Origin of the sequence: Streptomyces sp. NPDC005898, from assembly GCF_040629635.1 — a bacterium.
Taxonomy (GTDB): domain Bacteria; phylum Actinomycetota; class Actinomycetes; order Streptomycetales; family Streptomycetaceae; genus Streptomyces.
This window is the reverse complement of the sequence record NZ_JBEXWC010000009.1, coordinates 228,972-269,853: the sequence shown is the minus strand read 5'-3', so window position 1 is coordinate 269,853 and position 40,882 is coordinate 228,972. Positions and strand designations below refer to the sequence as shown.

Below are 40,882 nucleotides of genomic sequence, written 5' to 3'. Positions count from 1 at the left end.
ATGATCGTCGGCGGCCCCATCCTCGCCGCGATCGTCATCGTCGCCGGCGCGATCGTCCTGGCCGACACCCTCAACAAATACCGAAAAGGCCAAGCAGGCCTGATGGACGTGGCCTTCGCCGCCATGGACTGCGTCCCCGGCATGAAGGGCATCACCACCGCCGCCAAACTCGCCAAGGGGATGAAGGGCCTCAAGGGCGGCCTGAAGGGCTTCAAGTCCGCCCGCACCGCGCTGAAGGACGGTGCCAAGGGTGCGTACAGCCGGGTCAAGAGCAAGATCAAGGGCTGCGGTGACCCGGTCGACGTGGCCACCGGGCAGATGTTCCTGGACGCCATCGACGTCACGCTGCCCGGCACCCTCCCGCTCTCCTTCACCCGCCGGGTCGCCTCCGGTTACCGCAGCGGCGGCTGGTTCGGCCCGACGTGGACCTCCACGCTCGACGAGCGCCTCGAGATCGACGCGGACGGCATCGTCCTCGTCACCGAGGACGGCATGCTCCTGGCCTACCCCCACCCGGCCGGCCCCGACGCACCCGTGCTGCCGGACTCCGGTCCCCGCCGCCCGCTGGAACGCCTGGCCGACGACGGCTACCGCCTCACCGACCCCCTCACCGGCCTCACCCGCCACTTCACCCCGCCCGGCCCCGACGACGGCGTGGCCCTGCTCACCCGCGTCTCCGACCGCAACCACAACACCATCGACTTCGACCACGACGCGCAGGGCGCCCCGCAGGCCATCCGCCACTCCGGCGGCTACCACCTGAAGCTGACCGTCGAGGCCGACCGCGTCACCACCCTCAGCCTCGCGGGCGCCGCCGAGGACGGCTCGGACGCCGTGCTCAAGCGCTACGGATACACCGACGGCAACCTCACCACGGTCACCGACTCCTCGGGCCTCCCCCTGCGCTTCACGTATGACGAGCGACTGCGCATCACCGCCTGGGAGGACACCAACAACAGCCGCTACGACTACGCCTACGACGACCAGGACCGCTGCGTCGCCCAGGGTGGCGAAGCCGGGCACATGGCCCACACGTTCACTCACGGCCTGGCCGACCCCGAGTGGCCCGGCTGTCACCTCACCGAAGCCACCACCGCCCAGGGGGTCACCGCCCGCTTCGTCATCGACGACCGCAGCCTGATCGTCGCCGAGATCGATCCACTGGGTTCCACGGTGAGAACCGAGTACGACGCGCACGGGCATGTCACCGCCGTGACGGATCAGCTGGGTCACACCACGCGGTTCGTCACCAATGAGCTTGGCCAACCACTGGAAAGGATCGGCCCGGACGGCTCCCTGGTCCGTTACGAGTACAACGCTCTCCACCTCATCACGTCCATCGCCCCGGAAGACGGCCCGTCCTGGCGGTACGGGTACGACGAGCGTGGAAACCGCACAGAACTCACCGACTCCACCGGTGCCACCTCGCGCAGCACCTACACCTCGGCCGGCCATCCCCTCACGGTGAGCGACGGGCTGGGCAGGGTCAGCACCGTGCGCTGCGACCCCTCGGGCCTGCCTCTTGAGATCAACGACGCGACAGGGATCACGTTCTTCGAGCGCGACGCTTTCGGTCGATGTGTCACGCTCACCGACGAGTCGGGGCGCGCCATTCGGCTTTCCTGGTCACGAGAGGGCCGGCTCGTCGGCCGTACCGCTCCCGACGGTGGGAGGGAGACCTGGACCTACGACGGCGAGGGCAACTGCACGAGTCACACGGATCAAGCGGGTCACACGACCGTCTCCGAGTACACCCACTTCGACCTCCTGTCGGCCCGAACCGATCCTGACGGGGCGCGGTACGAGTTCGGTCACGACTCCTCTTTGCGACTCACCGAGGTGGTCAACCCCGCCGGGCTGGCGTGGAGGTACGAGTACGACGCCGCAGGCCGACTGGTCTCGGAGACCGACTTCGACGGCCGGGAACTCGTCTACACCCACGACGCCGCAGGCCGACTGACCTCCCGCACCAACGCCCTGGGCCAGACCATCACCTACGAATACAGCGTTCTCGGACAGATCGTCCGCAAGGACGCGGACGGGGCGGTCACCACCTATGCCTACGACCGGCTCGGTAACCTGACGCACGCCACCGGTCCGGACTCCGCACTCGTCATCGAACTGGACCGTTTCGGTCGCCCGCTCGCCGAGACAGTCGACGGGCGCACCCTCTCGTACGCGTACGACGACGCCGGGCGGCCCGTGGGCCGGACGACACCCACGGGCGCGACCAGCGCTTGGACCTACGACGACGTGGGCCGCCTCGCGGCGCTGTCCTCGTCCGGCCGTGTCACCGCCTTCGACCACGACCCCTCGGGCCGGACCGAGGTACGCCGCATCGGTACGGGCGTCACCGTCCTCCAAGCGTTCGACGAGGTGGGGCGTCTCTCCGGCCAGTCGGTCACCGACGCCGACGGCCGGTCCCTCCACCGCCGCTCGTACTCCTACCGCGCCAACGGTGACCTCACCGCTGTCGAGGATCAGCATTCCGGCCACCGGCGCTTCACACTGGACCCGTTGGGCCGTGTCACGGCGGTGCACGCCGCGAACTGGACCGAGACCTACGCGTACGACACGGCCGGCAACCTGACCCGGAGCGACTGGCCCCGCACCCATCCGGGCCATGAGGCCACCGGGGCACACCATTACAGCGGCACCCGCATCGACCGCGCGGGGAGGGTCCGCTACGAGCACGATGCCCTCGGCCGCATGGTCCTCCGCCAGAAACAGCGAATGTCGCGCGCGCCGGACACCTGGCGCTACGAATGGGACGTCGAAGACCGCCTCACCGGTGTCGTCACCCCGGACGGCGTGCGGTGGCGCTACACGTATGACCCGCTGGGACGTCGTACCGCGAAGCTCCGTCTGGCCCCCGGCAGCGGGGCGGTGGTGGAGCGAATCGCTTTCACCTGGGACGGCATCAATCTCTGCGAGCAGACGACGACGTCCGACGCCCTACCCCACCAGACCATTCTGACCTGGGATCACAAGGGCCTCACTCCTATTGCCCAGACCGAACGAATAACCGGGCCGAACGTCCCGCAACACGAGATCGACGCTCGTTTCTTCGCCATCGTCACCGACCTGGTCGGCACACCAACCGAACTCGTCGATGAGACGGGTGACATCGCCTGGCGCGCCCGTAGCACGCTGTGGGGCACAACGGCGTGGGAGTCGAGCGCAACGGCCTATACGCCCCTGCGATTTCCTGGACAGTACTTCGACCCTGAAAGCGGTCTGCACTACAACCATCACCGGTATTACGACCCGCAGATCTCCAGGTATCTGACCCCGGACCCCATGGGCCTCGCACCGGGCCCGAACCCGTTCTCCTACGTCCGTAACCCTTTCACGTGGATCGACCCGCTCGGCCTGACGCCTTGCGAGGAAGCGGCCAAGCAGGCCGCCGCCAGGAATGAGACCGTCCTGGGGAAGGGGATACCGGTCAGGGAGGAGGCTTCTGTCGGGGCGGCCACGAGCCACAGTTACAAGAAGACCTTCTTCGACGCACACCCACACCTCAAGGGAAAGGTGGTCGTACACCATGCCATCGAACAACAGGTGCTGAATCGCTACCCGAACCTCTTCTCGGCGGACGAGATCCACTCGCTCGAGAACTTGCGCGGAATACCCAAGGGTGACATCAACAGCAGAATTCATTTGAGTGCGATCCGCGTGGAATGGAATAACTTCTACAACGCGAATCCCAACCCCACCCGCCAGGAGGTCCTGGATCATGTGAGCAAGGTGGATGATAAGCTGGGCAACTGGTTCAATCCGCGCATCAGATAGCCTCAGGGGGCAATATGTGGCGTGAACTTGCCGCAGAATTCGCAGACGTGCAACTTTCCGAAGGCGCTGGCGGCGAGGCGGTGCGCGCAATCGAGGGTGGACTCGGCCAGTCCCTGCCTGCTTCGCTGTCCGCACTGCTCCTGGAAACGGACGGCATTGAGGACGAATTCGGGACGGAAGTGATCTGGACCGCCGAGAAAATCCTGGCGGAGAACTTGGCGTTCCGGAGTGACGAGCAGTACCGCGCGCTGTACATGCCTTTTGACTCCATGCTCTTCTTCGGGGACAACGGCGGTGGCGATCAGTTCGCTTTCGTGCGGACGCCGGAACGCGAGGAAGTATTCGTGTGGGATCACGAGACGGACTCACGCAACCTGATCTCGCCCGACCTCGAGAGTTACCTCCGCAGCGCTCTGGGAAGCGCGGGCGAGGACTGGTACCGCTGACGCCTTCCGGTCCGAGTACGACGCCGCCACACTGTCCGCATCGGGCGGGATCGACACCGCCCGGAAGAACCCGTTCCAAGGCACGACCGACCCCGTACCTTCCCACCAATCCGCAACCTCGTAGGAACGCACCGTAGTCGCCATCCCCGCAGGCGCCTACGGTGTGCCCCGTGCAATCGAGCCAACCGAGCCAGTCAGCGCACCAGCCCACACCCCCCTTCAACTTCCCCGCCGCCCGGCGCCTGCGTGAGGCGCTGGGGATGGCGCACGGGCATGTCGCGTACGGGATGCGGGCCGGTTACGGGCTCACGTACGTCACGGCCGACACCGTCGCCGCCTGGGAGCGCGGGCTCGCCTCGCCCAGTTCCGTCGAGCTGAGCGCGCTGGCGGCCACGCTCTGGTGCTCGCCCGGTGAGCTGATGGGCGCGGCGCGCACCCTGCGGGAGCACCGGCTCGCGCGCGGGCTCGCGCCGGAGGACCTCGCGCGGCAGGCCGGCGTGGAGATCCAGGCGTATCTGCGGATGGAGGAGACCGGCAGCTGGCGCGGCAACGAACGGCAGTCCGCCACCCTCGCCCGCGTCCTGGAGCTCGAACTGCCCGACTTCGTGACCGTGACCGGACGCTCCGAGCAGCTCGCCGAGCTGCTGCGCAGCGCGGTCACCGCCCGCTGGCAGGGGTACGTGCGGCCCGTCGCCAAGCTGCTGGCGGTGGAGCGGCGGCCCGTCGAGGGCGCGCTGCGGCAGATGTACGACGACTACCAGTCCCGGATGGCGCGGACGCTGAACTGGGGCGGCGGCGCCGGCTCGGACGCCTCCGGCGAGGCCGGCCGGGACTACCTGGACCGCGTCCTGGAGCACTTCTGGCCCCTGGTCCGCCCCGGGCACCGCAAGGACTGACCCCGGTACCCCGCCGACGCCGCCCCGGTACCCCCAAACCGACGGCGCAAGGACCGCTCCTGGCACCCCACCCACGCCGCCCGGCGAGACCGCGCGACTAGAACACCGACTCCGCCTCGTCCATCCGGTCCTTCGGCACCGTCTTCAGCTCCGTGACCGCCTCCGCGAGCGGCACCATCTGGATGTCGGTGCCGCGCAGCGCCGTCATCTTGCCGTACTCCCCGCGGTGCACCGCTTCCACCGCGTGCCAGCCGAAGCGGGTCGCGAGGACGCGGTCGTAGGCGGTGGGGGTGCCGCCGCGCTGGACGTGGCCGAGGATGACCGGCTTGGCCTCCTTGCCGAGGCGGGCCTCCAGCTCGTACGCCAGCGCGGTCCCGATGCCCTGGAAGCGCTCGTGGCCGAACTGGTCGATCGCGCCCTTGCCGTAGTTCATCGTGCCGTCCAGCGGGTGCGCGCCCTCGGCCACGCAGATCACCGCGAACTTCTTGCCGCGCGAGAACCGCTCCTCGACCAGCGCGACCAGGTCGGCGGGGTCGAAGGGGCGCTCGGGCAGGCAGATGCCGTGGGCGCCGCCGGCCATGCCGGACTCCAGGGCGATCCAGCCGGCGTGCCGGCCCATGACCTCGACGACCATCACGCGCTGGTGGGACTCGGCGGTCGTCTTCAGGCGGTCCATGGCCTCCGTGGCCACGCCCACCGCCGTGTCGAAGCCGAAGGTGCGGTCCGTGGAGGAGATGTCGTTGTCGATCGTCTTGGGGACGCCGACGACCGGCACGCCCGCGTCGGCGAGCATGCCCGCCGCGGTGAGGGTGCCCTCGCCGCCGATCGGGATGAGCGCGTCGAAGCCGCTCTTCTCGATGAGCTCCTTGGCGTTGTCGCAGGCGGCGCGGAAGCGGCCGCGCTCCAGGCGCGAGGAGCCGAGGATCGTGCCGCCGCGGGCCAGGATGCCGCTCACGGCGTTCAGGTCGAGGGGCCGGTAGCGTCCGTCGAGCAGGCCCGCGTAGCCGTCCTCGAAGCCGATGACCTCGTCGCCGTAGTGCGTCACGGCGCGGTGCACGACCGACCGGATCACTGCGTTGAGGCCGGGGCAGTCGCCGCCCGCGGTGAGAATTCCGATACGCATCGCGCTGTGTCTCCTGCTCGCTGTTGGTACTTGTGAGCCGGTCCGATTGTTCCACGGCCGGAAGGGGGACGCCGCTCACACCTGTCCGACGCACGCCCGTGCGATAGGGCGGCGATACGGGGGCAGGGGCGGGGAAGAGGCCCCACGACCCCCGTCGGCGGGCCCTCGGTCCGGCGGGCGGCTTAGCCAGCCGCAGAGGTATTGTCAAGAGGGCACAGCCGCGATATCAGGTAATTTGTCCAGCTCACTCGGGGTACCCCACAGATCCCCGGCGGACGGCGACGAGCAGGCAGCGAAGAAGGGGAGAGCACGCGTGACGCGCAGCGTGTACGTGACCGGGATCGACCGCGGCGACGGCCGCCAGGTCGTCGAGCTGGGAGTCATGGAGCTCCTGACGCGCCAGGTCGACCGGGTCGGCGTCTTCCGGCCGCTCGTGCACGACGGTCCCGACCGCCTCTTCGACCTGCTGCGGGCCCGCTACCGCCTCTCGCAGGACGCCGCGACCGTCTACGGCATGGACTACCACGAGGCGTCCGCGCTCCAGGCCGAGCGCGGCACCGACGAGCTGGTCTCGCGGATCGTCGACCGCTTCCACCGGGTCGCCGCGGAGTACGAGGTGGTCCTGGTCCTCGGCACGGACTTCGCCGACACCCAGCTCCCCGACGAGCTGGCGCTCAACGCCCGCCTCGCCAACGAGTTCGGCGCCTCGGTGCTGCCCGTGGTCGGCGGCAAGAACCAGACCGCGGAGTCGGTGCACGCCGAGACGCGCAACGCCCACCGCGCCTACGACAGCCTGGGCTGCGACGTCCTCGCCATGATCACCAACCGGGTGGCCCCCGCCGACCGCGACGAGATCCACGAGCGGCTGAAGGCCGCGCTGCCCGTGCCCTGCTACGTCCTGCCCGACGAGGCCGCGCTCTCCGCGCCGACGGTCGCGCAGATCACCCACGCCCTCGGCGGCCGGGTCCTGCTCGGCGACGACGCGGGGCTGGCCCGCGACGCCCTGGACTTCGTCTTCGGCGGCGCCATGCTGCCGAACTTCCTCAACGCCCTGACCCCGGGCTGCCTGGTCGTCACCCCCGGCGACCGCGCCGACCTCGTGGTGGGTTCCCTCGCCGCGCACAGCGCCGGCACTCCGCCCATCGCGGGCGTCCTGCTGACCCTCAACGAGCAGCCCGGCCAGGAGATCCTCACCCTCGCCGACCGCCTCGCGCCCGGCACCCCGGTGGTCGCCGTCTCCGGCGGCTCCTTCCCGACGGCCGCCGAGCTGTTCGCCCTGGAGGGCAAGCTGAACGCGGCGACGCCCCGCAAGGCGGAGACCGCCCTCGGCCTCTTCGAGCGGTACGTCGACACCGCCGACCTGCTGGGGCGCGTCTCCACGCCGAGCAGCGGCCGCGTCACGCCGATGATGTTCGAGCACAAGCTCCTGGAGCGGGCCCGCGCCGACCGGCGCCGCGTCGTGCTGCCCGAGGGCACCGAGGAGCGCGTGCTGCGCGCCGCCGACGTACTGCTGCGCCGGGGCGTGTGCGACCTGACGCTGCTCGGGCCCGTGGAGCAGATCCGCAAGAAGGCCGCGGACCTCGGGGTGGACCTCGCCGACTCCGAGCTGATCGACCCGCAGACCTCCGAGCTGCGGGACCGTTTCGCCGGGAAGTACGCGCAGCTGCGCGCCCACAAGGGCGTCACCGTCGAGCTGGCGCACGACGTGGTGGCCGACGTCAACTACTTCGGCACGCTGATGGTCCAGGAGGGTCTGGCCGACGGCATGGTGTCGGGCTCCGTGCACTCCACGGCCGCGACCATCCGCCCCGCCTTCGAGATCATCAAGACCAAGCCGGACGCCTCGATCGTGTCGTCGGTCTTCTTCATGTGCCTGGCCGACAAGGTCCTCGTCTACGGCGACTGCGCGGTGAACCCGGACCCGAACGCCGAGCAGCTCGCCGACATCGCCGTGCAGGCGGCGGCCACCGCCGCGCAGTTCGGGGTCGAGCCGCGGATCGCGATGCTCTCGTACTCGACGGGCACCTCCGGTTCGGGCGCCGACGTCGACAAGGTGCGCGAGGCCACCGAGAAGGTGCGGGCCGGCCGCCCGGACCTGAAGATCGAGGGCCCGATCCAGTACGACGCCGCCGTGGAGCCGTCGGTGGCGGCCACCAAGCTGCCGGGCTCCGACGTCGCGGGCCAGGCCAGCGTGCTGATCTTCCCGGACCTCAACACCGGCAACAACACCTACAAGGCCGTGCAGCGCTCGGCCGGCGCGATCGCCGTCGGCCCGGTCCTCCAGGGCCTGCGCAAGCCGGTCAACGACCTGTCCAGGGGCGCGCTCGTCCAGGACATCGTGAACACCGTCGCCATCACGGCGATCCAGTCCCAGACCCCGGCCGCCGGCTGACCCCCACAGAAAGCACCCGAAATCCGTGACTGCTACGCGCGTCCTCGTCCTCAACTCCGGCTCGTCGTCGGTGAAGTACCAGCTGCTCGACATGCGCGACAGCTCACGCCTGGCCGTCGGCCTCGTCGAGCGGATCGGCGAGGAGACCTCGCGGCTCAAGCACACCCCGCTGACCGGCGACGGCGAGCCCCGCGAGCGCGAGGAGCCGATCGCCGACCACGAGGCGGCGCTGAAGGCCGTCGCCGGGGAGCTGGCCGCCGACGGGCTCGGCCTGGACTCCCCCGAGCTGGCCGCGATAGGCCACCGGGTGGTGCACGGCGGCCTGAAGTTCTCCGCGCCGACCGTGATCACCGACGAGGTGCTCCAGGAGATCGAGCGGCTGGTGCCGGTGGCGCCGCTGCACAACCCCGCCAACATCACGGGCATCCGCACCGCGCAGGCGCTCCGTCCCGACCTGCCCCAGGTCGCCGTCTTCGACACCGCGTTCCACACGACGATGCCGGAGTCCGCGGCGCGCTACGCGATCGACGTGCGGACCGCCGACGAGCACCGCGTGCGGCGCTACGGCTTCCACGGCACCTCGCACGCGTACGTCTCCCGCAAGACCGCCCAGCTGCTGGGCAAGGCCCCCGAGGACGTCAACGTCATCGTGCTGCACCTGGGCAACGGCGCCTCGGCGACGGCCGTGCGGGCCGGCGAGTGCGTGGACACCTCGATGGGGCTCACGCCGCTGGAGGGGCTGGTGATGGGTACCCGTTCCGGTGACCTGGACCCGGCGGTCATCTTCCATCTGGCGCGGGTCGGCGGAATGTCCGTGGACGAGATCGACGTGCTGCTCAACAAGAAGAGCGGCCTGATCGGCCTCTGCGGCGACAACGACATGCGCGAGATCCGGCGCCGCGTGGACGCGGGCGACCAGGAGGCCGCGCTCGCCTTCGACATCTACATCCACCGCCTGAAGAAGTACATCGGCGCCTACTACGCCGTGCTCGGCCGCGTGGACGCCGTGGTGTTCACGGCGGGCGTCGGCGAGAACGCGGCGCCGGTCCGCGAGGCGGCCGTGGCGGGCCTGGAGGAGCTGGGGCTCGCGGTCGACGGGGAACTGAATTCCGTACGTTCCGACGAAGCGCGGCTCATTTCACCCGAGTACGCGCGTGTGGCGGTCGCCGTGGTCCCCACGGACGAGGAACTGGAGATCGCCGATCAGACATACGCGCTGGTGGGAAAGGGTTCGGCGGAATAATGCGGACTCCGCGCCGAAACACCGCAACGACTGAGCGCGCTTCCGCCCATTTGTAGATTCCACCAGACGGAATATTCCGAAGCGAAACAAACCGATAGGATCGTCCCCATGCGCCGTTCCAAAATCGTCTGCACGCTGGGCCCCGCCGTCGACTCCGAAGAGCAGCTCGTCTCGCTGATCGAGGCCGGCATGAACGTGGCCCGCTTCAACTTCAGCCACGGCACGCACGCCGAGCACCAGGGCCGGTACGACCGCGTCCGCTCGGCCGCCGCGAAGACCGGCCGTGCCATCGGCGTCCTCGCCGACCTCCAGGGCCCGAAGATCCGTCTGGAGACCTTCGCCGAGGGCCCCGTCGAGCTGGTGCGCGGTGACGAGTTCACCATCACCACCGAGGACGTGCCCGGCGACAAGTCGATCTGCGGCACCACCTACAAGGGCCTGCCGGGCGATGTCTCCAAGGGCGACCAGATCCTCATCAACGACGGCAACGTCGAGCTGCGCGTCGTCGAGGTGGTCGGCCCGCGCGTGAAGACGATCGTGGTCGAGGGCGGTGTCATCTCCGACCACAAGGGCATCAACCTGCCCGGCGCGGCCGTGAACGTGCCCGCGCTGTCCGAGAAGGACATCGAGGACCTGCGCTTCGCCCTGAAGATGGGCTGCGACATGGTCGCCCTGTCCTTCGTGCGCGACGCCCACGACGTCAAGGACGTCCACAAGGTGATGGACGAGGAGGGCCGCCGGGTCCCTGTCATCGCCAAGGTGGAGAAGCCGCAGGCCGTCGCCAACATGGAGGGCGTCGTCGCGGCGTTCGACGCCGTGATGGTGGCCCGCGGTGACCTCGCGGTCGAGTACCCGCTCGAGAAGGTCCCGATGGTGCAGAAGCGCCTCGTGGAGATGTGCCGCCGCAACGCCAAGCCGGTGATCGTCGCGACCCAGATGATGGAGTCGATGATCACCAACTCGCGCCCCACGCGCGCCGAGGCGTCCGACGTCGCCAACGCGATCCTGGACGGCGCGGACGCGGTCATGCTGTCGGCCGAGTCGAGTGTCGGCGCGTACCCGATCGAGACCGTCAAGACGATGTCGAAGATCGTCGTGGCGGCCGAGGAGGAGCTGCTCTCCAAGGGCCTGCAGCCGCTCGTGCCCGGCAAGAAGCCTCGCACGCAGGGCGGTTCGGTGGCCCGTGCCGCGGCCGAGATCGCCGACTTCCTCGGCGGCAAGGCGCTGGTGGCCTTCACCCAGTCCGGTGACACCGCCCGCCGGCTGTCCCGCTACCGCGCGGCCCAGCCGATCCTCGCCTTCACCACCGACGAGTCGACCCGCAACCAGCTCACGCTGAGCTGGGGCGTGGACACCTACGTCGTGCCGCACGTCGACAACACCGACGCGATGGTGGAGCTGGTCGACGCCGAGCTGATCAAGCTCAACCGCTTCAACGACGGCGACACGGTCGTCATCACCGCGGGCTCGCCCCCCGGCGTCCCCGGCACCACCAACATGGTGCGGGTGCACCACCTGGGCGGCATCGACCGCGACTGACGGTCCGTATCCCCCGTACGCAGACGAGGGCGCCCCCTGCGACAGGGGGCGCCCTCGTCTGCGTACGGCTCAGTCGGTGATCGACTGGTGGAGGCCGGGGATGGTGAGGTCACCGCCGAACTGGCCCGCCTGCTGGACCTTCACATCCGTGAAGTAGATCAGCGGGATGTTCAGCGGCGGCGGGTGCTCGGGGTCGAAGGTGATCGGGATGAGCCCGAACAGCTTGCCCGAGATCCGCTCGGTGTACATCGTCGTCGCGCCGTTGCGGATGGTGGACTTGGAGCCCTTGGCGGCCTCGACGTGGTACGTCCTGCCGCCCGGCCCCTCGACGATCTGGTGCAGGTCCACGATGTCCGTCTTCTGGACGACGTACTTCAGCGCCTGCTTGGTTCTGCCGTTCGCCATCGTGAGGTTCACGACGCCCTGGTAGTCGGCGTCCATGAGCTTGAGCGAGGTGGCCTCCAGGTGCCACGGCTGGTTCGGGATCGGCACGGGCGTCTGCTCGGCCTCGCCGTCGACCTTCTTCTCGACCACGCACGGGAACGGCTTCTTGCCGTTCGCGTCCGGCGCCATCGGGTCCTCGGGCTCGTCCTTCGCCTCGTCGTCCGCCGGGTCGTCCGCGGTCTCGTCCGCCGCCTCGCCGGCCTTCTTCGCGCCGTCCTTCGTGCCGTCCTCGACGCCGTCCTCGACCTTGTCGGCGGCCTCCTTGACCGGGTCCTTGTCCGTGCCCTTGGCCGGGTCCTCGGGAGACGTGGTCTTGTCCGGGGTCGGGGCCGGGGCATCCGGGACCGACGCGTCGGAGTCCGGCTCCTTCGCGGCGGGTCCGTCGGACTCGTCGGACCCGTCGGGCGTGAAGACGTCCTTGAGGGCGTCGCCGAGACCCAGCGGGTCCCACGGGTTCCGGGTCTTGCCCGGCTCGGGCTCGGACCGCGGGCCGGACTCGGGGGCCGGCTTCGGGGCCGGCTTGTCGGCCTCGTCCTTCTCGCCGCCGGTCGACGGCGTGGGCGCCGGCTCGGTCCTGTCGTCCGCGCCCCGGTCGCCGGGAGTCCGGTGACCGGAACCCTTATCGCCGGAACCCTCGTCACCGGTGGTGGGCGACCCGGGCGCGGGCGGCTCGCCGGAGCCCTTCCCGTCCTTGTCCGCGTCGTCCTTCGCGGGGTCGTCCTTCGCCGAGTCGTCCTTCGCCTTGTCCTCGGTGTCCTCGGCGTCCTGGCCGGCCTTGTCGTCCGCGTCCGCTTCCTTGTCCGGCGCCGTGACGCACGGGCCGTCCTGGAAGGGGTTCTCGGGCACCCCGGGCCTCGCCTGCGCGAGCGTCGGGGTCAGCCCCATGCCCATCAGGACCGCGGTGGGCATCGCGGCGATCGCGATCGCCTTGCCCGCGGGCACCTGGAGGCGGGTCAGCAGCGGCTTCCTGGGCGCCGCGTGACGCGGCCCTCTCGCCCGGGACTCCTCCGCGAAACCCTCGTGGCGCGCCTCGTCAGCCGGCACGGTGCCTCCCGTTCGTGACGCTCGCCGGGCTGGTACCCGGCAGCTCGTGCTGCTCGTCGCTCCCCCCGCCCGCGGCCTTCCCGCCCGGGGCCACCGCGGCGGCGGGCCGTGCGGGCGCCCAGGAGACGCCGAGGGCGCCGCCGAGCAGGGCGAGCAGGAAGCCGATGACGAAGCCGCCGAAGTTGGAGACCACCAGGGAGACCAGGGCGAGCAGGATCGCCGCGACGCCCGCGAAGATCCGGGAGTGCGGCTGGAACCACATGGTCAGGCCGAGCACGACCAACAGCACGCCGATGATCAGGGATCCGGCGCCGGCGGTGGTCGCCATCCGGATGGTCATCGTGCCGAGCGTGAGGTTCGCGTAAGGGAAGTACATGATCGGGAGGCCGCCGAGCATCGTCAGCAGACCACCCCAGAACGGGCGCCGGCCGCGCCACCCCCAAAACGATCGGCGCGTCCGGCCGAGCATCTCGCCCAGTCCCACTTGCGCTTCGGCGCTCATGTCGTACAGCTCCTCGGGAATGGCTTGGTCCTGTGTGTCATGCGGATTCGGGCACGGGGACGGCTCCGTCGATGTGCCGTCGCGCCCCCGCGCCCGGCCGTTCATAGCAGCGAGTGCCTACCGGAACGCATGCCCCCTACTGGGGTGCCGGCGGCCCTAGTAGCACTCGTGCTTGCCCTTTTTGACCGACATGTCGAGACCGGAGAGCTTGAAGGTGCCGGCCGTGGTCGCCCACGCGCGCTGGCGGACATCGGTGAACTTCACCGACTCCGCCTGCTGCGCGAACGAGTCCTCGACGTAGTGGTCGCCCTTCGCCGGGCCCGGTCCCTTGGTGGTCTGGTCGATCGAGACACCGATGTCGACCTTGTGGAAGGTCGCGTTGGCCTTCAGGTCGTCGGCGTCGATGTACAGCTTCTTGGCGATGACCTTCGGGGAACCGGTCTGGCCGGCCCTGAGGGTCATCGACACGTCGCCGAAGACCGGGACGGGCACGACCACCGACTGACACAGGTTGGTGATCTTGGCCGAGTCGAGACCGACGACGGCCACCGGGTGCTTGCCCGACTTGCCCACGTCCAAGGCGCCGTACTGGACGAACCCCTTGCCGTTGAGTTCGTCGGCGGTCACCTTGAACTGCTGACCCGACACACTGAACGATGCCGCGAGCGCGCCCTGGGACAGGGCGACGCCTATCGCGGCGGTAGCCGCGACGCTCGGCACCATGACCACGGCGAACCGCTTCCATCTGGTTCCGCCACGAGCCACGGATTCCATGACTTTCCTCCTTCTCGGACGTACATCTCCGGCCCTGACTGCGCCCGCTCGGACGGGACAGCCGGGCAGGGATGGGAGAAGTGCTACGTCCTCGGGAAGGAGAGCGCCCGCATGGCAGGGCGCGAACCGCACCACGCATCACCGGCGATCACCCCCGAGCGACAACCACTGGTCGCGCCTGACGCACATCACGCACAACCTCGATGGACAGGCCCTGCCGGGGACGGCAGGGACCCCCCTGTCCCCGACCGGCGACGGCGTCGCCGGTCCGCTCGGTGGGGACCCGAAGCGCCCGCTCCCGACTGGCTGTCGGACTGCGGGTCATCGGACCGAGCGTGGCCGATCGTGGTGCATTCCCGGTCCCGGCACAAGGGGCGTCATTACTGGCTAGTAACGGCCCGATAACCGATCCGCGACCGCCCGGTATCGGTCGGCCACGGACGGTGGCTCCACGGCGGGGAGCAGAACGGGGCATGAACGGGCGAAACCGCCCAGAGGAACACCCCCGACTTACTCCAAGTAACAGTGGCCGTGATTTGCCAAGTTTTGGCAAATCACGGCCACTGTCGTGTCCTGGGGAGGGAGTTCTCAGCTGGGGCGAGGGGTACGGATCAGAAGAGCACCCTGGCCAGCGCGGTGCGCGCCGACGTCACCCGGGGGTCGTCCGCGCCCACGACCTCGAAGAGTTCCAGCAGCCGCACCCGGGCGGCGTCGCGGTCGTCGCCCGCCGTGCGCCGCACCGTGTCGATGAGCCGCCCGAAGGCGTCCTCGACGTGACCGCCCACCAGGTCCAGGTCGGCCGCGGCGATCTGCGCCGCCACATCGGCGGGCCGGTCGGCCGCGTCCTTGCGGACCTGCTGCGCGTCCAGACCCTGGACGCGCTGGAGCAGTTCGGCCTGCGCGAGACCCAGCTTGGCCTCCGTGTTGGCCGGATCGTCGCTGAGCACGTTCTTGTACGCCTGTACGGCACCGGCCAGATCGCCGGCGTCCAGCGCCTGGACGGCCGATTCGAGCAGGGCGTCGTAAGGACCGGCGGGCACCTCGGCCGGGGCGGCGGCCTGCGGGCCCTCGGCGCCCGGGTCGACCGTGAGGCCGGTCAGGCCGAAGCGCTCCTCGCCGACCTGGATGAGCTGGTCCAGGGTCTGGCGGATCTGCGCCTCGGGGGCGGCGCCCTGGAAAAGCGGCAGGGCCTGGCCGGCCACCACCGCGAAGACAGCCGGGATGCCCTGGATCCCGAACTGCTGCATCAACATCTGGTTCGCGTCGACATCGATCTTGGCGAGCAGGAAACGGCCGTTGTACTCCTCGGCGAGCCGCTCCAGCAGGGGGCCGAGCTGCTTGCACGGCTCGCACCACTCGGCCCAGAAGTCGATGACGACGGGGACCTCGGTGGAGCGCTGGAGGACCTCGCGTTCGAAGCCCGCCTCGTCGACGTCGATGACCAGGCTCGACGCGGACACCGCGGCACCCGCCGCGCCTCCGCCCTGCCGGGCCGCTTCGGCGCGCGCCTGCTCCGCCTTCGCCTTGGCCTCCTGGGCCGCCTTGACGGCGGCGAGGTCGACGACTCCGCTCATGGACATGTTCCGTGGCTGCATGAGTACATCCTCCCCCAAGCCGTACGGGAACCACGCCCGTCCGTGGCCCCCCGCCGGATTGCGGGGTCACAGGGGGCACGGTCCAAGGTCCGCAGGAGGACCGTCGGTTGGCGCGGGGTCCCCACCCCGGGCCGTTCGTGCGTGCTGCGTGGTTGTCGCTCGTGGCGCTCGCTGACGGGGGGTACGAGGTCCGGTCTGCGCCGCTCGTCCTCGCCCTCGCCCCGTCAGCTTTCGCTACGGGTCGTAGCGTAACCGCCGAGCCTTGGCCATGGGTAGCCGTCGCCGGTGATCTCCCTCACTGCCGCGTGCACGGGGCTCCCCGACGGGGCCGTACCCACCGGTATGGTCGCCGCCATGCAGAGCCGTACGCCCACCACCGCCGCCGCCCGCACCGGCGGGCGCCCCCGCAGCGCCACCGCCGACGCCGCGATCCTGGAGGCGACCCGGCAGGGCCTCGTCGAGCTGGGCTGGTCCAAGCTGACGCTCGGCGACGTCGCCACGCGCGCGGGAGTCGCCAAGACGACCCTGTACCGGCGCTGGGCGGGCAAGAGCGAACTGGTCGTGGACGCGGTCGCGGAACTCTTCGACGAGCTGGAACTGCCGGACCGGGGCAGCCTGGCCGCCGACATCGAGGGCGTCGTCCTGCAGTTCGCCCTGCTGCTCTGCCGGCCCGAGACGAAGACGGCGCTGATGGCGGTCGTCGCCGAATCCACGACGGACGAGCCGCTGCGGGCCCGCATCCGGGCGTCCATCGTCGACCGCCAGAAGCGGCTGGTCCTCGCGGGGCGGGAGCGGGCGCAGGCGCGGGGCGAACTCCCGGCCGAGCCCGACGCGGACTCCGCCGGCCGCACGGCCGACCTCATCTTCGACGTGATCGCCGGTGCGGTGGTGCATCGGGCGCTGGTCAGCGCGGAGCCCGTCGACGAGGAGTGGGCCCGCCGCTTCACCCTCCTCCTCCTGAGCGGCCTCTCAGCGGCGACCGCGTCTGGCCGGTGGCCCTGACCCCCTTTCTGGCCCGCCGCTTCGCGGCGGATGCTTTCCCACCCACCCACCCGATACCCCGCATCGGACGGTGACCGCCCGGGGGCGAACGCCCGCTGCCCCAGGGGATGACGCCGGGAAACGGGCGGGTGGGTGGGAAACATCCGCCGCGAAGCGGCGGGCCAGGGGATGACGCCGGGAAACGGGCGGGTGGGTGGGAAACATCCGCCGCGAAGCGGCGGGCCAGGGGATGACGCCGGGCAAACGGGTGAGTGGGCGGGAGACATCCGCGGCGGGCCAGGGGATGACCCCGGGCACCGGAGTCAGAGGCGGCACAGGTACCCGGAACAGGCGCCCCGCCAGAACAAGCGCCCCGCCAGAACAGGCGCCCCGCCAGACCCCTCAGACCTGATACCTCCCCACCCCGAACAGCCCAAGATTCCCGGCGACCCACGCAGAGGTACGACGCAACCCCTCCCCGAGGGACACCTCCGGCACCCACCCCACCCACTCCCGCGCCCGCCGATTGTCGGACAGCAACCGCTCGACCTCACTCCCGGCCGGCCGCACCCGCGCCGGATCGACGACCACGGACGCCTCCCGCCCGGACGCCGCGATCAGCGCCTGCGCCAGCTCCCCGATGGAGATCTCCCGCCCGACCCCGAGATTGACCGCGTGCCCGAGCGCCCGGTCGCACTCCGCCATCGCCACGAACCCCCGCGCCGTGTCGGTGACGTACGTGAAGTCCCGCGTGGGCGTCAGCGACCCGAGCCTGATCTCCCGTACCCCCGAGTGGAGTTGGGCGAGGATCGTCGGGATGACGGCCCGCGCCGACTGCCGCGGGCCGTACGTGTTGAAGGGACGTACGACCGTCACCGGCAGCTCGAAGGCGTGCCAGTGCGAGAGCGCCACCATGTCGGCGCCGATCTTCGACGCGGAGTACGGCGACTGCGGCTGGAGCGGGTGCGATTCGGCGATGGGCGCCGTCAGCGCCGTCCCGTACACCTCGCTGGTGGAGGTGTGGACCAGCCGCCGCACGGAGTGCCTCCGGCAGGCCTCGGCGACGTTCTCGGTACCGACGACGTTCGTCTGGACGTACGCGCCCGGCGAGTCGTAGGAGTACGGGATGCCGATCAGCGCGGCCAGGTGGAAGACGGTGTCGCACCCGGCGACCGCGTCCATCACGCGCCCCGCGTCCCGCACGTCCCCGGCGATCATCTCGACGCGCGGATCGGCGAGGAGATGCGCCAGGTTCCCCTTCTCCGCGTACGGCTTGTAGTGCGCGAAGGCGCGGACCTTCGCACCCCGGGCGAGCAGCAGGTCGACGAGGGTCGACCCGATGAAGCCCTCGGCCCCGGTGACGAGGACGGTGCGGTCGTGCCAGGAGAAGGCGGTGGGCGTGGTCATGCGTGCTCCAGGTGAGGGGTGGGGAGGGCGAGGCGCAGGACCCGCTCGGCGAGCAGGTCGGCGGCACGGGCGTGCGGCCCGGGGTCCGCGGCGCCGCTCATCGCGGCGAGCCGCGCCGGGTCGGCGAGCAGCGGCCCGATGAGGGCGGCGAGCCGGTCGGCCGTCGTCTCGGCGTCGGGCAGCAGCAGTCCGGCGCCGGCGTCGGTCAGGACCCGGGCGTTGTGGGTCTGGTGGTCGCCGGGCGCGTGCGGGTAGGGCACGAGGACGGCGGGGACGCCGGTGGCGGCCAGTTCGGCGACGGTCGCCGAGCCCGCGCGGCACACGACGAGGTCGGCGGCGGCGTAGCAGAGGTCCATGCGGTCGAGGTAGGGGACGGCGCGGGCGACGGCGTCGCCGCCCGTCGAGGCGAGCCGCGCCCGGGTCTTGGCGAGGGCCGCCGGGCCGGTCTTGATCAGGAGGTGTACGTCATGACGTCCTCGCTCCCGCCACCGCTCCGCGAGTCCGGCCGCCGCCTCGGTGAGCCGGGCCGCCCCGAGGCTGCCGCCGTTGAAGAGGACGAGCCGGGCTCCGGCCGGTACGCCGAGCGCGTGCCGCGCCTCGTCGCGCAGCGCGGCCCGGTCGAGCGCGGCCAGCGGCGCGGCGATGGGCATGCCGGTGGTGTGCGCGCGGTCGCCGCCGGGCAGGTGGGCGCGGCTGCGGTCGAAGGCCACCGCGATGTTCGGGGTGAGGCGGGCGGCGAACCGGTTGGCGCGGCCCGGTACGGCGTTGGACTCGTGGATGAGGCTCGGCAGCCCGGCCAGGCGGGCGCCGACGATGACGGGGGCGCTGGGGTAGCCGCCCATGCCGACGGCGATCCGCGCGCCCTGCTCGCGCAGGATGGTCCGGCACTGGGCGCCGGACTTGAGCAGCGCGGCGGGCAGCAGGTAGCGGCGGGCGCCGAGCGAAGGGTCGAAGGGGATCATGTCGACGGTGTGCAGGCGGTATCCGGCGTCCGGTATCAGCCGGCCCTCCAGGCCCCGTTCGGTGCCGACGAAGGAGATCACGGCGCCCGGCACGGCGCGGCGCAGCGCGTCGGCGAGGGCGAGGCCCGGGTAGATGTGCCCTCCGGTGCCGCCCGCCCCGATCACCACGGAGAGGTCGGCGCGGGCGGGGGGCGCGGCGCGGCCGGAGTGAGAGGTTCGCATGGCAGTGGAGCATCGCGAGGGCGTCTAAGAGGGTTTTAAGAGCCGCGTTTGGCACCGTGGGTCCATGAGCTTCACGAGCCTGACCAGCAGAGGTGGCCCGCCGGGCGCGGGTGGGCCGGTGCCGCACAAGATCCTGGTGGTGGACGACGACCCGGAGGTCCGGGCCGCCGTCGAGGACGCCCTGACGGTCGAGGGCCATCTGGTGCGCGGCGCCGCCGACGGGCATCGCGCCCTCACGGCGGTGGCCCGCTGGGAGCCGGACCTGGTCGTCCTCGACGTGCTGATGCCCGTCATGGACGGCCTCGCCGTCTGCCGAAGGCTGCGCGCCGCGGGCGATCGCACGCCGGTGCTCGTCCTGACCGCCCTGGACTCGGTGAGCGAGCGGGTGGACGGCCTGGACGCGGGCGCCGACGACTATCTGGTCAAGCCTTTCGCGCTGGACGAGCTGGTGGCCCGCGTACGGGCGCTGCTGCGGCGCGCGTCACCGGAGCCGCCCGCGGGCGACGGCGACGACCTGAGGTACGACGATCTCGTCCTGGACCCGGCCACCCGCACCGGCCGCCGGGGCGGGCGCCGCGTCGAGTTCAGCCGCACGGAGGCCGTCCTCCTGGAGCTGCTGCTGCGCAACGCCGGGCAGGTCCTGCCGCGCGAGCTGATCCAACGGGCGGTGTGGGGCCGCGACTTCGGCCCTGACTCCAACTCCCTGGCGGTGTATGTCGGTTATCTGCGCCGCAAGCTGGAGTCGGGCGGCGAACCGCGGCTGGTCCACACCGTGCACGGGGTCGGCTACCGGCTGGGCTCCCCGTGAGCGCCCGGCGCGGGCTCGGTGCGCGCTGGCGCCGCCGCAGGCCGCTGCGCACCCGGCTCGCGGTGGCCGCGGCGGCGGCCGTGGCGCTGGTGGCGGTCGGGGTGTGCGTCGCCGCGTTCGTGGTGATCCGCTTCAAGCTGTATCAGCAGCTCGACCAGAACCTCGCCCAGTCGGCGACGCTCATCGCCCAGCAGAACCGCGACGAGGGCCCCGGCGTGCTGACCGGCCAGTGCCGGTTCCTCGGCGCGCCCGCGTGTTCGCAGATCGTCCCCGCAGACTCCGCCGAGGACCCTGGTGAGGCCTATCTGCTGCCCGTGTCCGGGGCGACGCGCGCGGTCGCGTCGGGGCAGCGGGCCCCGTACTACGCCAACTTCACGCTGCCCGGCGGGAAGCCGGGCCGGATGTACACGACCACCTTCGGCTCGGGCGTGGCGGTGCAGGTGGCGTCGCGGGCCGACATCGCCGAGCGCGGGGTGCGCCAGGCGGCGGGGCTGCTGCTCGCGGTGGGCGGCGCGGGCGTCCTGCTCTCGGCGGTCGGCGGCTACTGGGTCTCGCGCACCGGTCTGGCCCCGATCACCCGGCTCACCGCCACGGCCGAACGCATCGCCGCCACGCGGGACGCCCGGCACCGCATCGAGCTGCCGCCGGGCCCGCCGACCCGCGAGGGCCGCCGCAAGGGCCGTAGCGGTCGGGAGGACGAGGTCACGCGGCTGGCCGCCACGTTCAACACGATGCTCGGCGAGCTGGAGGAGTCGGTCGCGGCCCGCCGCCGGCTGGTCGCGGACGCCTCCCACGAGCTGCGCACGCCGCTGACCGCGCTGCGGACGAACGCCGAACTCCTCGCCCGCGCCGACCGGTTGACGGCCGCTCAGCGGGAGCGGGCGGCCGGGGCGCTCGGCCGGCAGCTGCGGGAAGTCACCGGTCTGGTCAACGACTTGATCGAGCTGGCCAGGGACGAGGAGCCGCGGCCCCTGGTGGAGGAGGTGCGGCTCGCCCCGCTGGCCGCGCACGCGGTGGAGGCGGCGCGCGAGCACTGGCCCGCGATCCCCTTCACGCTCCACGTCGCCCCCGAGGCGGCGGGCCTCTGCGTCCCCGGCGTACCGGCGCGGCTGTCCCGGCTGCTCACCAACCTCCTCGACAACGCGGCCAAGTTCAGCCCGCCGGGCAGCCCCGTGGAGCTGTCCCTGCGCGCCACGGAGTTGACCGTGCGCGATCACGGCCCGGGCATCGCGGAGGAGGACCTGCCGCACGTCTTCGACCGCTTCTACCGCGCCGAGAGGGCCCGCGCGCTGCCGGGCTCGGGCCTGGGGCTCGCGATGGCCCGCCAGATCGCGCACGCGCACGGCGCGGAGCTGACGGCGGAACGGGCCCCGGGCGGCGGCGCCCTGTTCCGCCTCGCCCTGCCCGCGCCGTAGCCCCACCCGTCGCCCGGGCAGAAGACCTGGCCCGCCCGCCTTCGCGCCGCGCCCGGCTGCGGCTAGAACCCGGGCGGTTCCGTGTAGACGCCCCACTCGTCCCGCAGCACCCCGCAGATCTCCCCGAGGGTCGCCTCCGCGCGTACCGCCTCCAGCATGGGGGCGATCATGTTGGAGCCGTCCCGCGCGGCGGCCAGCATGGCGTCGAGCGACGCCCGCACCCGCGCGTCGTCCCGTCCGGCCTTGCGCTCCGCCAGCTCCCGCACCTGCTCCCGCTCGACCTCGTGGCTGACCCGCAGGATCTCCAGGTCGCCGGTGACGGAACCCTCGTGGCAGTTGACGCCGACGACGCGCTTGTCGCCCTTCTCCAGGGACCGCTGGTACTGGAAGGCGGACTCGGCGATCTCGCCGGTGAACCAGCCGTCCTCGATGCCGCGCAGGATGCCCGAGGTGATCGGCCCGACGGGGTGCTGCCCGTCGGGGCGGGCCCGCCGGCCCCGCTCCTTGATCTGTTCGAAGATCTTCTCGGCGTCGGCCTCGATGCGGTCGGTGAGCTGCTCGACGTACCAGGAGCCGCCGAGCGGGTCCGCGACGTTGGCGACGCCGGTCTCCTCCATCAGGACCTGCTGGGTGCGCAGCGCGATCTCGGCGGCCTGCTCGCTGGGCAGGGCGAGCGTCTCGTCGAGGGCGTTGGTGTGCAGGGAGTTCGTCCCGCCGAGGACCGCGGCGAGGGCCTCGACGGCGGTGCGGACGACGTTGTTGTACGGCTGCTGGGCGGTGAGGGAGACGCCGGCGGTCTGCGTGTGGAAGCGCAGCCACTGGGCCTTCTCGGTGCGTGCCCCGTACTCGTCGCGCAGCCAGCGGGCCCAGATGCGGCGCGCGGCGCGGAACTTGGCGATCTCCTCGAAAAAGTCGACGTGCGCGTCGAAGAAGAAGGAGAGGCCGGGCGCGAAGACGTCGACGTCGAGTCCGCGGCTGAGGCCCAGCTCCACGTACCCGAAGCCGTCCGCCAGGGTGTACGCCAGCTCCTGCGCGGCCGTCGCCCCGGCCTCCCGGATGTGGTAGCCGGAGACGGACAGTGGCTTGTACGCGGGGATGTCGCGCGCGCAGTGCTCCATCAGGTCGCCGATGAGGCGCAGGTGCGGCTCGGGCTGGAAGAGCCACTCCTTCTGCGCGATGTACTCCTTGAAGATGTCGGTCTGGAGCGTGCCGTTGAGCACGCCCGGGTCGACGCCCTGGCGCTCGGCCGCGACGAGGTACATGCAGAAGACGGGCACGGCGGGCCCGCTGATCGTCATGGAGGTCGTGACGTCGCCGAGCGGGATGTCCTTGAAGAGGACCTCCATGTCGGCGGCCGAGTCGATGGCGACGCCGCAGTGGCCGACCTCACCGAGCGAGCGGGGGTCGTCGGAGTCGCGGCCCATGAGGGTCGGCATGTCGAAGGCGACGGAGAGCCCGCCGCCGCCGTTGGCCAGGATCATCTTGTAGCGCTCGTTCGTCTGCTCGGCGTTGCCGAAGCCGGCGAACTGACGGATGGTCCACGTCCTGCCCCGGTACCCGGTGGCGTACAGGCCGCGGGTGTAGGGGTACTCCCCGGGCCAGCCGATCCGCTCGAAGCCCTCGTACGTGTCACCGGGGCGCGGCCCGTAGACGGGCTCGACCGGGTCGCCGGAGAGCGTGGTGAAGTCCGCGTCGCGCTTGCGGGCCTTGTCGTAGCGGGCCTGCCAGCGGAGGCGGCCTTCCTCGATCGCTTCAGCGTCCATACCCCCGAATTTACTAGGACGTCCTAGTAAATGTCGATGGCTGACCGCCACGGGTTGCCCGTGGCGGCGGGGATCAGGCCTTCGCGGTGAGCGGCGAGCCGTCGGCGATCAGCGGCTCGACCTCGCGGACGACCTTGCGCTCGACGAAGAACGCGGCCGTCGGGATCGTGCCGGAGACCAGCACCCACAGGAGCTTGCCGAACGGCCACTTCGCCTTGGAGCCGAGGTCGAAGGCGAAGATCAGGTAGATGATGTACAGCACGCCGTGGATCTGCGACACGACGAGCGTCAGACCCTCGCCCTTGCCGAAGCCGTACTTGAAGATCATGCACGCGCACAGCACGAGCAGCATCACGGCGGTGACGTAGGCCATCACCCGGTAGCGGGTCAGCACGCTGGATTTCATGCCTCCGAGCGTAACCGCCCGATTTGCGCGATCTTCGCCGACCCCGCCGCTCCTACTTCTCCTCGAAGTCCCGCGCCGCCACCCGCAGCGGCCGCAGCATCGCGAAGATCTCCCCGCACTCCTCCGCGTCGTACACCCCGAGCCCGAAGTCCATCGCCATCAGCTCGCGCGTGGCGGCCTCGACGACCTCGCGGCCCTTCGGCGTGATGGAGGCGAGGGTGCCCCGCCCGTCGTTCGGGTTCGGCCGCTTGTCGACGAGGCCGGAGCGCACGAGCCGGTCGACGGTGTTGGTCACGGACGTCGGGTGCACCATCAGCCGCTCGCCGATCTTGGACATCGGCAACTCGCCGGCCTGCGAGAAGGTGAGCAGCACCAGCGCCTCGTACCGCGCGAAGGTCAGTCCGTAGGGCTTGACGACCGCGTCGACCTCGGCGAGCAGGATCTGGTGCGCCCGCATGATCGAGGTGATCGCGCCCATGGCCGGGACCGATCCCCAGCGCTGCTTCCAGAGCTCGTCGGCGCGGGCGATGGGATCGAAGGGAAGGCTGAGCGGCTTCGGCACGCCAAAGACCTTACCCGCCGGTCATATGCTGGTCAGCCCCGTCTCGCGATTCGGTCATATGTTCCCCCGCGTCCTCCGGCGTACGGCTGCGGGCCCTCCCCGGGTCCCGCGTGCGCCGCACCTCCAGCGCCAGGAGGAGACAGCAGAGAGTGCCGATACCCCCGGCGCCCGCGACGACCGTGCTCACCGCGCTGAACTCGGCCGCGGCGCGGGGCTGGGCCGAGCGGGACCGCGCTCAGCACCGGGGGCGGTGTGGCACAAGAGCGTGAATAGTTCTTTATGTCACGATTGCCGGGCTGACTGATCGTCACCGTCGCCCAAGGGGTCTGGATGCATCGGCTGCTCCGCACGTTCACCGCGCTCACGGCTCTCGCCGCCATCGGGCTCACGGCGGGCTGCTCGTCCGGGTCCGGGTCCGGGGCGGACTCCGCCAGGTCCGCGGGCGCCGACGCCTCCGGCCCCTCCACCGCCCGGGCGAAGCGGGCGCCGCACTCCTTCTGGGTCGACCCCGACAGCCCCGCCGCGCGCCAGGTCGCGGAGTGGGAACGCCAGGGCCGGACCCAGGACGCCGAGGCGCTCAGACGGATCGCCGAGCAGCCCGTGGCGGTGTGGCCGGCCGGGGACGACCCGGCGCACGACATCACCGAGGCGACCCGGGGCGCGGCCAAGGAGGGCCGTACCGCCGTCCTCGTCGCCTACAACATCCCGCACCGCGACTGCGGTCAGCACTCCGCGGGCGGCGCGAGCAGCGCCGACTCCTACCGGAGCTGGGTGGACGCCTTCGCCGACGCGATCGGCTCCGCCCCCGCCCTGGTCGTCCTGGAGCCCGACGCCGTCCCGCACATCGTGGACGGCTGCACCCCGGCCGAGTACCACGCCGACCGCTACCAGCTGCTCTCCGAGGCGATCCAGCGGTTGAAGCGGCAGCCGAAGGTCAAGGTGTACCTCGACGCGGGGAACCCCGGCTGGATCACCGAGGCGCACAAACTGTCCGAGCCGCTGCTCCAGGCGGGCATCGCCCAGGCCGACGGCTTCTCGCTGAACGTCTCGAACTTCCAGAGCGACGAGGTCACCAAGGCGTACGGCCGCACGCTGTCGGCGACCGTCGGTGACAAGCACTTCGTCATGGACACCAGCCGCAACGGCCGGGGCCCGCTGGCCGGCGGCCGCCGGGACGCGTGGTGCAACCCGCCGGGGCGGGGCCTCGGCACCCCGCCCACCGACCGCACGGGCGACCCGCTGCTGGACGCCGTCCTGTGGATCAAGCGGCCGGGCGACTCGGACGGCCCGTGCCGGGGCGGCCCGGCGGCGGGGCAGTGGTGGCCGGACTACGCCCTCGGCCTCGCGCGCAACGCGAAGAAGAAGGAGGCGTGAGCCGCCCGCTCGGGCGCGAGCAGTCCGCTCAGGCATGAGCCTCCGCTCAGTCGTGAGCCGTCCGCTCGCTCATGATCCACCCGGTCAGCCCTTCGGGCCCACGTGGATCCACTTCGCCTCCGAGGACGTGCCGTCCGTGTCGGTGACGAACAGCATGTACCAGCCCGGCGGCACCAGGGCCGCGTCCCCGCGGGGCACGTCCACCGTCACCGCCCCCTTGGCCTTGGTCACGCCCAGCGCGATCGAGCGCTGCTCGACGTCGGTCGTGTGCGTGACCGCGCTCGGCCGCATGAGCCGGGCGGAGGCGATGGTCTCGGGGCGGTCGGTGCGGAACGTGGCGCGGCCGTCCGGCGGCAACTGCGCGGGTCCGTCGGCGAGCACCGGGCGGTTCTTGCCGCCCCGGTGCAGCGCGGGCGGGGTGAAGACCTCCATGCGCTGCTCGAAGTGGCCGAGCTTGGTGTTCTGCTCGTTGTCGAAGAGCGGGTCCGAGCCGAAGGTGACGACCCGGCCGTCGGGCAGGAGCAGCGCCTCCGAGTGGTAGTTGCGGCCCACCCTGGGCGCGGCCGCCTCGCGGAAGGCGTTCTGCTTCGGGTCGTAGAACTGCGCCTTGAGGATGTTGCTGGCGCCGCGGCCCCGGTAGTCGGAGGAGCCGTTGGAGGTGAACACCGTGTCGTCCGGCATGAGCACGCTGTTCAGGTAGCGGGTGCCCTGGGGCAGGCGCGGCCCGGTCTTGAAGGACGGGTTCTCCTCCTTGAGGTCGATCACGGCCGTGCGGCGCGTCGCCTTGTCGGATTCGCCCACGCCCCCGCCGCCCATGATCATCACCTTCTGCTCCTGCGCGGGCGGCAGCAGCACGGACGCGGACGTCTCGGTCTGGTCGGTGTCGGTCAGTCCCGGCACCTTCTCGAACTTGTTCGTCCGCAGGTCCCACAGGCCCGGCTCACGGCCCTGGTCGGCGGGGCCGTAGCCGGCGTTGGACGCCGGGTAGAAGAGCTTGCCGCCCTTGGTGAGGAAGAGCGCGGGGTAGGTCGGGAAGTACCGCTTGGGGCCGTCCGTCCACTTCTTCGTCCGCGGGTCGTAGATCTCGTTGTCCCCGGGGTCGATCACGCCCACGTCGTCGAGCCCGGAGACGGCGAGCACCTTGCCGTCGTCCAGACCGACCAGCGTCGGGTACCAGCGGGCCTTCTTCATCGGGTCGACCTGGATGTACCGCTCGGCCCTCGGGTCGAACTCGTACGCCGCCTTGATGCCCTGGAAGTCCTGCTTCTCCATGTCGAGCTTCTCGGCGATGCCGTACGTGTTGTCGGCCTCCTTGCCGGTCAGGCCCTCGATCTCGTACTGCGCCGACTTCTCGTTGACCGACTGCTCGCCCGGCCTGACCGCCTCGACGAAGACGCGCGCCTCACTCGCCTTGACCTTCGTCTTCCACGGCTGCATCACACCGGACTTGGAGTACGTGATCTCGTAGTTCCGCTTGGCCCTCGGGACCTCGACGTCGAACTTGCTGACGTACTCGATGCCGGACGGCGAGCGGAACTTGGTGCCCTTCTTGAGGCGTATGCCCTTGTCGGGGTTCTCGTTCTTCACGCGCATGCCGCCGCCGGCCCGCTCCACCTCGCCGTCGAGCAGCTCATAGCGCGCGGTGCCGCCCGCCACCAGGAGACGTCCGTCGGGGAGCTGGGCGTGTCCGGAGCAGAAGAAGTCCTCGGGGGTCTCGATCTTCTTGAACGTGTCGTTCTTCGGGTCCCACAGGACCGTGTCGAACGACCCGGCGTCGAACTTCTTCTGCTCGTTGCCCGAGCCCGCGACGATCAGCACCTTGCCGGTGTGCAGGAGGGCGGCGTGGATGGCGTTGGTACGGAACTCCTTGGGGATGTCGACCTGCTTCCAGGAGCCGTACTTCGCCTTGTAGCCGGGCCGGGAGATCTTGTACTCGTAGTACTGCTCCTCGGCGAAGGAGAGCGCCGCCGGGGCGTTCAGTCCGACGAGCAGCGCGCCCGCGCCGACTCCGATGAGTGTCTTCCTCGTACGCCTTGAGGGTCGGTAGGCCATGGCTCAGTTCCCTCCTGTCGTCGTGCCGGTCGCGAACGCCGGCTCGCCCTCGGCGTCCGGCGCGGGCTGTCCGGCCTCCAGCCGCTCCTCGCGCTCCGGACCGGCCTGGCGGGCCGCCCTGCGCTCCTTGACGACCGTGCCGATCCACACCGCGACCGGTGCCAGGGAGATGGCCATCGCGAGGACGGCCCAGGTGCGCATCGCCGCGTGCGTGTGGCCGAGCACGAAGGAGGCGGCCAGCGAACCCGCCAGGAGCACCGCCCAGAACAGGTGGATGCGGAAGGTCAGCAGCCGGTCGGGGCTCGCGTCGCCGCCCTTGGGCGTGACCACGAAGCGGCTCGGGCGGCGGACCAGAGCCGCGCCGAGCGACTTGGCGTAGATGGGCGCGGAGAGCGCCGACATCGCCATCCCGGCGAGGCCTCCGGAGCCCTCCGGCTCGTGCGGGGAGACGTTGTGGCGGCGGTTCCACAGGTAGAGGCCGATCTGGAGGGCGGCCGCGTCGCTGTAGAGCATCATCCAGACGGAGGCCGCGACCTGGGTGCCGGACGCCCCGAACCACAGGAACAGGACGCAGCTGAGGATGCCCAGCAGCCAGTTGACGGCCGTCATCGGGTAGTACACGAGCATCAGCGTGTACGAGAACAGCCGCCCGGGCGGCATGGTGAAGGGCGCCTTCCAGTACTGCTTGAAGAGCGTCTCGTAGGTGCCGCGCGACCAGCGCATCTGCTGGGTGAAGAAGTCCGTCCAGGAAGCCGGGCCCTCGCCGACGGCCAGCACGTCGGGGGTGTAGACCGAACGCCAGTGCTTCTGGGTGGCCGGATTGCGGCGCCGGTGCAGTTCGAAGCCCGTCGCCATGTCCTCGGTGATCGAGTCGTACAGGCCGCCCACCTGGGTGAGCGCGCTGACGCGCACGACGTTGTTGGTGCCGACGAACATGGGCGCCCGGTAGCGGTTGCCCGCGCGCTGGATGAGCGCGTGGAAGAGGAACTGCTGGGACTCGGCGGCCTTGGTCACCGGCGTCTCGTAGTTGCCGTAGACCTGCGGTCCGACGACGAACGCCACGTCCGGGTCGCGGAAGTAGCCCATCATCCGCTCCAGGAAGTTGGGCAGCGGCACGTGGTCGGTGTCGACGGAGGCGAAGAAGTCGTACTCCGCGTGGTGCATCGCGAGCCACGCGTTGTAGTTGCCGTGCTTGGTGCGGGCCTTGTGGGGGCCCTTGTCGCGGTTCCACTCCGGTACACCGAGGCGGGTGAAGTGGCGCACGCCCAGCTCTTCGCACAGGGCCTTCGCGGCGGGGTCGTCACCCTCGTCCAGGAGCCAGACGTGGAGGGGGCCCCTGTGGTGTATCCGGACGGCGCCCTCAAGAGTGGCCCGGACCATGGAGAGAGGTTCCTTGCCGGGGACGTACGTGGTGAGGAAGGCGACGCGGGTGCCTTCTTCGGGGGTCACCGGTATCGGGTCGCGGGCGACCATCGTGGCGTGCGCGATCGATACGACGTTGACCAGCATGAAGAGCTCGATCAGGCCGATCGCCACGAGCATGGTGATGTCGAGGCCGATGAGCCAGCGTTCGCCGCCCTCGCGTTCGGTCCAGTGCGTCGGCCACACGAGGTAGACGAGCAGCAGGCCGGTGAGCAGGGGCGCCAGCGTCATCAGGAGCACGGCGCGTATTCGGTGGGGCTCACTGGAGAGGAGCTTGCGGTACTGCACCCGGTAACCGCCGCCCTCGCCGTTCCCGCCGCCGCCCGGGGGCTCGGTGAGCGGTCCGGCGAGCGTGCTGTGGGTGTCGTAGTCGTAGCCCTCCGGCTGCCGCACAGCGCCCTCCAGTGTTCTGGTGATCGACCCGATACCCCCACAAAAGTGGAATTCCACCGGCATGTCGACCTGGACGCGTCCGTGCGAGGGGTTTCCGGGGGGGGGGGGAGGCTGCGGAGGCGTTCGCCCCTACGTGACCAACCCGACGCGGGGAAACACCACCCGCCTGCTCCGAGGTGGCCGCCTCGGCGCCGGAAACTCCCACCCGCCTGCCCCGACGTGGCTGGCATGGCGCGGGCAACACCCACCCGCTGCTCCGACGTAGCCGGCATGACGCGGGCCCCCCGTGCCCCGACGTGCCCGGAATGACGCGGGGATACATCCACCCACCTGCCCCTACGTGGCCGACAGGACTCGGGGATACACCCACCCGCTGCCCCTACGTGGCCGCCCCGACGCGGGGATACGGGTGGGTGGGTGGGAAACATCCGCCGCGAAGCGGCGGCCCAGAAAAACCGAACCCCCCACACAGGCAAGCGGAGAAGAGGGAGAAGAGCCTAGGCCCGCGCAGACCGACGAAGCCGATGCCGAACGGCCCGCTGCGCAAGAGGCCCAAGCTCCTCAACGGCACTCACCAAAAGGGCCAACTGCTCCAACGCGGCCAACGCCCGCTCCGTACCCTCCGCATCAACCCCCTCATACAGCTCAAGCCCCACGAACGACGCCCCGACCGCCCGCGCGAGCCCGACAGGATCGGTGAACTCCCCGAGGGGCGACGCGGAGAGGACCCGCGTCAGTACCTTCTCGATCTCCTCGATCCACAGCGCGAGCCCCGCCGCCGTAGCCACGGCCAGCCGCGCCTGCGTCTGCGCCCCGGCGAGCAACTGCCCGAGGACGGCGACGTGCCCGGCGTCCCGCTCCTCCTCGTGCATCTCCCGCCCGAAGGCGAGCAGCCCGGCGAGGGAGTCGATCCCGGCGAGCCGGTCGCGGTAGCGGGCCACCCGCTGCTCGGTCCCGTGCCGACACGCCTGCGCGAGCAGGTCGTCGACGGAACCGAAGTGGTAGAAGACCAGCGCCTGGTTGACGCCCGCCGCGGCGGCGATGTTCCGCGCCGACGCCTTGGCGATGCCCTGCTCCGTGAGCGTCCGCAACGCCCCTTCGAGCAGCTTCTCCCGAGTTTCCTGCCCTTTGACGGAGTCCTTGACGGAGTCCTTGGCGGGGTCCTTGGCGGAGCCTTTCGCAGAGCCCGCCACGGGGTCCTTGCCCGCGCTCACGCCCGCGCCTCCTCACGGACGGGCCGCAGCCCGGCCCGCACCCCACACGCACGGACGTCCGTGTACGTGGCCCTGAAGGACCCCTCGTAGCCGAAGAGCGGCCCGAAGTGCCGGTTCACGACCCGGACACGGATCCGGAAGCACCCGGCCTTGTCGTCGTAGGACTCCCTAACCTCGGCGTCCGCGCCGATCAACGACGGGACACGGCAGTCCACCGGCCCTTCCCGGAAGCGGTGCTCTCCGGAGCGGATCACCAGCGAGCCGTCGGCCTCGGCCGAGAAGTACAGGTCGCTGGCGAGGTGCTGGTGCGTGCCGAGATAGTCGAGCACCCGGTCCCCCTTGGGGCTCAGGACCATCTGGGCGTCGAAGCGGCGGGGCCCGCCGGGCAGGTCGAAGGTGCGCACGAAGCTCACCGTCTCACGGCCGTACGTGTCGACGTACGGCACGTTCTCGATCACGAAGGGCACGTCGCGGCCCTGGCGCGGGACGAGGATGTTGCGGGTGCCGCCGGCCGCGAGGAACGGCTTCACGAAACCCCGGCCGTGCCAGACGCGCTCCATGACGCCCCGCCCGACGCAGGCCTCGCCGCTCGCCAGGCCCACGGAGAAGCGGCGGCGCAGCTGCGGGTGGAGCCGGTGGAAGTCGTCCCCCAGCACCGTCTCGAAGATCGACGTCATGACGGCTCCTTGACGGTGGCGAGGGTGGAGAGGGTGGAGAGCACGCGGGGCGCACGCGTGCGTGCCGGTGGGGTGCGCAGGCAGCGGCGGGCCGCCGGGGTAGTCGGCAGCGGCGGCAGGATCACCGCGAGCGCGGCGGCGGCGAGGGCCGTCATGGGGGCGAACAGGACGGCCGCCGTCACGCCCAGCAGGCGCAGGGCGACGTCGGCGACGGCGTTCAGGAGGGCGCGTTCCGGGGTGATGCCGCGCTCCAGCCAGAGCCTGAGCCGGTCGAAGGACCAGGCCGTGGCCCAGCCCATCAGCGGCCGGAAGGCGGCGCGGTCGGCGAGCGCCCCGAGCCGGCCCCAGCGCGGGCGGTAGTCGTACCCGGTGAGGAAGCGGATGCCGTCCGCCTCATGGCCCTCCCCCTGGCCCTCCTCCGGTACGTAGCGCCAGTAGCCGCTGCCCTCTTCGAGGAGGGAGAGCGGGTGCGGGCACGCGAAGCGCAGCGCGGAGGTGCGGGTGCCGTCGGCGCGTCGTTTCTCCCCGGCGCTGACACCGGTGCCGGCGATCGTGAGGAAGGGCAGCACGCGCGTGGCGTACCGGAAGTGCTGGGGCTCGCCGTCCGCGCACGGCAGGTAGGTGATCTCGGTGAAACGCAGATCCCAGCGCTGGTGGAGAGCCGGCTCCTGGGTGTGCTTCCAGAGGTCTTCCAGATCGGCGCGTATCCGTGCCTCGATGTACAGGCTCACGGTAATCCCCCACGTCAGCGCATTATTGAGCGAGTGCTCAACTGAAGGTACAGCTGTTTGAGCAGTCGCTCAAGTCAGCGGGCAGGGAAAAGCCCCCACCCGTAGGGCGGGGGCTTCGTGGCGCGCGCGGGCACCGGCAGGGCAGGGGTCAGGCGGAGAGGTGGCGCTCCACCGTCTCGACCTTGGAGGTGAGGCCGTCGCTCACCCCGGGGCGGATGTCCGCCTTCAGGACGACGGAGACGCGGGGCGCCCGTGCCTCCACGGCGGCGACCGCCCGCTTGACGACGTCCATCACCTCGTCCCACTCGCCCTCGATGGAGGTGAACATGGCATCGGTCCGGTTGGGCAGGCCCGACTCGCGGACGACGCGGACGGCGTCGGCGACGTACTCGCCGACGTCCTCACCGACGCCGAGCGGGGTCACGGAGAACGCGACGATCATGCGTTGACGATCCCTTCCTTGCGGGCGCGCGAGGCGATGACCGCGGACTCGGCCTCGCGCTTCAGCTTGCGCTCGGCGAAGAATCCGCCGGTCGGCAGGACGGAGAGGACGAAGTACAGGGCGGCGGTCTTCAGGTCCCACTTCGCGCGGTTCCAGGCGTCCAGCCAGAAGACCACGTACAGCACGAAGAGCACGCCGTGGATCATGCCCATCGCCGGCACGGCGTTGAACTCCGTGGTCCGCTTGAGCACCGAGCAGACGAGCAGCAGCAGGAAGGAGACGGCCTCGGGGGCCGAGACCAGGCGGAGGCGGCGGAGTGCGGAAGCGGTCTTGATGTCCACGGGTCACCTTCGGTGAGGGGGGCGGCGGGCGGGCTGCGCGCTCGGCGGCGCCGATCTTGTGAACGCGCGCACAAGCGACCCCCATTGTGACATCGGGGAAGTCTCGGGGTTCGCTCAGGGGCCTTCACCCTGTTCTGGGTGGGTACGCGGGGGCTACCGTCGATTCGTGGCTACATTCCGGCTCCAGGGGAGCAGAGTGCTCGCCGTCGACATGACCGGCGACGCGGTGAAGGCGAAGAACGGCTCGATGGTCGCCCATGACGGCCAGATGGCCTTCAAAAAGCTGTCCGGCGGCGGCGAGGGCATACGCGGCATGGTGACGCGCCGCGTCACCGGCGAGCAGATGACGGTGATGGAGGTGAAGGGACACGGCACGTGCTGGTTCGCCGACCGGGCCACCGAGATCAATGTGGTGCGGCTGCGCGGCGAGAAGCTCTACGTCGAGGCGAGCAATCTGCTGTGCACCGACGCCGGCCTGCGCACGGGCACCAGCTTCACGGGCCTGCGCGGCGCGACGCAGGACAATGGCCTGTTCACGACGACCGTCGAGGGCACGGGGCAGGCGGCGATCGTCTCCGACGGGCCGGCCGTGGTGCTGCGCGTCTCGCGGGAGTATCCGCTCACCGTCGACCCGGGGGCGTACATCGCGCACCAGGGCGACCTGCGCCAGAGCTTCCAGTCCGGGGTCACGTTCCGCACCTTCCTGGGCGAGGGCGGCGGCGAGGCCTTCCAGATCCGCTTCGAGGGCGACGGCCTGGTCTACGTCCAGCCCAGTGAGCGCACGACGATCGCGGGGGACGTCTGACATGCCCTTCCGGGAGATCAATTCCAAGATGGTCGAGGCGACGGTGCGGCCGGGCGCCACGATCTTCAGCCAGCGCGGCGCCATGCTCGCCTACCGGGGAGATGTCTCTTTCACGCCCAACCTCCAGGGCGGTCAGGGCGGTCTGGCGTCCATGATCGGGCGCCGGGTCGCGGGCGAGGCGACGCCGCTGATGACCGTGGACGGCAGCGGCACGGTCCTCTTCGGGCACGGCGGCCACCACATCCAGGTGATCGGCCTCACCGGGGACACGCTGTACGTGGAGGCGGACCGGCTGCTCGCCTTCGACGGCACGCTTCAGCAGGGCACCATGTTCATGGGCTCCCAGGGCGGCGTCATGGGCATGGTCCGCGGCCAGGTCACCGGCCAGGGCCTGTTCACCACGACCCTGAAGGGGCACGGCCAGGTCGCCGTCATGGCGCACGGCGGGGTGATCGAGGTGCCGATCAGCCCGCAGCGCCCGGTCCACGTCGACCCCCAGGCGTATGTCGCCCACCACGGCGACGTGCGCAACAAGCTCTCCGCGGCGCTCGGCTGGCGCGACATGGTGGGCCGCGGCTCCGGGGAGGCGTTCCAGCTGGAGCTGTCGGGCAGCGGCGCGGTGTACGTCCAGGCCTCGGAGGAGAAGCTGTGAACGGCAATGTCTCGACCCCGGCGGGCGAGCCCGCGGTCTTCGACCCCACGACGCTGCCGAGCGACGACAACGTCAACGCGTACACCTTCTGCGTGGAGCTCAAGGGGAGCCAGTGGTTCCTCCAGAAGGGGAAGATGATCGCCTACTACGGGCGGATCGACTTCAACGGCATCGGGCACGGCCGGCTCGACCGGCTGGTCCGGACCAGTTTTCATTCGCCGCTGCACGCAAGTGACTGGGTCGTGGCGGACGGCCAGGGCAAGATGCTCCTCGCCGACCGGGCGTTCGACGTGAATTCGTACGACCTGGATGAGGGCAACCTGACCATTCGCTCGGGCAACCTCCTCGCTTTTCAGCCAACTCTCGCGCTGAAGCAATCGATCGTTCCGGGCTTTCTGACGCTCATCGGGACCGGGAAGTTCGTGGCCGCCTCGAATGGTCCGGTGGTGTTCATGGAGCCGCCGATCCGGGTCGATCCACAGGCCCTCGTGGGCTGGGCCGACTGCCCTTCACCGTGCCATCACTACGACCACGGATACCTCACGGGGGTGATCGGGGGCGTGCGGGCACTGACCGGCATCGGTGGCACCTCCGGGGAGGAGCATCAATTCGAGTTCGTGGGCGCCGGCACGGTGCTGCTCCAGTCCAGCGAGGCGCTCATGCCCGAGCAGGTCACAGGAGGCATCCCGGACCAGGCGGGGGCGCCGGGAGGGAGGAGCGCTCCCACCCAACCGGGCCCTCAGCCGGGCGTACCGCGTCTTCCCGGACAACTGGGGGACCTCCAGCGTCGCTTCGGGCTGTGAGCGGTAGTCTGCGGAGTGTGACGGCGAACGCCTGTGCCCCTCCCGTGACCAGGGGAGGCAAGGTGCGTCACACCCCACCATTCGTTCACCTTTCAACTTCTTAGGTAGAATCGATTCCATGGAGACCGAGACGGCCCCGCAGTGGCTGACCGACGAGGAACAGTGCGCCTGGCGCATCCACGTGGAGGTCAACCGGATGCTGACATATCAGCTCGAAAAGGACCTTCAGCCGTTCAACCTGACCATGAACGACTACGACATTCTCGTGCATCTCTCAGAATCGGAAGACCTGCGGATGCGCATGAGCGATCTCGCCAGCGCCACCCTGCAGTCCAAGAGTCGCCTGTCCCACCAGATCACCCGCATGGAGAACGCGGGCCTGGTGCGCCGCGAGAACTGCGAGTCCGACCGGCGCGGCCTCTACACCGTCCTCACCCAGGAGGGCATGGAGACCATGCGGAAGGTGGCCCCGCACCACGTCGCCTCCGTCCGGCGGCACTTCGTCGACCTGGTCTCCCCCGAGGCCCTCGGCGAGCTGCACAAGGCCCTGACCCCGATCGCGGAACACCTGCGCTCCCAGCGCGGCAAGCCCTGACCCGCTCCGCTCCGCCCGGCGCTTCCGTCGCTCAATCCGCCGACGCCTGAGGGCTCGGCAGCCGGAGCTCGAAGAGCGCACCCCCCGACGGCGCCCGCTCCACCCCGAGCGTGCCGCCGTGCCGCGCCGCCACATCCCGCGCGATCGCGAGGCCCAGACCGGCCCCGCCCTCGTCGCGGGTCCGCGCGTCGTCAAGCCGTACGAACCGCTCGAAGATCCGCTCCCGCTCCTTCGGGGGCACTCCGCTGCCGTCATCGGACACCTGAAGGACCGCCCACGCGCCCTCGGCGCGGGTGGTGACCGTGACCCGGGAGCGGGCGTGCCGCTGCGCGTTGTCCAGGAGGTTGCCGAGCACCCGCGCCAACTGGTTGCGGGAGCCCGTGACCTCCACGCTCCCGAGGTCCAGCTCCACGTCGTGGGGGTCGCCCGTGCGCTGCGAGAGCTCCTCGCGCACGAAGGCGGCCAGCTCGACCCGGGCCTCGCCGGGCCGCTCGCCCGCGTCGAGCCGGGCGAGCAGGAGCAGATCGGCGGCGAGTTCCTGGAGCCGCACGGTGTCCTCGACGGCGCCGTCGACGTCCAGCAGCTCCGGATGCGCGGCGCCCACTTCGAGCTGCGTGCGGAGCGAGGCGATGGGGCTGCGCAGTTCGTGCGAGGCGTCCGCCACGAAGCGCCGCTGGCGCTCCACGGACGTCTGCAGGGCGGTGAGCGTCTCGTTCGTGGTGCGGGCGAGCCGGGCGATCTCGTCGTGCGTGTCCGGTTCGGGCACGCGGCGCGCGAGATCCTCCGACGCGGTGATCGCCGCCATCTCCGCGGTGATGGCGGCCACCGGGCGCAGCGCGCGGCGCGTCACCAGCCAGGTGACGCCCGCGACGACGGCGAGCAGCAGGGGGAAGCCGATCAGCATGGACGTCAGCGCCGTCGACACGGCGCTGCGCTCGTCGGTGAGCGAGCCACCGGCGTAGACGGTGAGGTCGCCCCTGGTGGGCGTGCTCACCTCGACGGCGGCGAAGCGGTAGTCGGCGCTCTCGCCGTCGACGGTCGCGGAGCCGTCGGTGTACTCGGCGTCGTCGTCGATCTCACCCGGCTCCCCCGGCTCACCCCTCTCCCCCGGCTCCGGCTTCTTTCCGCCGCTGTCGGCCGGGCGGGTCGCGGGGCCGGGCCCGACCGCGTCGGTCCCGGTGCCGCTGATCCGCTCCAGGTCCTCGCCGGCCGCCACCACCTCACCGTCCTCGTCGACGACCTGGACCGGTGACTCGTCGGCGTCCGGCAGGTCGAGATCGTCGTAGGGGCGGCCGGCCACGAGTTGCGCGGCGACCTCGCGGGCGGCGGCGTCCGCCCGGCCGTCGGCCTGACCGGTGAGGTTGGCGCGCAGCGAGAAGAGCACGGCGGCGCCGGCCGCCACCAGGGCGAGGGCGACGACCAGGCTCGCGCCCAGCGTGGCGCGGGCGCGCACGGAGCCGAAGAGCCGTCTCATCGCGGGGCCTCCAGGCGGTAACCGGCGCCGCGCACCGTCGTGATGAGGCGCGCGCCCAGCTTGCGGCGCAGGGTGCTCACGTACACCTCGACGATGTTCGGGTCCCCCTCGTACGCGAAGTCCCAGACGTGCTCCAGGATGTCGCCCTTGGAGACGACCTCCCCGGCCCGCAGCACCAGCTGCTCCAGGACCGCGAACTCCTTGGCCGTCAAGGTGACTTCGTCCTCGCCGCGGAAGACGCGGCGCGCGGCCGTGTCGACCTTGAGGTCGCCCAGGACGTGGACCGGCGAGGGGCCCGCGTTGCCCCGGCGGCGCAGCAGTGCCTTCACGCGGGCCACCAGCACGACGTACGAGAACGGCTTGGTGAGGTAGTCGTCGGCGCCGGTGTCCAGGCCCTCCGCCTCGTCGTACTCGCCGTCCTTGGCGGTGAGCATCAGGATGGGTACGTCGTTGCCGGCCGCGCGCAGGGTCGAGCAGACGCGGTAGCCGTTCATGCCGGGCAGCATGATGTCGAGGATGACCAGGTCGTACGCGCCCTCGCTCGCGCGGTGCAGACCGTCGGTGCCGTCATGGACGACGTCGACGGCGTAGCCCTCTGCGGTCAGGCCCTTGGCGAGGGACAGGGCCAGCCGCTTCTCGTCCTCGACGATCAACAAACGCATGCATTCAGGGTGGCAGAGCGAACCTGAAGAGTTCTTCAGGCGGCTTCAGCTCCGGTTCAGGGTCGGTCGGCCAGATTGGTCCTCATCGAAAGCGAACGGCAGCGGCCCCGGCCGCCGCCACACTCGCCCACCATCTCGGGAGGAACTCCATGAAGCGCAACATCGTCATCGCCACCGTCGCCGCCGCGGCCCTGGTCACCGGCGGTACCGCCACCGCCCTCGCGACCACCGGTGACGACGAGAGCGCCGCGCAGCGGTCGAGCGTCCGGCTGACGGACCACGACCGCAAGGACCACGACCGCAAGGACGACGACAAGAGCGACGACCGCAAGGACGACGACCGCCGCGACGACGCCGAGGACGCGGCCGAGAACACCGCCGAGGCCAAGGCCGCCAAGGTGACGGCCGCCGACGCGATCAGGGCGGCCCTCGCGAAGACCCCCGGCACCGCGGTCTCCGCCGAACTGGACGAGGAGGACGGCGCCCTGGTCTGGGGCGTCGACATCCTGAAGGGCGACACCTGGCACGACGTCGAGGTGGACCCGGGCACCGGCAAGGTCCTCGGCTCCTGGATCGACCGGAACGACGACGGGGACGACGGGGACGACGCCGCCGACGCCGCCCGGGTGAACGCCGCGCTCAAGGGCGCGTCCACCAGCGCCGAGGACGCCGCGCGCGCCGGTGCCGCCAGGGGCAAGGTGACCTCCGTCGACCTGGACGACGACGGCAAGGCGGGTGCCTGGGGCGTCGAGACGACGGGCGCCAAGGGCGCGGAGTCCCAGTGGCACGTCGACCTGAAGACCGGCAAGGTCACCGCGGACCGCCACGACGACGACCGTGACGACCAGGACGCCGACGGCTCGGACGACTGACACGCGGACACCTGTAAACGCCCCGGGGACACCGCCCCCGGGGCGTTTCCGCGCCACCGCCGGATGCGCGCCCACCGCCGGATGCGGGGCGGGCACCTGTCGCTGGGCGGCCACCCGCTACGGGGGCGCACGCGGAAGTGGACGGCGTCCGCCGCGCCGCGGCGGCCCCGCTCACCCCGAGGTGACCCCCGCGACCAGCTCGTCCGCCGCCGCGTAGGGATCGAGCTCCCCCGCCACGATCCGCTCCGCCAGCGAGGACAGCCGCCGGTCCCCCCGCAGGGAGCCGACCCGTTCCCGCAGCGCGGTGACCGCGATCGTCTCGACCTCCCGGGCGGCGCGGGAGACCCGCCGCTCGGCGAGCACCCCCCGCTCCTCCATCCACGCGCGGTGCTTCTCCAGCGCCTCGACGACCTCGTCGATGCCCTCGCCGCGCGCCGCGACCGTCTTCACGATGGGCGGCCGCCAGTCCCCGGGCCCCCGGGACTCCCCGAGGCCGAGCATGTGGTTCAGCTCCCGCGCCGTCGCGTCCGCGCCGTCGCGGTCCGCCTTGTTGACGACGTACACGTCGCCGATCTCCAGGATTCCGGCCTTCGCCGCCTGGATGCCGTCGCCCATGCCGGGGGCGAGGAGGACCACCGAGGTGTCCGCCTGCGAGGCGATGTCGACCTCGGACTGCCCGACGCCGACGGTCTCCACCAGGACGACGTCGCAGCCCGCAGCGTCCAGCACGCGGATCGCCTGCGGGGCGGCCCACGCGAGCCCGCCCAGGTGGCCGCGGGTGGCCATGGAGCGGATGTAGACGCCGGGGTCGGAGGCGTGGTCCGACATGCGCACCCGGTCGCCGAGGAGCGCGCCGCCGGAGAAGGGCGACGAGGGGTCGACCGCGAGCACGCCGACCCGCTTGCCGGCGCGCCGGTAGGCGCTCACGAGCGCGGACGTCGACGTCGACTTGCCGACACCGGGTGACCCGGTGAGCCCGACCACGTAGGCGTGTCCGGCCAGGGGAGCGAGCGCCGCCATCACTTCACGCAGCTGCGGCGACGCCCCCTCGACCAGTGAGATCAGCCGGGCCACGGCCCGCGGCCGGCCCTCGCGGGCCTGCGCCACCAGGGAGGGGACGTCCTGCATGAGACAGCTCCGTTCGCTACGTACGGGACACCGGGCCGCGGGCCCGCGGGCCCGGGGCCATCTCGCGGATCCCGGGACTCAGCCCTTGGCCACCTTGACGATGAGGGCGTCGCCCTGACCGCCGCCACCGCACAGGGCGGCCGCGCCCACACCGCCGCCGCGCCGCTTCAGCTCCAGGGCGAGGTGCAGCACCAGACGCGCGCCGGACATCCCGATCGGGTGACCCAGCGCGATGGCCCCGCCGTTGACGTTCACCTTTTCCGTGGACACGCCGAGGTCCTTCATTGACTGCACCGCGACGGCGGCGAAGGCCTCGTTGATCTCGATGAGATCCAGGTCGGAGACCTCCAGGCCCTCCTTCTTCAGGGCGTGCAGGATGGCGTTGGACGGCTGGGACTGCAGGGAGTTGTCCGGGCCGGCCACATTGCCGTGGGCGCCGATCTCGGCGATCCAGTCGAGGCCCAGCTCCTCGGCCTTGGCCTTGGACATGACGACGACCGCGGCGGCGCCGTCGGAGATCTGCGAGGCGGAGCCCGCCGTGATCGTGCCGTCCTTGGCGAAGGCGGGGCGCAGCTTGCCGAGGGACTCGGCGGTGGTCTCCGGGCGGATGCCCTCGTCCTTGGCGAAGAGCACCGGGTCGCCCTTGCGCTGCGGGATCTCGATCGGGGTGATCTCCGCCTCGAACAGGCCGTTCTTCTGCGCGGCAGCGGCCCGCTGGTGCGAGAGGGCGGCGATCTCGTCCTGCTCCGGACGGGCGATGCCGAGGCGGCCGTTGTGCTTCTCGGTCGACTCGCCCATCGCGACGCCCTCGAAGGAGTCGGTCAGGCCGTCCAGGGCCATGGAGTCGAGCATCTCGATGGCGCCGTACTTGTGGCCCTCGCGGGAGCCGGGGAGCAGGTGCGGGGCGTTGGTCATCGACTCCTGGCCGC

At 71.1% G+C, this 40,882-nt stretch carries 36 protein-coding genes (1 of these 36 running past the window's edge); 15 read left to right on the top strand and 21 right to left on the bottom strand.

The annotated features are described in order from the left end of the window. From ABZ385_RS15835 to ABZ385_RS15825, 3 genes are all read left to right on the top strand, one after another. The coding region (locus ABZ385_RS15835) for an RHS repeat-associated core domain-containing protein (RefSeq protein ID WP_358911734.1) at positions 1-3,792 on the top strand (3,792 nt) is incomplete at its 5' end. Positions 3,793-3,839: 47 nt separating this feature from the next. Beyond that, positions 3,840-4,238: an SMI1/KNR4 family protein gene (locus tag ABZ385_RS15830; RefSeq protein ID WP_358911732.1), complete on the top strand. Its 399-nt coding sequence runs from the start codon at positions 3,840-3,842 to the stop codon at positions 4,236-4,238. 170 nt (positions 4,239-4,408) lie between these two features. Beyond that, entirely contained in the window at positions 4,409-5,134 is a 726-nt protein-coding gene (locus tag ABZ385_RS15825; RefSeq protein ID WP_358911730.1) for a helix-turn-helix transcriptional regulator, read from the top strand. Positions 5,135-5,231: 97 nt separating this feature from the next. Here ABZ385_RS15825 and ABZ385_RS15820 read toward each other — a convergent pair whose 3' ends face one another. Continuing rightward, complete coding sequence (locus tag ABZ385_RS15820) at positions 5,232-6,257, bottom strand: 6-phosphofructokinase (protein ID WP_358583890.1); 1,026 nt, start codon at positions 6,255-6,257, stop codon at positions 5,232-5,234. Positions 6,258-6,570: 313 nt separating this feature from the next. On the opposite strand from ABZ385_RS15820, the gene pta reads away from it, so the two are divergent. The 3 genes from pta (at position 6,571) to pyk (ending at position 11,431) form a co-directional block, all read left to right on the top strand. Further along, complete coding sequence (gene pta / locus ABZ385_RS15815; protein ID WP_358583892.1) at positions 6,571-8,649, top strand: phosphate acetyltransferase; 2,079 nt, start codon at positions 6,571-6,573, stop codon at positions 8,647-8,649. A gap of 25 nt (positions 8,650-8,674) precedes the next feature. After that, entirely contained in the window at positions 8,675-9,892 is a 1,218-nt protein-coding gene (locus tag ABZ385_RS15810) for an acetate kinase (RefSeq protein WP_358583894.1), read from the top strand. Positions 9,893-10,000: 108 nt separating this feature from the next. Then, on the top strand, positions 10,001-11,431 hold the full coding sequence (pyk, locus tag ABZ385_RS15805; protein ID WP_358911728.1) for a pyruvate kinase: 1,431 nt from the start codon (positions 10,001-10,003) through the stop codon (positions 11,429-11,431). Between the two features lie 69 nt (positions 11,432-11,500). On the opposite strand, the gene ABZ385_RS15800 is transcribed toward pyk, so the two are convergent. From ABZ385_RS15800 to ABZ385_RS15785, 4 genes are all read right to left on the bottom strand, one after another. Next, positions 11,501-12,919, bottom strand: coding sequence for a hypothetical protein (locus ABZ385_RS15800; RefSeq protein ID WP_358911726.1), 1,419 nt, complete (start codon positions 12,917-12,919; stop codon positions 11,501-11,503). After that, entirely contained in the window at positions 12,909-13,421 is a 513-nt protein-coding gene (locus ABZ385_RS15795) for a DUF6114 domain-containing protein (RefSeq protein WP_358583899.1), read from the bottom strand. Before ABZ385_RS15795 ends, ABZ385_RS15800 begins: the two co-directional genes overlap by 11 nt. 156 nt (positions 13,422-13,577) lie before the next feature. Then, positions 13,578-14,195 (bottom strand): DUF6230 family protein, encoded by a 618-nt coding sequence (locus ABZ385_RS15790; RefSeq protein ID WP_358583901.1) that lies wholly within the window; start codon positions 14,193-14,195, stop codon positions 13,578-13,580. A 611-nt stretch (positions 14,196-14,806) separates the two neighbouring features. Continuing rightward, the gene (locus ABZ385_RS15785; RefSeq protein WP_358699131.1) at positions 14,807-15,790 is read right to left on the bottom strand and encodes a tetratricopeptide repeat protein; all 984 of its coding nucleotides are present in this window, start codon (positions 15,788-15,790) and stop codon (positions 14,807-14,809) included. Positions 15,791-16,144: 354 nt separating this feature from the next. Here ABZ385_RS15785 and ABZ385_RS15780 point away from each other — a divergent pair, with 354 nt between their 5' ends. Further along, on the top strand, positions 16,145-16,792 hold the full coding sequence (locus ABZ385_RS15780) for a TetR/AcrR family transcriptional regulator (RefSeq protein WP_358699133.1): 648 nt from the start codon (positions 16,145-16,147) through the stop codon (positions 16,790-16,792). Between the two features lie 381 nt (positions 16,793-17,173). Here ABZ385_RS15780 and ABZ385_RS15775 read toward each other — a convergent pair whose 3' ends face one another. Next, on the bottom strand, positions 17,174-18,178 hold the full coding sequence (locus ABZ385_RS15775; RefSeq protein ID WP_358583906.1) for an SDR family NAD(P)-dependent oxidoreductase: 1,005 nt from the start codon (positions 18,176-18,178) through the stop codon (positions 17,174-17,176). Further along, on the bottom strand, positions 18,175-19,362 hold the full coding sequence (locus ABZ385_RS15770) for a UDP-N-acetylglucosamine--N-acetylmuramyl-(pentapeptide) pyrophosphoryl-undecaprenol N-acetylglucosamine transferase (RefSeq protein ID WP_358911724.1): 1,188 nt from the start codon (positions 19,360-19,362) through the stop codon (positions 18,175-18,177). The genes ABZ385_RS15775 and ABZ385_RS15770 overlap by 4 nt, the downstream gene beginning before the upstream one ends. Before the next feature lie 64 nt (positions 19,363-19,426). Between ABZ385_RS15770 and ABZ385_RS15765 the strand changes: the two genes are divergently transcribed. Continuing rightward, positions 19,427-20,170, top strand: a complete 744-nt coding sequence (locus tag ABZ385_RS15765) for a response regulator transcription factor (RefSeq protein ID WP_358583909.1) — start codon at positions 19,427-19,429, stop codon at positions 20,168-20,170. Then, positions 20,167-21,585 carry a HAMP domain-containing sensor histidine kinase gene (locus ABZ385_RS15760; RefSeq protein ID WP_358911722.1) on the top strand — a complete coding sequence of 473 codons (1,419 nt, stop codon included), beginning with the start codon at positions 20,167-20,169 and terminating at the stop codon, positions 21,583-21,585. The genes ABZ385_RS15765 and ABZ385_RS15760 overlap by 4 nt, the downstream gene beginning before the upstream one ends. Positions 21,586-21,647: 62 nt before the next feature. Here ABZ385_RS15760 and ABZ385_RS15755 read toward each other — a convergent pair whose 3' ends face one another. The 3 genes from ABZ385_RS15755 to ABZ385_RS15745 all read right to left on the bottom strand — a co-directional run bounded on the left by ABZ385_RS15755 (position 21,648) and on the right by ABZ385_RS15745 (position 24,316). Further along, complete coding sequence (locus ABZ385_RS15755) at positions 21,648-23,348, bottom strand: methylmalonyl-CoA mutase family protein (protein WP_358583912.1); 1,701 nt, start codon at positions 23,346-23,348, stop codon at positions 21,648-21,650. A gap of 73 nt (positions 23,349-23,421) precedes the next feature. Continuing rightward, the gene (locus ABZ385_RS15750) at positions 23,422-23,754 is read right to left on the bottom strand and encodes a DUF3817 domain-containing protein (protein ID WP_358699872.1); all 333 of its coding nucleotides are present in this window, start codon (positions 23,752-23,754) and stop codon (positions 23,422-23,424) included. Between the two features lie 52 nt (positions 23,755-23,806). Beyond that, positions 23,807-24,316, bottom strand: a complete 510-nt coding sequence (locus ABZ385_RS15745; protein WP_358583914.1) for a MarR family transcriptional regulator — start codon at positions 24,314-24,316, stop codon at positions 23,807-23,809. Between the two features lie 330 nt (positions 24,317-24,646). Between ABZ385_RS15745 and ABZ385_RS15740 the strand changes: the two genes are divergently transcribed. Then, positions 24,647-25,690: a glycoside hydrolase family 6 protein gene (locus ABZ385_RS15740; RefSeq protein WP_358911720.1), complete on the top strand. Its 1,044-nt coding sequence runs from the start codon at positions 24,647-24,649 to the stop codon at positions 25,688-25,690. Positions 25,691-25,774: 84 nt separating this feature from the next. Here the strand turns inward: ABZ385_RS15740 and ABZ385_RS15735 are convergent, their stop codons facing one another. The 7 genes from ABZ385_RS15735 to ABZ385_RS15705 form a co-directional block, all read right to left on the bottom strand. Beyond that, positions 25,775-27,742 carry a kelch motif-containing protein gene (locus ABZ385_RS15735; protein ID WP_358911718.1) on the bottom strand — a complete coding sequence of 656 codons (1,968 nt, stop codon included), beginning with the start codon at positions 27,740-27,742 and terminating at the stop codon, positions 25,775-25,777. 3 nt (positions 27,743-27,745) lie between these two features. Continuing rightward, the gene (locus tag ABZ385_RS15730) at positions 27,746-29,557 is read right to left on the bottom strand and encodes a cellulose synthase catalytic subunit (RefSeq protein WP_358911717.1); all 1,812 of its coding nucleotides are present in this window, start codon (positions 29,555-29,557) and stop codon (positions 27,746-27,748) included. 497 nt (positions 29,558-30,054) lie between these two features. Next, positions 30,055-30,663, bottom strand: a complete 609-nt coding sequence (locus ABZ385_RS15725; RefSeq protein WP_358583940.1) for a TetR family transcriptional regulator — start codon at positions 30,661-30,663, stop codon at positions 30,055-30,057. A 104-nt stretch (positions 30,664-30,767) separates the two neighbouring features. Then, positions 30,768-31,448 (bottom strand): DUF4166 domain-containing protein, encoded by a 681-nt coding sequence (locus tag ABZ385_RS15720; RefSeq protein WP_358583923.1) that lies wholly within the window; start codon positions 31,446-31,448, stop codon positions 30,768-30,770. Then, on the bottom strand, positions 31,445-32,179 hold the full coding sequence (locus ABZ385_RS15715; RefSeq protein ID WP_358911715.1) for a hypothetical protein: 735 nt from the start codon (positions 32,177-32,179) through the stop codon (positions 31,445-31,447). Before ABZ385_RS15715 ends, ABZ385_RS15720 begins: the two co-directional genes overlap by 4 nt. A gap of 148 nt (positions 32,180-32,327) precedes the next feature. Continuing rightward, a complete protein-coding gene (locus tag ABZ385_RS15710) occupies positions 32,328-32,621 on the bottom strand; it encodes an MTH1187 family thiamine-binding protein (protein WP_358699643.1) in 294 nt (97 codons plus the stop codon). After that, positions 32,618-32,962 (bottom strand): DUF3817 domain-containing protein, encoded by a 345-nt coding sequence (locus ABZ385_RS15705; RefSeq protein WP_358583928.1) that lies wholly within the window; start codon positions 32,960-32,962, stop codon positions 32,618-32,620. The genes ABZ385_RS15710 and ABZ385_RS15705 overlap by 4 nt, the downstream gene beginning before the upstream one ends. 166 nt (positions 32,963-33,128) lie before the next feature. On the opposite strand from ABZ385_RS15705, the gene ABZ385_RS15700 reads away from it, so the two are divergent. The 4 genes from ABZ385_RS15700 (at position 33,129) to ABZ385_RS15685 (ending at position 35,817) form a co-directional block, all read left to right on the top strand. Continuing rightward, positions 33,129-33,767, top strand: a complete 639-nt coding sequence (locus ABZ385_RS15700) for an AIM24 family protein (RefSeq protein WP_358911714.1) — start codon at positions 33,129-33,131, stop codon at positions 33,765-33,767. A 1-nt stretch (position 33,768) separates the two neighbouring features. Further along, positions 33,769-34,419 carry an AIM24 family protein gene (locus tag ABZ385_RS15695; protein ID WP_358699645.1) on the top strand — a complete coding sequence of 217 codons (651 nt, stop codon included), beginning with the start codon at positions 33,769-33,771 and terminating at the stop codon, positions 34,417-34,419. Then, a complete protein-coding gene (locus tag ABZ385_RS15690) occupies positions 34,416-35,222 on the top strand; it encodes an AIM24 family protein (protein ID WP_358911712.1) in 807 nt (268 codons plus the stop codon). The genes ABZ385_RS15695 and ABZ385_RS15690 overlap by 4 nt, the downstream gene beginning before the upstream one ends. A gap of 118 nt (positions 35,223-35,340) precedes the next feature. After that, entirely contained in the window at positions 35,341-35,817 is a 477-nt protein-coding gene (locus tag ABZ385_RS15685) for a MarR family transcriptional regulator (protein ID WP_358583936.1), read from the top strand. Between the two features lie 31 nt (positions 35,818-35,848). On the opposite strand, the gene ABZ385_RS15680 is transcribed toward ABZ385_RS15685, so the two are convergent. Continuing rightward, the gene (locus ABZ385_RS15680; RefSeq protein ID WP_358911710.1) at positions 35,849-37,291 is read right to left on the bottom strand and encodes a HAMP domain-containing sensor histidine kinase; all 1,443 of its coding nucleotides are present in this window, start codon (positions 37,289-37,291) and stop codon (positions 35,849-35,851) included. After that, positions 37,288-37,953, bottom strand: a complete 666-nt coding sequence (locus ABZ385_RS15675) for a response regulator transcription factor (protein WP_358701054.1) — start codon at positions 37,951-37,953, stop codon at positions 37,288-37,290. The genes ABZ385_RS15680 and ABZ385_RS15675 overlap by 4 nt, the downstream gene beginning before the upstream one ends. Before the next feature lie 149 nt (positions 37,954-38,102). Here ABZ385_RS15675 and ABZ385_RS15670 point away from each other — a divergent pair, with 149 nt between their 5' ends. Next, positions 38,103-38,825 carry a PepSY domain-containing protein gene (locus tag ABZ385_RS15670; RefSeq protein WP_358590054.1) on the top strand — a complete coding sequence of 241 codons (723 nt, stop codon included), beginning with the start codon at positions 38,103-38,105 and terminating at the stop codon, positions 38,823-38,825. A gap of 171 nt (positions 38,826-38,996) precedes the next feature. Here ABZ385_RS15670 and meaB read toward each other — a convergent pair whose 3' ends face one another. Further along, positions 38,997-39,953, bottom strand: coding sequence for a methylmalonyl Co-A mutase-associated GTPase MeaB (meaB, locus tag ABZ385_RS15665; RefSeq protein ID WP_358590051.1), 957 nt, complete (start codon positions 39,951-39,953; stop codon positions 38,997-38,999). 78 nt (positions 39,954-40,031) lie between these two features. Next, positions 40,032-40,882 carry the 3' portion of an acetyl-CoA C-acetyltransferase gene (locus ABZ385_RS15660; protein WP_358590049.1) on the bottom strand. Its footprint extends 352 nt past the window's final position, so 851 of the gene's 1,203 nt are visible here — the last part of the coding sequence; the start codon falls outside the window, past its right edge; the stop codon is at positions 40,032-40,034.

Bases quoted from the DNA above. Each gene is read 5' to 3' on its own strand.
- ABZ385_RS15820 (WP_358583890.1), bottom strand. From the start codon at position 6,257: ATGCGTATCGGAATTCTCACCGCGGGCGGCGACTGCCCCGGCCTCAAC.
- pyk (WP_358911728.1), top strand. From the start codon at position 10,001: ATGCGCCGTTCCAAAATCGTCTGCACGCTGGGCCCCGCCGTCGACTCC.
- ABZ385_RS15795 (WP_358583899.1), bottom strand. From the start codon at position 13,421: ATGAGCGCCGAAGCGCAAGTGGGACTGGGCGAGATGCTCGGCCGGACG.
- ABZ385_RS15790 (WP_358583901.1), bottom strand. From the start codon at position 14,195: ATGGAATCCGTGGCTCGTGGCGGAACCAGATGGAAGCGGTTCGCCGTG.
- ABZ385_RS15785 (WP_358699131.1), bottom strand. From the start codon at position 15,790: ATGCAGCCACGGAACATGTCCATGAGCGGAGTCGTCGACCTCGCCGCC.
- ABZ385_RS15780 (WP_358699133.1), top strand. From the start codon at position 16,145: ATGCAGAGCCGTACGCCCACCACCGCCGCCGCCCGCACCGGCGGGCGC.
- ABZ385_RS15775 (WP_358583906.1), bottom strand. From the start codon at position 18,178: ATGACCACGCCCACCGCCTTCTCCTGGCACGACCGCACCGTCCTCGTC.
- ABZ385_RS15770 (WP_358911724.1), bottom strand. From the start codon at position 19,362: ATGCGAACCTCTCACTCCGGCCGCGCCGCGCCCCCCGCCCGCGCCGAC.
- ABZ385_RS15765 (WP_358583909.1), top strand. From the start codon at position 19,427: ATGAGCTTCACGAGCCTGACCAGCAGAGGTGGCCCGCCGGGCGCGGGT.
- ABZ385_RS15755 (WP_358583912.1), bottom strand. From the start codon at position 23,348: ATGGACGCTGAAGCGATCGAGGAAGGCCGCCTCCGCTGGCAGGCCCGC.
- ABZ385_RS15750 (WP_358699872.1), bottom strand. From the start codon at position 23,754: ATGAAATCCAGCGTGCTGACCCGCTACCGGGTGATGGCCTACGTCACC.
- ABZ385_RS15740 (WP_358911720.1), top strand. From the start codon at position 24,647: ATGCATCGGCTGCTCCGCACGTTCACCGCGCTCACGGCTCTCGCCGCC.
- ABZ385_RS15735 (WP_358911718.1), bottom strand. From the start codon at position 27,742: ATGGCCTACCGACCCTCAAGGCGTACGAGGAAGACACTCATCGGAGTC.
- ABZ385_RS15720 (WP_358583923.1), bottom strand. From the start codon at position 31,448: ATGACGTCGATCTTCGAGACGGTGCTGGGGGACGACTTCCACCGGCTC.
- ABZ385_RS15710 (WP_358699643.1), bottom strand. From the start codon at position 32,621: ATGATCGTCGCGTTCTCCGTGACCCCGCTCGGCGTCGGTGAGGACGTC.
- ABZ385_RS15695 (WP_358699645.1), top strand. From the start codon at position 33,769: ATGCCCTTCCGGGAGATCAATTCCAAGATGGTCGAGGCGACGGTGCGG.
- ABZ385_RS15685 (WP_358583936.1), top strand. From the start codon at position 35,341: ATGGAGACCGAGACGGCCCCGCAGTGGCTGACCGACGAGGAACAGTGC.
- ABZ385_RS15680 (WP_358911710.1), bottom strand. From the start codon at position 37,291: ATGAGACGGCTCTTCGGCTCCGTGCGCGCCCGCGCCACGCTGGGCGCG.
- ABZ385_RS15675 (WP_358701054.1), bottom strand. From the start codon at position 37,953: ATGCGTTTGTTGATCGTCGAGGACGAGAAGCGGCTGGCCCTGTCCCTC.
- ABZ385_RS15670 (WP_358590054.1), top strand. From the start codon at position 38,103: ATGAAGCGCAACATCGTCATCGCCACCGTCGCCGCCGCGGCCCTGGTC.
- meaB (WP_358590051.1), bottom strand. From the start codon at position 39,953: ATGCAGGACGTCCCCTCCCTGGTGGCGCAGGCCCGCGAGGGCCGGCCG.